This window comes from Paraburkholderia sp. BR10872, assembly GCF_040965835.1.
GTDB classification, from domain to species: Bacteria; Pseudomonadota; Gammaproteobacteria; order Burkholderiales; family Burkholderiaceae; genus Paraburkholderia; species Paraburkholderia nodosa_A.
In genome coordinates this window covers 1-55,224 of record NZ_JBFRCN010000042.1, presented here as the reverse complement: position 1 = coordinate 55,224, position 55,224 = coordinate 1, and the positions used below count along the sequence as shown (strand labels likewise).

General features: G+C 65.0%; 51 protein-coding genes, 2 rRNA genes and 1 pseudogene (1 of these 54 only partly in view). 28 read left to right on the top strand and 26 right to left on the bottom strand.

The genetic code is table 11. The features are described from left to right. Together AB4Y43_RS28035 and AB4Y43_RS28030 are read right to left on the bottom strand one after the other, a co-directional pair. On the bottom strand, nt 1-223 hold the beginning of the coding sequence (locus AB4Y43_RS28035) for a carboxymuconolactone decarboxylase family protein (protein WP_069265790.1). The gene continues 254 nt to the left of window position 1, outside the view; 223 of the gene's 477 nt are visible here — the first part of the coding sequence; its start codon is at nt 221-223; its stop codon lies beyond the left edge, outside the window. Between the two features lie 141 nt (nt 224-364). After that, entirely contained in the window at nt 365-1,135 is a 771-nt protein-coding gene (locus AB4Y43_RS28030; RefSeq protein WP_368729274.1) for an alpha/beta fold hydrolase, read from the bottom strand. A 173-nt stretch (nt 1,136-1,308) separates the two neighbouring features. Between AB4Y43_RS28030 and AB4Y43_RS28025 the strand changes: the two genes are divergently transcribed. Beyond that, nucleotides 1,309-1,929, top strand: a complete 621-nt coding sequence (locus tag AB4Y43_RS28025; protein WP_368729273.1) for a TetR/AcrR family transcriptional regulator — start codon at nt 1,309-1,311, stop codon at nt 1,927-1,929. Here AB4Y43_RS28025 and AB4Y43_RS28020 read toward each other — a convergent pair. Next, nucleotides 1,914-2,690 (bottom strand): SDR family NAD(P)-dependent oxidoreductase, encoded by a 777-nt coding sequence (locus tag AB4Y43_RS28020; protein WP_069265787.1) that lies wholly within the window; start codon nt 2,688-2,690, stop codon nt 1,914-1,916. The genes AB4Y43_RS28025 and AB4Y43_RS28020 overlap by 16 nt on opposite strands. Before the next feature lie 189 nt (nt 2,691-2,879). Here AB4Y43_RS28020 and AB4Y43_RS28015 point away from each other — a divergent pair, with 189 nt between their 5' ends. Further along, on the top strand, nt 2,880-3,779 hold the full coding sequence (locus AB4Y43_RS28015; RefSeq protein WP_069265786.1) for a LysR family transcriptional regulator: 900 nt from the start codon (nt 2,880-2,882) through the stop codon (nt 3,777-3,779). A gap of 124 nt (nt 3,780-3,903) precedes the next feature. Here AB4Y43_RS28015 and AB4Y43_RS28010 read toward each other — a convergent pair. Further along, nucleotides 3,904-3,990: pseudogene (locus AB4Y43_RS28010) on the bottom strand (LysE family translocator); the annotation flags it as partial. 64 nt (nt 3,991-4,054) lie between these two features. Further along, nucleotides 4,055-4,456, bottom strand: a complete 402-nt coding sequence (locus AB4Y43_RS28005; RefSeq protein ID WP_342949066.1) for a hypothetical protein — start codon at nt 4,454-4,456, stop codon at nt 4,055-4,057. 108 nt (nt 4,457-4,564) lie between these two features. Here AB4Y43_RS28005 and AB4Y43_RS28000 point away from each other — a divergent pair, with 108 nt between their 5' ends. Further along, nucleotides 4,565-5,533: a LysR family transcriptional regulator gene (locus AB4Y43_RS28000; RefSeq protein WP_368729272.1), complete on the top strand. Its 969-nt coding sequence runs from the start codon at nt 4,565-4,567 to the stop codon at nt 5,531-5,533. Nucleotides 5,534-5,682: 149 nt separating this feature from the next. Beyond that, nucleotides 5,683-6,702, top strand: coding sequence for an alcohol dehydrogenase (locus AB4Y43_RS27995; RefSeq protein WP_069265783.1), 1,020 nt, complete (start codon nt 5,683-5,685; stop codon nt 6,700-6,702). A 64-nt stretch (nt 6,703-6,766) separates the two neighbouring features. On the opposite strand, the gene AB4Y43_RS27990 is transcribed toward AB4Y43_RS27995, so the two are convergent. Next, a complete protein-coding gene (locus AB4Y43_RS27990; RefSeq protein WP_342949068.1) occupies nt 6,767-8,533 on the bottom strand; it encodes a sulfate permease in 1,767 nt (588 codons plus the stop codon). 411 nt (nt 8,534-8,944) lie between these two features. Here AB4Y43_RS27990 and AB4Y43_RS27985 point away from each other — a divergent pair, with 411 nt between their 5' ends. Together AB4Y43_RS27985 and AB4Y43_RS27980 are read left to right on the top strand one after the other, a co-directional pair. Beyond that, nucleotides 8,945-9,529, top strand: a complete 585-nt coding sequence (locus tag AB4Y43_RS27985) for an ANTAR domain-containing response regulator (protein ID WP_069265976.1) — start codon at nt 8,945-8,947, stop codon at nt 9,527-9,529. Nucleotides 9,530-9,548: 19 nt separating this feature from the next. Continuing rightward, a complete protein-coding gene (locus AB4Y43_RS27980) occupies nt 9,549-10,670 on the top strand; it encodes a CmpA/NrtA family ABC transporter substrate-binding protein (RefSeq protein WP_368729271.1) in 1,122 nt (373 codons plus the stop codon). Between the two features lie 24 nt (nt 10,671-10,694). Here the strand turns inward: AB4Y43_RS27980 and AB4Y43_RS27975 are convergent, their stop codons facing one another. The 5 genes from AB4Y43_RS27975 to AB4Y43_RS27955 form a co-directional block, all read right to left on the bottom strand. Next, nucleotides 10,695-10,988 (bottom strand): antibiotic biosynthesis monooxygenase, encoded by a 294-nt coding sequence (locus AB4Y43_RS27975; RefSeq protein ID WP_028202455.1) that lies wholly within the window; start codon nt 10,986-10,988, stop codon nt 10,695-10,697. A gap of 60 nt (nt 10,989-11,048) precedes the next feature. Then, the gene (locus tag AB4Y43_RS27970; protein ID WP_368729270.1) at nt 11,049-12,158 is read right to left on the bottom strand and encodes an NAD(P)/FAD-dependent oxidoreductase; all 1,110 of its coding nucleotides are present in this window, start codon (nt 12,156-12,158) and stop codon (nt 11,049-11,051) included. A gap of 160 nt (nt 12,159-12,318) precedes the next feature. Continuing rightward, complete coding sequence (locus tag AB4Y43_RS27965) at nt 12,319-13,374, bottom strand: porin (protein ID WP_342949106.1); 1,056 nt, start codon at nt 13,372-13,374, stop codon at nt 12,319-12,321. 253 nt (nt 13,375-13,627) lie between these two features. Further along, nucleotides 13,628-13,987 carry a protocatechuate 3,4-dioxygenase gene (locus tag AB4Y43_RS27960; RefSeq protein WP_324157852.1) on the bottom strand — a complete coding sequence of 120 codons (360 nt, stop codon included), beginning with the start codon at nt 13,985-13,987 and terminating at the stop codon, nt 13,628-13,630. After that, entirely contained in the window at nt 13,984-14,829 is an 846-nt protein-coding gene (locus AB4Y43_RS27955) for a gallate dioxygenase (protein WP_069265777.1), read from the bottom strand. Before AB4Y43_RS27955 ends, AB4Y43_RS27960 begins: the two co-directional genes overlap by 4 nt. A 373-nt stretch (nt 14,830-15,202) precedes the next feature. On the opposite strand from AB4Y43_RS27955, the gene AB4Y43_RS27950 reads away from it, so the two are divergent. Together AB4Y43_RS27950 and AB4Y43_RS27945 are read left to right on the top strand one after the other, a co-directional pair. Then, a complete protein-coding gene (locus AB4Y43_RS27950) occupies nt 15,203-15,946 on the top strand; it encodes a GntR family transcriptional regulator (protein WP_069265776.1) in 744 nt (247 codons plus the stop codon). A 40-nt stretch (nt 15,947-15,986) separates the two neighbouring features. Next, a complete protein-coding gene (locus AB4Y43_RS27945; protein WP_069265775.1) occupies nt 15,987-17,246 on the top strand; it encodes a LysR family transcriptional regulator in 1,260 nt (419 codons plus the stop codon). A 68-nt stretch (nt 17,247-17,314) separates the two neighbouring features. Here AB4Y43_RS27945 and AB4Y43_RS27940 read toward each other — a convergent pair whose 3' ends face one another. After that, nucleotides 17,315-18,199: a GNAT family N-acetyltransferase gene (locus AB4Y43_RS27940; RefSeq protein WP_368729269.1), complete on the bottom strand. Its 885-nt coding sequence runs from the start codon at nt 18,197-18,199 to the stop codon at nt 17,315-17,317. Between the two features lie 293 nt (nt 18,200-18,492). On the opposite strand from AB4Y43_RS27940, the gene AB4Y43_RS27935 reads away from it, so the two are divergent. Beyond that, nucleotides 18,493-18,828 carry a hypothetical protein gene (locus AB4Y43_RS27935; protein WP_342949076.1) on the top strand — a complete coding sequence of 112 codons (336 nt, stop codon included), beginning with the start codon at nt 18,493-18,495 and terminating at the stop codon, nt 18,826-18,828. Nucleotides 18,829-18,927: 99 nt separating this feature from the next. On the opposite strand, the gene AB4Y43_RS27930 is transcribed toward AB4Y43_RS27935, so the two are convergent. Together AB4Y43_RS27930 and AB4Y43_RS27925 are read right to left on the bottom strand one after the other, a co-directional pair. Then, nucleotides 18,928-19,068 carry an NAD(P)-binding domain-containing protein gene (locus AB4Y43_RS27930; protein WP_368729268.1) on the bottom strand — a complete coding sequence of 47 codons (141 nt, stop codon included), beginning with the start codon at nt 19,066-19,068 and terminating at the stop codon, nt 18,928-18,930. Between the two features lie 64 nt (nt 19,069-19,132). Beyond that, entirely contained in the window at nt 19,133-19,873 is a 741-nt protein-coding gene (locus tag AB4Y43_RS27925) for an SDR family NAD(P)-dependent oxidoreductase (RefSeq protein ID WP_069265773.1), read from the bottom strand. Between the two features lie 121 nt (nt 19,874-19,994). On the opposite strand from AB4Y43_RS27925, the gene AB4Y43_RS27920 reads away from it, so the two are divergent. Continuing rightward, nucleotides 19,995-20,885, top strand: coding sequence for a LysR family transcriptional regulator (locus tag AB4Y43_RS27920; RefSeq protein WP_069265772.1), 891 nt, complete (start codon nt 19,995-19,997; stop codon nt 20,883-20,885). A 27-nt stretch (nt 20,886-20,912) separates the two neighbouring features. Here AB4Y43_RS27920 and AB4Y43_RS27915 read toward each other — a convergent pair whose 3' ends face one another. Then, on the bottom strand, nt 20,913-21,803 hold the full coding sequence (locus AB4Y43_RS27915) for a LysR substrate-binding domain-containing protein (RefSeq protein WP_368729267.1): 891 nt from the start codon (nt 21,801-21,803) through the stop codon (nt 20,913-20,915). 101 nt (nt 21,804-21,904) lie between these two features. On the opposite strand from AB4Y43_RS27915, the gene AB4Y43_RS27910 reads away from it, so the two are divergent. Then, nucleotides 21,905-22,495, top strand: coding sequence for a LysE family translocator (locus AB4Y43_RS27910; RefSeq protein WP_069265770.1), 591 nt, complete (start codon nt 21,905-21,907; stop codon nt 22,493-22,495). Nucleotides 22,496-22,497: 2 nt separating this feature from the next. Beyond that, on the top strand, nt 22,498-22,890 hold the full coding sequence (locus tag AB4Y43_RS27905) for a cupin domain-containing protein (protein ID WP_069265769.1): 393 nt from the start codon (nt 22,498-22,500) through the stop codon (nt 22,888-22,890). Between the two features lie 34 nt (nt 22,891-22,924). On the opposite strand, the gene AB4Y43_RS27900 is transcribed toward AB4Y43_RS27905, so the two are convergent. After that, nucleotides 22,925-24,013 (bottom strand): NADH:flavin oxidoreductase/NADH oxidase, encoded by a 1,089-nt coding sequence (locus AB4Y43_RS27900; RefSeq protein WP_141710732.1) that lies wholly within the window; start codon nt 24,011-24,013, stop codon nt 22,925-22,927. Between the two features lie 236 nt (nt 24,014-24,249). Here AB4Y43_RS27900 and AB4Y43_RS27895 point away from each other — a divergent pair, with 236 nt between their 5' ends. Then, nucleotides 24,250-24,672, top strand: coding sequence for a hypothetical protein (locus AB4Y43_RS27895; protein ID WP_368729266.1), 423 nt, complete (start codon nt 24,250-24,252; stop codon nt 24,670-24,672). A 210-nt stretch (nt 24,673-24,882) separates the two neighbouring features. Continuing rightward, the gene (locus AB4Y43_RS27890; protein WP_368683376.1) at nt 24,883-26,010 is read left to right on the top strand and encodes an aminotransferase class V-fold PLP-dependent enzyme; all 1,128 of its coding nucleotides are present in this window, start codon (nt 24,883-24,885) and stop codon (nt 26,008-26,010) included. Nucleotides 26,011-26,102: 92 nt separating this feature from the next. Here AB4Y43_RS27890 and AB4Y43_RS27885 read toward each other — a convergent pair whose 3' ends face one another. Both AB4Y43_RS27885 and AB4Y43_RS27880 read right to left on the bottom strand, forming a co-directional pair. Then, entirely contained in the window at nt 26,103-26,798 is a 696-nt protein-coding gene (locus AB4Y43_RS27885) for a 4-carboxy-4-hydroxy-2-oxoadipate aldolase/oxaloacetate decarboxylase (protein ID WP_069265766.1), read from the bottom strand. Then, nucleotides 26,795-27,526, bottom strand: coding sequence for a PIG-L deacetylase family protein (locus AB4Y43_RS27880; RefSeq protein ID WP_342949082.1), 732 nt, complete (start codon nt 27,524-27,526; stop codon nt 26,795-26,797). The genes AB4Y43_RS27885 and AB4Y43_RS27880 overlap by 4 nt, the downstream gene beginning before the upstream one ends. A gap of 509 nt (nt 27,527-28,035) precedes the next feature. On the opposite strand from AB4Y43_RS27880, the gene AB4Y43_RS27875 reads away from it, so the two are divergent. Beyond that, on the top strand, nt 28,036-30,267 hold the full coding sequence (locus AB4Y43_RS27875; protein ID WP_368729265.1) for a TonB-dependent receptor: 2,232 nt from the start codon (nt 28,036-28,038) through the stop codon (nt 30,265-30,267). 101 nt (nt 30,268-30,368) lie between these two features. On the opposite strand, the gene AB4Y43_RS27870 is transcribed toward AB4Y43_RS27875, so the two are convergent. Continuing rightward, the gene (locus AB4Y43_RS27870) at nt 30,369-31,037 is read right to left on the bottom strand and encodes an O-methyltransferase (RefSeq protein ID WP_368729264.1); all 669 of its coding nucleotides are present in this window, start codon (nt 31,035-31,037) and stop codon (nt 30,369-30,371) included. 469 nt (nt 31,038-31,506) lie between these two features. On the opposite strand from AB4Y43_RS27870, the gene bcsB reads away from it, so the two are divergent. The 9 genes from bcsB to bcsR all read left to right on the top strand — a co-directional run bounded on the left by bcsB (nt 31,507) and on the right by bcsR (nt 46,780). After that, the gene (bcsB, locus tag AB4Y43_RS27865; protein ID WP_368729263.1) at nt 31,507-33,924 is read left to right on the top strand and encodes a cellulose biosynthesis cyclic di-GMP-binding regulatory protein BcsB; all 2,418 of its coding nucleotides are present in this window, start codon (nt 31,507-31,509) and stop codon (nt 33,922-33,924) included. A 122-nt stretch (nt 33,925-34,046) separates the two neighbouring features. Beyond that, nucleotides 34,047-35,264, top strand: a complete 1,218-nt coding sequence (gene bcsZ / locus AB4Y43_RS27860; RefSeq protein ID WP_368729288.1) for a cellulose synthase complex periplasmic endoglucanase BcsZ — start codon at nt 34,047-34,049, stop codon at nt 35,262-35,264. A gap of 101 nt (nt 35,265-35,365) precedes the next feature. Next, nucleotides 35,366-39,385: a cellulose synthase subunit BcsC-related outer membrane protein gene (locus AB4Y43_RS27855; RefSeq protein ID WP_368729262.1), complete on the top strand. Its 4,020-nt coding sequence runs from the start codon at nt 35,366-35,368 to the stop codon at nt 39,383-39,385. Between the two features lie 72 nt (nt 39,386-39,457). Further along, nucleotides 39,458-41,311: a cellulose biosynthesis protein BcsE gene (gene bcsE / locus AB4Y43_RS27850; protein WP_368729261.1), complete on the top strand. Its 1,854-nt coding sequence runs from the start codon at nt 39,458-39,460 to the stop codon at nt 41,309-41,311. A 9-nt stretch (nt 41,312-41,320) separates the two neighbouring features. Further along, nucleotides 41,321-41,524 carry a hypothetical protein gene (locus AB4Y43_RS27845; protein ID WP_368729260.1) on the top strand — a complete coding sequence of 68 codons (204 nt, stop codon included), beginning with the start codon at nt 41,321-41,323 and terminating at the stop codon, nt 41,522-41,524. Beyond that, nucleotides 41,521-42,354, top strand: a complete 834-nt coding sequence (bcsQ, locus tag AB4Y43_RS27840) for a cellulose biosynthesis protein BcsQ (RefSeq protein WP_069265760.1) — start codon at nt 41,521-41,523, stop codon at nt 42,352-42,354. The genes AB4Y43_RS27845 and bcsQ overlap by 4 nt, the downstream gene beginning before the upstream one ends. Continuing rightward, entirely contained in the window at nt 42,351-44,945 is a 2,595-nt protein-coding gene (gene bcsA, locus AB4Y43_RS27835) for a UDP-forming cellulose synthase catalytic subunit (RefSeq protein WP_368661948.1), read from the top strand. Before bcsQ ends, bcsA begins: the two co-directional genes overlap by 4 nt. A gap of 39 nt (nt 44,946-44,984) precedes the next feature. After that, complete coding sequence (gene bcsG / locus AB4Y43_RS27830; protein ID WP_069265758.1) at nt 44,985-46,571, top strand: cellulose biosynthesis protein BcsG; 1,587 nt, start codon at nt 44,985-44,987, stop codon at nt 46,569-46,571. Further along, the gene (bcsR, locus tag AB4Y43_RS27825) at nt 46,571-46,780 is read left to right on the top strand and encodes a BcsR/BcsP family cellulose biosynthesis protein (RefSeq protein ID WP_342949092.1); all 210 of its coding nucleotides are present in this window, start codon (nt 46,571-46,573) and stop codon (nt 46,778-46,780) included. The genes bcsG and bcsR overlap by 1 nt, the downstream gene beginning before the upstream one ends. A gap of 210 nt (nt 46,781-46,990) precedes the next feature. Here bcsR and AB4Y43_RS27820 read toward each other — a convergent pair whose 3' ends face one another. Together AB4Y43_RS27820 and AB4Y43_RS27815 are read right to left on the bottom strand one after the other, a co-directional pair. Further along, nucleotides 46,991-47,239: a hypothetical protein gene (locus AB4Y43_RS27820; RefSeq protein ID WP_069265757.1), complete on the bottom strand. Its 249-nt coding sequence runs from the start codon at nt 47,237-47,239 to the stop codon at nt 46,991-46,993. Then, the gene (locus AB4Y43_RS27815; protein ID WP_368729259.1) at nt 47,187-48,083 is read right to left on the bottom strand and encodes a hypothetical protein; all 897 of its coding nucleotides are present in this window, start codon (nt 48,081-48,083) and stop codon (nt 47,187-47,189) included. Before AB4Y43_RS27815 ends, AB4Y43_RS27820 begins: the two co-directional genes overlap by 53 nt. A 79-nt stretch (nt 48,084-48,162) precedes the next feature. Between AB4Y43_RS27815 and AB4Y43_RS27810 the strand changes: the two genes are divergently transcribed. The 4 genes from AB4Y43_RS27810 (at nt 48,163) to rpoD (ending at nt 52,337) form a co-directional block, all read left to right on the top strand. Further along, nucleotides 48,163-48,504, top strand: a complete 342-nt coding sequence (locus AB4Y43_RS27810; protein WP_069265969.1) for a helix-turn-helix transcriptional regulator — start codon at nt 48,163-48,165, stop codon at nt 48,502-48,504. 259 nt (nt 48,505-48,763) lie between these two features. Continuing rightward, the gene (locus tag AB4Y43_RS27805; RefSeq protein WP_342949094.1) at nt 48,764-49,201 is read left to right on the top strand and encodes a GFA family protein; all 438 of its coding nucleotides are present in this window, start codon (nt 48,764-48,766) and stop codon (nt 49,199-49,201) included. Nucleotides 49,202-49,350: 149 nt separating this feature from the next. Continuing rightward, entirely contained in the window at nt 49,351-49,941 is a 591-nt protein-coding gene (locus AB4Y43_RS27800) for a class I SAM-dependent methyltransferase (RefSeq protein WP_368729258.1), read from the top strand. Between the two features lie 413 nt (nt 49,942-50,354). Continuing rightward, nucleotides 50,355-52,337, top strand: a complete 1,983-nt coding sequence (gene rpoD / locus AB4Y43_RS27795; protein WP_069265967.1) for an RNA polymerase sigma factor RpoD — start codon at nt 50,355-50,357, stop codon at nt 52,335-52,337. Nucleotides 52,338-52,432: 95 nt separating this feature from the next. Here rpoD and AB4Y43_RS27790 read toward each other — a convergent pair whose 3' ends face one another. The 5 genes from AB4Y43_RS27790 to AB4Y43_RS27770 all read right to left on the bottom strand — a co-directional run. Then, nucleotides 52,433-53,098 carry a DUF799 domain-containing protein gene (locus tag AB4Y43_RS27790; RefSeq protein WP_069265754.1) on the bottom strand — a complete coding sequence of 222 codons (666 nt, stop codon included), beginning with the start codon at nt 53,096-53,098 and terminating at the stop codon, nt 52,433-52,435. A gap of 14 nt (nt 53,099-53,112) precedes the next feature. Continuing rightward, on the bottom strand, nt 53,113-53,478 hold the full coding sequence (locus AB4Y43_RS27785; RefSeq protein WP_069265753.1) for a DUF4810 domain-containing protein: 366 nt from the start codon (nt 53,476-53,478) through the stop codon (nt 53,113-53,115). 58 nt (nt 53,479-53,536) lie between these two features. Beyond that, entirely contained in the window at nt 53,537-54,214 is a 678-nt protein-coding gene (locus AB4Y43_RS27780; protein WP_368729257.1) for a CsgG/HfaB family protein, read from the bottom strand. Between the two features lie 524 nt (nt 54,215-54,738). Continuing rightward, nucleotides 54,739-54,852 (bottom strand): 5S ribosomal RNA (rrf, locus tag AB4Y43_RS27775). 195 nt (nt 54,853-55,047) lie between these two features. Further along, a 23S ribosomal RNA gene (locus tag AB4Y43_RS27770) occupies nt 55,048-55,224 on the bottom strand; the annotation flags it as partial.

Below are 55,224 nucleotides of genomic sequence, written 5' to 3'. Positions count from 1 at the left end.
TCCACGCGGAAAGCAGGTAGAGACGCTGTTCGGTCTCGCCTTCCTCGCGTGCGTGGGCGGTATGCATGTTAAGACAATTCGCGCAGCCGTTGATTTGCGACGCGCGCACCTCCACCAGCGCAATGAGGCTCGGCTCGAGGCTCCCGGACACGGCGAGCGAAGTGCCCATCCAGGACTTCATCAGGGTCGGGGCGGCGGCGAACAGGTCGAGCTTGGCAGTCATGTTGCATCTCCTTTCGGTTGGGTTGCCATGACATGACGAGACAGCCTGGGCCGCGTGTGACATTGGGGCGAAAAAAGTTCGTTAGCGACAATTGCGCCGCCTCGGCCGGTATCACGGCCGGAGGCGGCTCGTCACGGCGCATCACTCTTTGGCCGACTGCGCGGCGGCTTGCTCGATGACCTTCGCCACTTCCGCCGGATGCGACATGTAGACCACGTGGCTCGAATTGATCTCGACCGTCTTGCTGCCGGCGCGCTGGGTCATGAAGCGTTCCAGATCGGGATTGATCGCGCGGTCCGCCGTCGCCACGATGGCCCAGCTCGGTTTCGTTCGCCAGGCGGCGTGCGCGATCGGAACGCCGAATGACTGCGCGGCGGGCGTGACCTGCGAGATGGCCATGAAGCGGGCCTCGGCGGCGGGCAGGTCGGCGGCGAAATCCTCGTGGAAATTCGCCGGGTCGATATACAGGTGGCCGTCGGCGGTGGCCTTGATCGCCTGGGTGGCCGGCGGCGTCTTCTTCGTCAGTTCGAGCGGCGATTCTCCCGTATCGGGCTGGAACGCGGCCACATAGACGAGACCCGCGACCTTGTCGTCATTCCCCGCCTCGGTCACGACCGCGCCGCCGTAGCTGTGGCCGACGAGGATGCTCGGGCCGTCCTGGGCGTCGATCACGCGGGTCGTCGCCTTCACGTCGTCGTCGAAGGACGTTTCCGGCTCCTGCACGACGGACACCTTATAGCCGTCGCGCGTGAGGATCTTCGACACGGCCTGCCAGCCCGAACCGTCGGCGAAGTAGCCGTGCACGAGCACGATGTTCTTGACCGGTGCGGCCGTGGCGGCCTGCGAGCCGAGCGCGGCGGCGCAAAGGGCAACGGCGGCGGCGATGCGGGTGACGTATGAGGAAATCTTCATTTTCATGCTCCAGGTGATTTTGAGGGCTCGACAGGGCGTCGCCTGTTCGATGCAGCCATCCTACTAGTAGGATGGCTGAGGAGCAAGAAAAATTTTGCAGGGGCTTGGGGGTGGCAATGGGCTCCCGCTCCGCGTAAGCTGTCGGTAATTCAACCGACTAGATGGTAGGCAAAATGACAGTAAACGGCGAACTGACGGCCGACAGGATCATCGCGGCGGGACGGCAGCTCATCATGCGGCGCGGCTACAACGGCTTCAGCTATGCCGACATCGCGGATGCGATCGACATTCGCAAGGCCAGCATTCACCACCATTTCCCCGCCAAGACCGATCTCGTGGTGGCGGTGCTGGACGCGTGGCAGGAAGCGCTCGACGCCGATGTGGCGGCGCTGGAGGCGAGCGGCGCGGACGCCATCGCACAGTTGCGCGCCTACATCGGCCATTGGGAGCGCTGCATTGCCGACGACACGGCTCCGTTCTGTGTCGCGGGCATGCTGGGCGCCGAACTGCCTTCGCTGCCCGAAGAAGTGGCTCAAGGGGTGAAGACGTTCTTCGATCGCCTGACGGCGTGGCTCGAGCGGGTGCTCGAAGCCGGCGTGAAGGGCGATCTCCTCAAACTGGATTCGTCGGTTCACGCCGAAGCGGCCACGCTCGTCTCGCTGGTCTACGGCGCCATGCTCGCTGCGCGGGCGTATGCGAACGTCGAGCTGTTCAAGCAGGTGACCGAGGATGCGGTCGAAAGACTGGTCAAGCCTCGCAAACGCACCCGCTCCACCGGTCAGGCGACCGAGTAGCCGCCGTCGGCCACCAGCGCGTGGCCTGAAACGTAGCTCGAGTCGTCGGAGGCGAGGAACGCCACGATCGTCGCCATCTCCTGCGCGGTGCCCCAGCGGCCAGCGGGCGTGCCGGCGGCGAACTGCTGCTGCACTTCGGCCGATGGCCAGATGCCGCGATGATGGAACGGCGTCTCGATCAACCCCGGGCACAGTGCGTTTACGCGTATGCCTTGGCGGAACCATTCGATCGACGCCGATTTGGTCATGCCGACTACCGCGTGCTTGCTCGCGATATACACCGACGCGTTCGCGAAACCGATCAGGCCGCCCATCGAGGCGTTGTTGATGATGCTGCCCGCGCCTTGCTCGAGCATGACCTGCGCTTCGTATTTCATCGCGTTCAGCACGCCGCGCACGTTCAGGTCGAAGACCATGTCGAATCTTTCGGAATCCTGTTCGATGAGCGGCGCGAATACGCCCTCGGTTCCCGCATTGTTGAAGGCGATGTCAAGGCGCCCGTAGGTCTGCACCGTGTAATCGACGAGACGCTCGATGTCGACCTCTTTCGAAACGTCCGCCACGAAGGTCGACGCTTCGCCACCCTCGCCCGAAATCTGCTGCACGAGCTGGTCGAGTTCGTCCTTGCGGCGGGCCGCCACGACGACCTTTGCGCCGCGGCGGGCGAGTTCGACGGCCGAAGCGCGGCCGATACCGGAGCTTGCGCCGGTCACGAGTGCAATCTTGCCTTCGAGCTGCCGTTGTGTGCTGATCGTGTTCATGATGTCGTCCTTGGTTCCAGTGGATATTGCGCAGGGTCTGGCGCGCTTGTCACGGCTACATTGCCTCACGCCTGGAACGAAGTATGGATACCCAGCCCTCGAAGGTGAATGGAATAATCGCGCTTTCACAATTCCTGATTTGGGAATTTTCAACGACAATGACTCGTCCTTCTCAGCGCAGGAACAATCATGCTCAATCGCCTTGATCTCCTGAGGATCTTCCTGGCCGCCTCGTCGTGTACGAGCTTTCGCGAAGCCGCCGCGCGACTCGGCGTTTCGCCGCAAGTGGTCACGCGCGCGGTGCGTGAGCTGGAGGAGCAACTGAGGGAAACCCTGTTCCATCGCAATACGCGACGCGTGCAGATCACGACCTTCGGCCAGTCGTTCGTCGCACGCGCGCAGGCCGCGCTAGCAGGCGTCGACGGTCTGTTCGGCCAGGCAAGCATGAGCGACGACGCAATGGGCGTTGTGCGCATTACTGCGCCGTCAGCCTTGGGCCGCTACTACGTACAGCCGATTTTGATGGAATTGATGGCCCGCCATTCCGGTCTGATTGCCGATCTCAGACTCTCGGATGCCCCCTCGGCCGTCGTGGACGAGCAGATCGACCTGGGCGTGCGTGTGGGCGCAATTGGCGACAACCGGTTTGTCGCGCGCGCTATCGGTCCACTACCGGTGTGGACTGTCGCGTCGCCTGCATTGATCGCGCGGTTGGGAGAACCGAAGAACTTGAAGGACCTCGAAGCACTGCCTGTGACGTGCCTGATCGATCCCGCAAGCGGTCGTCCGTGGCCATGGATGTTCCGCGGCGAACGCCACTTCCAGCCGGCTGCACCTGCATTCGTAACCAACGATACTTCCGTGGAGGTCGAAGCAGCTTGCGCTGGAATTGGCTTCAGCCAATGCACCGAATATCTGATTCGACCTTACATTCAGCGAGGTCAACTCGTCCGGCTTCTACCTCGCCTCGATCCCGATCCCTGGAAGCTATACGTCTACCGTCCCCAACGCGGCCCGGTGTCGAGGCGAGTCCGTGTCGTATTCGACGAACTGGTTGCCAGACTTCCCCTCGCAACGTTGCGTGAGTAGCTGGCGCGCCCCGAAGAGCGAACGTCAGTTCAACGCGAAGTCTGAAACCGGGCTAGATACGCGTCGCCAGGAGTTTGATCCCGGCGATCCCGAATACGACAGCGCTGCGACCGTCGCCCAAAGCGTTGCTCGGCCCGGCACTCGCGGTGCCGACGAAATACGCTGTGTAGGCAAGCAGCAGGTTGGTCGAGAAGAAGGCGTTTCCAGTCATGATTGAAAGGGGTTTCAAAACGTTGACATGCGATGCAAGCATGCTCCGGACGCTCCAGTGCCTGCTACTGGGGGGCAGGCGAATTCAAAAGCTTGCTCAACGGCTTCAGCGGGCCTATTGGGAAGAGCGAGAACGTCATCAAATGCGCTTTCCCCAAGGGCAGTGCCTCGAGCATTTCATGCGCTTGGTCGACGTCCGTTACGTTCAGGATGAATGCCACCCCGGCCCGGTCTTGCAGTGAATACCACTGATCAATCTTGCCCTCGAGGTAAAGCTGCGCCGTCTCGCGCACTTCGGTCGGAAGCGTGTGTTGGACAAGTTGCATGTCCGTTCCCGGCGGAAAAGTGCCGATCGCCAGAATCTTCGTGGTTGGCGTGGCAGGCATAGGCATGGTTTGCGACATGGAAACTCCAGCAGAAGCGACCAGCACAGAGGCGATGGTCGAATTAAGAAGAAGGCGTTTCATTCAGCGTCCAGTGACTGTGGTGCGAGCCGCTGATGCTCCGGACCAATGGCTGGTGCCAAGGTATCATCGCTATTCGCACGCGGCTATCCATCACATTGTTGACGGGCCATGAAGCAGAACTTCACAGTCAGGCAGGGCGCGCTGGACGGCGTGGAAGTGTTCCTGAGCGTTGCCCGGCATCGCAGTTTTCGCAAGGCGGCCGCGGAGCTCGGTGTGACGCCCTCGGCTATCAGCCAGACAGTACGTGTACTCGAAGCGCGCATTGGCGCAGCGCTCTTCATCCGCAACTCGCGCAGTGTCGGCTTGACCGAAGCCGGCGAACAGTTTTTCGCGCGCGCCAAGCCCGCCTTCGAGGAGCTGGTCGCCGCCAGTGAGGTGGCGCGTGGACTCGGCCAGCGACCGGCGGGATTGCTGCGCCTCTCGGCGCCGCGCGCGGTGATCCCCACTCTGCTTGAGCTGGTCACGTCGTTCTGCAAGGCTTATCCCGAGGTCGAGGTGGAGCTTGCTGCGAGCAAGGAGGTGACCGACCTTGCTGCCGAAGGCTTCGACGCCGCTGTCCGGCAGGGGCATCTCGTTGCTCCCGATATGGTCGCGGTGCCGATGACGCCGCCGTTCCGTCTCATCGTCGTCGGCAGCCCGGCCTACTTCGCCGGGTCAGGCCCGCCCGCTCACCCGAACGACCTGCGCCAGCATGCCTGCTTGCGATGGCGGTGGTCCAACGGCGCGCTCGCCCTATGGTCCTTCAACGACGAAGACGAGCCGATCGAGATCGCCGTATCCGGCCCCCTCATCGCCAGTGACTTTCCCACCGTGCTGGGCGCTGCGTTAGAAGGACTGGGCCTCGCCCAGGTACCCGAGCCGCTGGCCGCTGCCGGGTTGAGATCGGGTGAACTGATCGAGGTGCTGGCGGCCTACGCGCCGATGAGGCCGGGGGTGTTTCTCTGCTATCCGGACCGCCGTCAGGTCATGCCGAAACTGCGCGCGTTCATCGACCATATGAAGAGCCGCACGGCGGGCGATGGAAAAGTCCGCGTAAAAGCTGATGCAAAACGCGCAGGGTCGCGAATAGAAAGCTGATGCCGCAAAGCATTCACAAACGCCGAACGCTAACAAACATCCCCTGCGCCGCGCAGCGCGAAGCGCTCGCACCATCGTCCTACAATGTCGCATAGCCATACGTCGCCACGACATCACCGGCGCAAACCTCTCTTTCCCAGGAGCAGACGATGCCAAAGATGCACGTAGTGCAGGTAGCAAAACCCGGCGCCCCTCTCGAACTGGTCGAGCGCGATATTCCCGAGCCGCCCGAGGGACACGTCCTCGTCAAGGTGCAGGCCTGCGGGATCTGCCATAGCGATTCCCTCACGAAGGAAGGCCAGTGGCCCGGCCTGCAGTTTCCTCGCGTGCCCGGCCACGAGATCGCAGGCGTGATCGAAAAGCTTGGCCCACGCGTCGACGAATGGAAGGTTGGGCAGCGCATCGGCGTGGGCTGGCACGGCGGACACTGCGGCCATTGCGAACACTGCCGTCACGGCGACTTCGTGCTATGCAAGAACGGGCAGATTCCCGGCATCAGCTACGACGGCGGCTATGCCGACTACATGGTGGCGCCGCAGGAAGCGCTCGCACGCATGCCCGACGACCTCTCCGACGTCGACGCCGCGCCGCTCCTGTGCGCGGGCATCACCACCTTCAACGCGCTGCGCAACAGCGGCGCACGCGCGGGCGATGTCGTGGCGATTCTCGGCATAGGCGGTCTCGGCCATCTCGGCGTGCAGTACGCCCGCAAAATGGGCTTCGTCACCGTCGCCATCGCGCGCGGCCAGGACAAGGCGCCGCTCGCGAAACAGCTCGGCGCGCATCACTACATCGACAGTTCCTCGCAGGACGTCGCGCAAGCCTTGCTCGCGCTGGGCGGCGCGCGCGTGATCCTCGCCACGGCCACGAGCGGCAAAGCCATGAGCGCTGCGCTGGGCGGGCTCGGCCTGAACGGCAAGCTGATCATGATCGGCGTATCGGAGGAGCCCGTGGAAGTGCCGATCACGCAGTTCATCATGGGCCGCCACTCAGTGCAGGGCTGGCCCTCGGGCACCGCCGCCGATTCTCAGGATACCCTGGCATTCAGCGCGCTCTCGGGGGTGAAGCCGATGATCGAAGAATATCCGCTGTCGCGCGCGGCAGAAGCGTATGAACGGATGATGAGCGGCAAGGCGCGCTTTCGCGTGGTGCTCAAGCCCGGCGCCTGACGCGCATCGAGGCGAAGTGCGGTGCGATGCGGCGCTGGGAGGCTGGCACCGCATCGGCTTTTCACTACCGTCCCGTTTGCGGCCCGGCCTCGTCCTTCGCGAGGCCGGTCTCGTCGACATAGCGATCGACAGCACTGCTCACGGTCGGATCGAAGCGCTCCGGACCGATGTCTTCGAGCAAATCGAAGCGCTTGAGCTTGTCGCGCACCGGGTCCTTCATCTCAGCGAAATGCAGCGCGATGCCGCGCTCGCGCAACGTATGAGTCAGTTCGCGCAGCATGTCGGCGGACGTGACGTCCACACTCGTCACGGGCTCCGCCGCCACCACGACCCGGCGCACCGGCGTGGGCGACGCTTCCACCGCCTCCATCAGGCGCTGCTGAAATAATTCGGCGTTCGCGAAAAACAGCGGCGCGTCCCAGCGAAACAGCACGAGTCCCGGCGTGCGCACCGCTTCGGGATAGCGCTCGATGTCGTGATAGCCGCGCAAGCCCTCCACACGGCCGAGCACTGCGAAATGGGGCCGCCAGCCGTCCCAGAGGAATTCGATCACGGCGATCAGGACGGCAAGTCCAATGCCGGGAATCGCCCCGAAAACCGCGACTGCCACGAAGCAACCGATCGACAGCCAGAACTCCCACTGCTGAATCCGGTAGATGCGTTTGAGATCCGCGATTTCGAACAGGCCGAGCGCGGCGGCAATCACCACGGCGGCGAGCGCGCTATTGGGCAAATAGCGCAACAGATTGGGCGCGACCATGAGCAGCGCCGCCACGGCGAGCGCGCCGACTACGCCGGTTAGCTGCGTGCGGGCGCCGGCGGCTTCGGCAACCGGCGTGCGCGAGGCGCTGCTGCTGATCGGAAAGCCCTGGAACAAGCCGGCCGCGAAGTTCGCCACGCCGAGGCCCACCATCTCCTGGTTCGGGTCGACGCGCGCATGAAAGCGCGCTGCATAGGTGCGCGAGAGCACGCTCGTATCGGCGAAAGCGATCAACGCGACGGCCGCGCCGCCCAGCACGATCTTGACCAGGTCCGCGTTGGCGACCCATGGCAGCGAGAGTCCAGGCAAACCCTGGGGAATCGTGCCCAGCACTTTCACGCCCACGGTGTCGAGATGAAAGAGACTGACCGAGAGCGTGGCCACGATCACGGCAATCAGGATGCCGGGTACTTTATCGAAGCGCTTGAGCGCGAGGATCAGCACGAGGCTTCCCGCACCCACGGCGAAGCTGTACCAGTTCGCCTCGCCGCGCGCGACGCCCTGGGCGAGGCTGAGCAGGTCTCTCATCGGCCCCTGCTCGTCGATGGAGATGGCGAAGAGCTTCGGCAACTGGCTAATGAGCACGGCGAGCGCAATGCCGTTCATGTAGCCATATCGAATGGGCTTGGACAGCAGCTCCGTGATGAAGCCGAGGCGCAACAGCCCCATGACCACGCAGACGAGCCCGGAAACGATCGCCATCATGCTCGCCACGCCGATGGCGCGTGCGGGGTCGCCGCCCGCTACCTGCACCACCACGGCGAGTATCGGCGCGGCAAGCGCGGAGTCGGGGCCGAGCACGAGAATGCGGCTGGGCCCGAAAATGGCGTAGGCCAGCAGCGGAATGATCGTGGCATAGAGACCGTATACACCCGGCACACCGGACGCCGCCGCGTAGGCGATGCCGACCGGCACGAGCATGGTGGTCAGCACGAGTCCCGCAGCGAGATCGTTGAGCAACCAGGCGCGTTGATAAGTCCTGAACAACGTGACGCCGGGCAGCCAGCGCAACCAGGGCTGGCTTGCGCTGGCACTGGCGGGCTGTGCGTTGGGGGAAGCAGGTCTTTCCATTTCCATTGGCCGGTTAATTGTCGTGAGAATGCTGGCGCTGGGAATCGTGGAGCCGACGGCGTGCGCTAAAAAGAATAGGTGAAATATGCGTGTCACAAAAGACGCCGCGGTCCGCTGTCTTGACGCCGGAGTCCTGAGCGCGGGCTCATGCTGCCCTCCGGCACTTTTTCGGGCATCGCCCGCGACCACTGCGCCAACCGGGTGCGCCGTATCGCCCATCGCACTGCTGCGGTGCACAACACATCTCGCGCCGAGTTTTTGCGAGGCGCACCCAAAACCCCAAGCGGCATGGCTTTGCGGCCAACGGACAAACTGGCACGCACTTTGCTGAACCCTCATGCGCGCCCAGCGATGGCGCGCAATGCACCGATTAACCGTCGAAGACGTCATGCCGACGACCACCGAATCCTCATGCTGCGCGTACTGCTCGTAACCGACACCGACAAGCCTATCGGCGACCTGCGCGACGCGCTCGCCAAGCTCGGCTACGACATGCTCGCCGAGCCCGCCACGCCGCAGGCGCTGCATCGCGTCGTCGAGCGCGAGCGGCCCGACGTCATCATCATCGACACCGAGTCGCCCTCGCGCGATACGCTCGAACAACTCGCGGTGATGAACGCCACCGCGCCGCGCCCGGTGCTGATGTTCAGCCACGATGCCAACCAGCAGCTGATCCGCTCGGCCGTGAATGCGGGTGTGACCGCCTATCTCGTGGAAGGGCTCGCGAGCGAGCGCCTTGCACCGATCCTCGAAGTCGCGCTCGCGCGCTTTGCACAGGAAGCGCAGTTGCGCGAGCGTCTCACGCAGGCCGAAAACGAACTGGCCGAGCGCAAGCTGATCGACCGCGCGAAGCGCATCCTGATGGAGCAACAGAAGCTGACCGAACCCGCGGCCTACGCGGCGCTGCGCAAACGCGCGATGAACGAGAGCGTGAAGCTCGCCGAAGTCGCCCGCCAGATCGTCGCGCTCGCGCAAGCGCAGGAACGACCCGATTGAGCAGGAACGAAGCTCGCCCATGAACGCCACCCCTACCCTCGCCGCGCCCGAGAAAACCCATCTGAAGATCGGCTTCGTGCCGCTCGCCGACGCCGCGCCGCTCGTCGCCGCGAAGCTGCTGGAGTTCGGCCACGCGCACGGCCTCACGCTCGAGCTCTCGCGCCAGCCCTCGTGGGCGGCGCTGCGCGACAAGCTGCTGTCCGGTGAGCTCGACGCCGCGCATTCGCTCTACGGCCTCGTGTATGGAGTGCAGCTAGGCCTGGGCGGCCCGCAGACCGACATGGCCGTGCTGATGGTGCTCAACCGCAACGGCCAGGCCATTACGCTCTCGAACCGTCTCTCAGATGCGCTCGCCGAACACGGCTCGCTGCCGCGCGCGCTCGCCACGCTCGCGCGCAAGCCCGTGTTCGCGCAGACCTTCCCCACCGGCACGCACGCGATGTGGCTGTACTACTGGCTCGCTTCGCAAGGCGTGCATCCGCTGATCGACATCGAGAGCGTGGTGATACCGCCGCCGCAGATGGTGGCCGCGCTCGCTGAAGATCGCCTCGACGGCCTGTGCGTGGGCGAGCCGTGGCCAGGGCTCGCGCAGCAGCGCGGCGTAGGACGCACGATCATCGCGAGCGGGGCGATCTGGCCGGATCATCCCGAGAAGGTGCTCGCCTGCCGGCGCGATTTCGTGGTGCGCCATCCGAACACGGCGCGCGCGCTCGTACAGACGATGCTCGAAGCGTGCCGCTGGCTGGACGGCGAAGGCAATCGACGCGAGATTGCGCAATGGCTTGCGCGCCCGGAGATGCTCGGTGTGGAAGCCGGGCTGATCGCGGCACGGCTCGAAACGGACACGACATCACGCGCGCCGGGCATGAAGTTCTTCGAGGAAGGCCGCGTGAACTATCCGCACGAATCCGAAGGCGTATGGTTTCTGACGCAGTTCGAACGATGGGGCATGCTCGCGCGCCGAAGCGACTATCGCGAGATCGCGCGCGGCTTGAACCATACCGCGCTGTACGGGCAAGCGGCGGCGGCGATGGGAATCGCGCGGCCGGCCGGGGCGGCCACCGCGCCGTTCGTCGATGGACGCGTTTGGGACGGGGAGGACGCGGTGGGGTATGTGGAGGGATTCGGTATCAAGGCGTAAGCGCGGCTGGCCGCGCCCAGCCGCTTACTTCACGACGACCTGCGTGTGCCCCACGACAGGCGGCTTCTCGAAGTACGGGCCGACGAGCCGGCGCCATTCCTGAAAGTCATCGGACTCGCGAAAGTGCACCATGTGATCTTCGACGGTATCCCACTGCACGACGAGCACATACTGGTTCGGCTCTTCCACGCCGCGCTGCAATTCCACGCTGCGGCAGCCGCGTGCGCGATGAAAGAGCGGCAGCGCCTGCGCCACGTTTGCCTCGAATTCGGCGTTCTTGCCTGCGCTCACCGTGATATGCGCCATCTCGTAGACCATCCTGTTCTCCTTGTGATTCGCGTTGATTCGCGTTGATTCGCGTTTGATCCGCCACTGCAGTCAGTGTGTTTTCAGGCGTTCGATGACTTCGTCCGCAATCGCGAGCGAAGCCGTCAGCCCAGGCGACTCGATGCCGTAGAGGTTCACGAGCCCGCTCACGCCGTGCTCGCGCGCGTCCTGGATCACGAAGTCGCCGCCATGCTTGCCCTCGGCCAGCTTCGGGCGAATGCCAGCATAACCCGGTTGCAGCGCGTCGTCAGGCAGCGCGGGCCAGTAAGTGCGAATCGCCTCGTAGAATTTCGCCGCGCGGCCTGGGTCCACGGTGTAGTCGATCGTGTCGATCCATTCCACGTCCGGACCGAAGCGCGCCTGGCCGCCCAGGTCGATCGTCAGATGCACGCCCAGGCCCCCTTCCTCCGGCACCGGATAGATGAGCCGCGAAAACGGCGCCGCGCCCGCCAGCGAGTAGTAATTGCCCTTCGCGTAGCGCCCCGGCGGAATCGATTGCGCCGGCACGCCTTCGATGCATGCCGCGATCTGCTGCGCGTAGAGGCCCGCACTGTTCACCACGCGCGTGGCGAGCAATTCCATCGGCTCGTCGCCGCCTACCTTGAGGAGCGTCGGCTGGCCCGGCCGCACGAGGCCCCCCGTGACCGGCGAGCAAAACGCGAGCATGCCACCCGCCGCTTCAAAGTCGCCCTGTAGCGCGAGCATCAAACCGTGGCTGTCGACAATGCCCGTGGAGGGCGATTCGAGCGCCGCCACGCACTCGAGCGCGGGTTCCCGTGCGCGCGCCTCGCCACGGTCGAGCCAGCGCAGGTCGTCCACGCCATTGGCGGCGGCCGCCGCGCGAATCGCGCGCAGCGCGTCGAGCTGCCCTTTGTGCGTCGCGACGATGAACTTGCCGCAACGGCTGAACTCCACGCCCTTCTCCTCGCAATACGCGTAAAGCTTGTGCTTGCCTTGCACGCACAGCCGCGCCTTGAGTGAGCCTTGCGGGTAGTAAATGCCCGCGTGTATCACTTCGCTGTTGCGCGAGCTGGTGCCCGTGCCGATGGCGTTTTCCGCCTCGACGAGGACGGTTTCCCAGCCCTGCTGCGCGCACGCGCGCGCAACCGCGAGACCGACCACGCCCGCGCCGATCACGACGCAATCCACCGTATCCGTCATGAAACTTCCTTTCTCGTCACGCGAGTGCTGTTGCGACTGGCGTTATTTTGCCCAATTCGCGAGCCTTTCGTGAAAGGATGCGCACCATGAAAAAAAGCCGCCCGATCAGCCGATCGGGCGGCGTCAAACAACCGCCGGAGATGATGAAGCTAGCGGTGCATCAGAAGTGCGTATGCAGGCCCACGCGCGCAACCGCCTGGCTCTGACCGCTCGAAGCGCCGTCCGAGGAGTTCATGCCGTTGATCTGCGCGAGACCGCCCGAGCTGGCGCGCTGGTACACGCCCAGCACGTACACGCTGGTGCGCTTGGAAAGCGCGTAATCGACGATCGCCGCAACCTGGTGCGCGTGATTGTTGTCGACCACGTCGTTGCCCTTCATGTACATGTACGACGCGCCGGCGCTGAGTGCAGGCGTGAAGTTGTAGTGCGCGCCCACCGAGCCCTGATACACCGAGCCGCCGTTGGCCGAGTTGTGCACGGTGGTGAAGAGCGCGTTCGTGATCCAGCCGCCGAAACGGTAGTGCGCGCCGATACCCCAGTTGCGCACGCTCACGTCGCCTTCGCCCGTCACGACGGTCTTGAGGTTCGTATAGGCCGCGTTCACGCCGAAATCATGTGCCGAGTAGTTCAGCGCGAAGCTCGTGCCATTGGCCGTGCCGATCGAACCGGCCACGCCGCCGAAGCTGTACATCGCGCCCGCGCTGAAGCCGCCGAACGTCGGCGACAGATACTTCACCGAGTTGTTGACGGTTTCGCCAGCCATGCGGTCCCAGTCGAACGAACCAGTCGGGTTGTTCGGCAGCGCGAGCTTCTGGAACGGACCTGCGCGGAAATCGTAGAAGTGGCCCGAGAGCTCCGCCGGATCGTTGCCCGCGAAATACAGCGAGTCCGTCATGAAGTCGTACTGGTTGCCGAGCGTGAGCTTGCCCAGCTTGTCGTTGCTCAGACCCAGAATCGACGTACGGCTGAAAAGACTCTTGTTCGGCATGAACGCGCCGTTGTCCACCTGGAACTGGTTGACGAGCTGGAAGAAGGCCTTCGTGCCGCCGCCCAGGTCTTCCGTGCCGGTCATGCCCCACAGGTTCGGGCCGTTCACGCCGTCGTCCATCTTGACGTTGTGCTTGCCGCCCTGGTTGCTCACGTAGGTAATGCCCGTGTCCATCATGCCGTAGAGCGTCACGCTGCTCTGCGCGAACGCCGGTGCAGCACACGCCATCACACCGATGGCCCCCGTAATCGCCCATGCAATCTTTTTGTACTGCTTATGATCCTGCATTCTCCAGGTCTCCTGTTTTGAACAAACCTGTTTATTCGAGCATCGAAGGGTAGCGCTCTCGCCGCCCCGAGATCCGGCGAGCCGCAAGCGAGCGCGCGGCATGTGGGGCCACGCGGGTCAAACGCGTTCGAGTGGGCAAAATGCCCGCCCGAGCGCAAAAGTCAATCAGGAAATCAAACGGTCGGGCAAACGCTCAGACTGCGTCGGGCACCTTGCGCGTCTTCAGGAACGCTTCGAGGGTTTCGCCGCGCATACTGGCGTACATGCCGAGATTCGTGATCTTCACCACGCGCGCGAACTTCTCGAGCACGAAGAAGCACACGCCGTATTGAATGAGGCCGAGCCAGTCCGTCGCGTCGACGAGCGCGCGCTCCTCGCTGGTGAGCGCGGCGGCGTCGTAGGCGGCCGTGCGGTCGCGCAGCCACAGATCGCGCGCTTGCGGCAGACGCATTTCCCAGAAGAAGCGATTCAGGCGCATGGCCTTCATGCTCTGGCGAATGTCGAAGGGGTAGGTGCCCGTCAGTTCCTCGATGCCAACCAGTTGCGGATTCATTGCTGGCCCTCCTCTTCGTACACCGTGACCGCCATCGCCGTGCTGGTCGCGAGATAGTAGTTGCGATGGACTTCGCGGATCTTGCCGCCCAGCGCCCCGCGCATGGCGAGCCACATGATCGTCTCCACGCTTTCGGCGCCGCCAAGGCGCACATAGTCCACATGCTTCATGCGGGCGAGGCGCTCCGGATCGTTCACGATCAGGTCGAGGAACTCCATGTCCCATTCGGTGTTGTTGTAACCGCTGCGCTCGCCGTGCACCTGATGCGAAAGGCCGCCCGTGCCGACCACCACCACGTCGAGATCCTGCTCGAACGATTCGATCGCGCGGCGCAGCGCCTGGCCGATCCGGTAGCAGCGGTTCGCCGTGGGCAGCGGATACTGGAGCACATTCACCTGGATCGGCACCAGCGCCGCGGGCCAGCCGCCTTCGTGCGGCAGCATGAGCGAAAGCGGCGAGTTGCAGCCGTGGTCGAGCGGCTTGTCCTGGAAGATCGTGAGATCGAACTCGTCGTTGACGAGCTGCTCGGCAATATGGATCGCGAGATCGGGGTGGCCCGCGATGTCCGGCAGCGCGCGCTTGCCCGCGCCTTCGTCGGCGAACTCGTGCGTGGCGGAAACGCCCAGTGCGAAGGTGGGATAGCAGTCGAAGAAGAAGCTGTTGGCGTGGTCGTTGTAGAACATCACGAGCGCGTCCGGCTTGCGCTCGGCGAGCCACTTCGCCACCGGTTCGTACCCCTGGAAGAGCGGCGCCCACGCGGGTTCGTTCTGCTTGCCCTTGTCGTACGCCATGCCGATTGTCGGCACGTGCGATGTGCCGATGCCGCCCACTATTCTTGCCATGATCTTGCCCTCTGCTGCTGTTCATGCGGCGCACTCGCGCCGCGCTGGACCCGATGCGTCGGCAGACGCCTTCGATCCATCACTTGGGATACGAAATTACAAAAACGCCGCCCAGACCGTAAGCAAGGGTTAACCACGATTTTTTCCCTTTCCCTCATGAATTCAAGGCTTGTGCGCGCTTGCGCACATTCGGCCGATCGCGCAAACCCGCGCGCCGCAACGGTTTTTGGTATCCTGAAACCCTGTTGCGGGAAGTGCGGCCGATCCGCCCCGGCAACCTCCTCATAAACGAAACAGATATCAAAAGAACGAACTCGCAAGGGCCGCGCGCGCCATACGCCGCGCGCCTCGCCCGCTGCGATTCACGCATGACATGAACGGGACGACCCAGCAAACCATCGTGCAGGCGCTGCGCACGCGCATCCTCTCCGGCGAACTCGAGCCCGGCGAGCGGCTCGTCGAGGCGCAACTCGCCGAGCGCCTCGGCATTTCGCGCACGCCGCTGCGCTATGCGCTGAGTGTGCTCGCCACCGAAGGCCTCGTCGAGCGCTCGGGCGCGCGCGGCTACACCGTGCGGCGCTTTTCGGTGACCGACGTGCTCAACGCCATCGACGTGCGCGGCGTGCTCGAAGGGCTCGCCGCGCGCACGGTCGCCGAGCGCGGCGTGGACCAGGCGCTCGCGCGCGCACTCGAAGACTGTCTGCGCGAAGGCGACGCGATTTTCGCGGCCGGCGTGCTCGACAGCGAAGCGGAAACGCGCTACGCCGCGATGAACGGCCGCTTCCACGCACTGATTGTGGAAGCGGCGCACAATCTTGCGGTGAGTGCCGCGCTCGGGCTCAACGACAAGATTCCATTCGTCTCGCCGGGCACGGTGGTGTTCGACAAGGCCGCGCAGCAGCGTCAGTTCATGATGCTCTCGTATGCGCACCGCCAGCATCACGCCATTGTCGGCGCGCTCGTCAACGGCGAAGGCGCACGCGTCGAGGCGCTGATGAAAGAGCACACGCATATTTCGAAGGAGAGCCTCAATCTTTCGGTCGACCGGCTGCATCTGAGCGCGGTCGACGATGGCGCCGCCGCCGCAGTTGCCATGGTTGCCACGGTCGCCGCATGAGACACGGCGCGTATCCCACCCAAAACGACATAATCGAGCCGTGAGCCAGCCCGAACTCCTGAACCTCGCGCATCTGCGCGCTTTTCGCCTCGTTGCCGACACGGGCAGCGCCACGCGCGCCGCTTCGGCCTTGTATCGCGCGCAATCGGCCGTCACGCGCTCGGTGCAGGAACTGGAGACGGCGCTGGGCGCGCCGCTCTTCGAGCGCAAACCGTCGGGCATGCTGCCCACGGCCGTGGGCCGCGTGGTGCTCGAGCGCTGCGCGCGAATTTTTGGCGAACTGGAAGAACTCGCGCAGTGGTGCGCCGCGCGCCAGGCGCGCCGGCGCGCGTTGAGCGAAGGCACGCTTCCCGCGTATCTGCTCAACACCCGGCGGCTGCAGCTATTCGTCGCTCTCGCGCGGCACCGCCATATGCCGAGCACGGCCAATGCATTCGGCATCAGCCAGCCCGCCGTGAGCAGCGCCATGCGCGTGCTCGAAAGCGGCTCGGGTGTCACGCTCTTCCATCGCGGACCGCGCGGCGTGCTGCTCACGGCCGAGGGCGAGACCTTCCTGCTGCACGTGCGGCGCGCGCTCAACGAACTGCGTCACGTACCCGACGATATTGCGGCGCTGCACGGCAATATCCAGGGCGCGGTGACCGTGGGCGCGCTGCCATTGGGCCGCACGCTGATCCTGCCGGCCGCCATCGCGCGCCTTTCCGCGCAGCATCCGGGCGTGCGCGTCGTGACCGACGAAAGCGCGTATGAACTGCTCGTGGCGGGCCTGCGCGCGGGCGACGTGGACTTCGTGCTCGGCGCGCTGCGCGAAAACGATGCGGCAAGCGGCCTCGGCAACGAACGATTGATGTCGGAAGACATGGTCGTGCTCGCGCGGCGCGATCATCCATTCGCGAAAAAGCATAGCCTCACGCTCAACGATCTGCGTGATGCTCAATGGATACTTTCACGCACGCATTCGCCTTCGCGCGGGCTGCTCGAAGCGCAGTTCCGCCGCGTGAAGCTCAAGCCGCCCCTGCCCACCGTCGAAACCGCCGATCTCGCCGTGATTCGCGGGTTGCTGCTTGGCACGGACATGATCACGGCGCTCTCGGCGCAGCAGTTGCACTACGAAATCGAATCGGGCCAGTTGGTGATTCTCGACGTGCCGCTGCAGCACACACGCCGCGATATCGGGCTGACACTGCGCGCGCAGGGCTCGCCCTCGCCTGCGGCACGCGCGCTGATCGACGCGATCCGGCTCGCGGTGATGGAGGTTGCGCCCGCAACGCGTGTGGTGGAGGGGCGGCGCGCGGGGTGAATCCGCAAGCCCCATGAGACGATCGTCAGCGAGAATCGAAAGTCCGTAGTGCAAAGCGTTGCGCTCGTTCAGTCCAGGCGCTTTTCGAACCAGTGATGGGCATACGGTTCGGCGTTGAATGCATCGACTTCGACGAATCCAGATTGCCTGTATAGCGATATCGCCTCACACAGCGTTCGATTCGTCTCCAGACGAATAACGCGCGCCTTGGCCTGGCGGGCACGTTTCTCCGCCTCGACGATCAAGCGGCGGCCGACGCCCATACCGCGTGCGCAAGGACTCACCCACATTCTCTTGAGTTCGGCCGGGGACTTCTTGTGGAATTTCAGCGCGACACAGCCGATCGGGTCGCCGTGGAGTCTCGCGACGATTAGCGCGCCTGCGGGCGCCGTCAGTTCGACAGCATCTGCCGACAGGCTCAGGGACGGGTCGAATCCGGCTTCAAAACGCTGGTCGAGTTCGCTGAAGTACTGTTCAAAGCACCACCGCGCGTCACTGCTATCCGGGTCCTCGAGCGCAAAATGCACGAGCGATGCCTGCAGCAAACGTTCGACCTCGAACATGGCTTCGACCAGTCGCTGACGCTGTTTCTCTCCGAGAGGTTCGAGCACGCGTAACGCGACCGCGTCGGAGAGCCGTTCGAGTTCAGCCCTTTCGACGAGACCCGCCTCAGTCAGGCAAGCCCGGCGAACCCGGCGGTCTTTCGAATCGGTGAGGACAACGACCAGTTTTTGCCGCTCGAGCGACGCCAGCGTACGGCTGACATAACCCGAATCAAGACTCAGCCGCGCGCGCAGCGTACGGATATCCGCCCCTTCGACACCGATCTCCCATAGCAGGCGCGATTCACCCATCGGGCGGCCTCGTCCGAGGAAATGATCGTCGATAGCGCCGATGCTTTCCGCGACGATGCGGTTAAACCGACGAATCTGAGGAATCGAGGACGCGCTCATATCTCTGACTCTAGTCAGAGATATCGAATCCGTCAACCGCGCATGCATTGCCCCGCTCGTCGAGTCAAACAAATGCGATGCCAGGGTTAACCTCGATAAATATATGCATAACGCACGCCGTAATAGTGGAGATGAGAACGCTAACGTTTGCGCAGAGACTACGAGCAGGCAGGAACCAAGAACCCACTAACCGGAGTCATTGCGCCCGCATCGCGCTCGCAGCCTTCGTCACCGCCCTCGCGGGATGCGGAAATGCCGTTTCGGATTCGGACATCCAGTTCGTCACGGCCGCCATGCCGGCGCAATTCGAGGCGTTCCGCATGTACGGCGCGGTCCCCTTTCGCGACGGCTCACCCGGTTTGTCTGCTCATGCGCCGGCCAGGCTCCAGCAGGGCTGCGAGGCGGTCGTTCGTTCGGCGAAGGGCAGCTTTCGCGAGTCGGTGGTCCTCGACAGCGAATCGGCCGAGTACTTCGAACTCGATGTCTCGCGTACGCCCGACGGATGGACTGTGACAACCGACAGCCTTGCCGCACCGAGCGGCAACTCCGTGGGACTTCGCACCCAGTTCACGAACTGCCTGACCGCAATCAAGGACAAGCTTCGGGCACAGCCGGAGCGGGTACAGTGAGCCATGCTCCCGCATGGCGAACGGGCAGCGTCCGTCCACAAGCAACGCCATGCCCGTTATGAAAGCGCTCTCGCGGCAAGCGAGTTAGCGCGCGGCCGGTCAATCCAGCGACGGCCCAATCTGCGCTGCGAGCGAATCGACCGGGCGTCTGCCTGCCATGGCTACCTCGAGGCCCTGATCGGCAAATGCCTGCGCGATGGCCGTGCCGATCTTGCCGAGCCCGATGATTGCATAGCTCATTGCACCCTCCATTCGTATTCCTGAATAACAGAAAATCACTTTGGCCGATTGTGTGCATCGGTTGTCAGACCTGGCCGATGCCGCCGTCATTCATCAGATCCGCGCCCGTCATATACGAACTCTGTTCGGAGGCGAGAAAGAGTGCCGCGCTGGCCATCTCCTCGGCGCGGGCGAGTCGACCGAGCGGGACCATGCTTTTGTACATGCTCACCAGATCCTCGCGCGTCGCCGACTGGGCGTCGAGTATCGGCGTGTCGGTGACGCCAGGACTGAGCATGTTGACGCGAATGCCGCGATCCTTGAATTCGGCGGCCCAGGTGCGCGCATAGGAACGCAACGCGGCCTTGGTCGCCGCGTAGGCCGTGTGCCCGGGAATGCCCATGACGTGCATGGCCGAAGAAACCAGGATGATCGATCCGCCCCCTGTCATCATCGGCAGCAGCTTCTGCACCAGAAAGACGGGGCCGCGCGCCATGAGGTTGAATGCCTTGTCGAAATGCTCCGGGGTGATGGTGTCGATCGAAGCCTGCTCGGTAAAGCCCGCGTTCGACACGATGATGTCCACGACACCCTTTTCTTCCCTGACCGCCGCGGCGACGCGGTCGAGGTCATCGAGGTTCGCGGCGTCGGCCTGGATCGCAGTCACGTTGCGTCCGATCAGTTTGGCAGCCTCTTCGAGCGGACCTTGCCTACGGCCAAAGATAAAGACGTGCGCGCCTTCGGCGACGAACCGCTGGGCAATCGCCAAGCCGATACCTGTCGTTGCGCCGCTAATGACGGCGACCTTGCCTGTGAGAGTCGACATTGAAATTCCTGCTTGTTGGTGAACGGAATCGACATCGTAATTGCCGCCCCAACGAATGATAATCAGCGGAGTTATCATGAGATCTATTCTTCGAGGGAATGGGTCTCACGAGAGACATGCAATGGATCGATTTCACGAATTGAACGCCTTCATCGCCGTTGTCGAAGCGGGCGGCTTTTCCGCAGCGGCGCGTAGAACCGGCGATTCACAGTCCGCCATCAGCAAGGCGATCGGTGCGCTGGAAAAACGCCTCGGCGTGCAGCTATTGAACCGCAGCACACGCAGCGTGACTCTCACTGATCAAGGGCAGAAATACTACGAGCGCACCAAGCCGTTGCTCGACGAAATCGAGGTAGCCGACAACGAACTGAGCAGCAGCACGCTCGATGTCTCGGGCCTGGCCCGCATCGCCGCCGCCTCGACGTTCGGCCGCCTGCACGTTCTCCCGCTCATTCCCGAACTGCTGTCGCGCCATCCTGGTCTTCGGGTCGATCTCGTGTTGTCGGATTTCGTTCGCGATATGGTGGAGGATCGAATCGATCTCGCGATTCGCGTGGGTACCATCAACGATCCAGATTCGGTCGTGCGGAAAATCGCGAGCACCCCGCTGGTCTGCGTGGGATCGCGCCGCTATTTCGAGCAGCACGGCATACCGAAGGATCCTGCGGAACTCGCGAGGCACAATTGCCTCGTCTATGGCGGTCTGATGGAATCGGCGAACTGGCCGTTTCATGGGCCGCAAGGGCGCTTCAACGTGCCGGTCCAAGGCAACCTGTCGTCCAATAGCGTCGAGACGATACGATCGGCCGTGCTCGCGGGTGTGGGAATCGGCCTCTTCGCGAAGCTCTCGCTCTCCGCCGAACTCGAGCATCCCGACATCGTCACCGTGCTGGACGACTTCATTGGGGACGCCCGTGATGTCAGCATCGTCTGGCCGAGCCGTCGCTTCGTGCCTGCGCGCGTGCGCCGGATCACCGACTTTTTTGCGGATGCCCTACCGCAGCGCTTGTAGAAGCGCGACGGCCTCGAACGCAAGAGATCAGGCAACGCTCGCGAACTGCGGGCGTCGAGTGCCTGCGTCGTTCGACATCGATTCGCGCACGTGGCGCGCGAATTCCTGCGCCGCGGGCTGAACCGTCGCGGGCAATCGCAGGCAGATCGCGAACGGTGGCAGCGCGGGCAAGCCGGTTGCTTGAGGCGCGAGCGTCTCGAGGTCGGCCGGCACCGTGGAGGCGAGCCAGGTCGTGATCGCGAGGCCCGCACGCACCGTCGCAGCGGTCGCCTCGATGTTGCCGCTCTCGAATACCGTGCGCCACGCAATGCCCTCCTCCGCGAGCGCGCCGAGCACGACCGGCCGGAAGGCACATCGCTCGTCCACCATCGACAGCGGCAACGGCCGCTTCTGCCAGGCATCGCTGCCGCGCCCCTTGACCCACACCAACGGCTCGATGCGGACGACTTCGCCTTCGGCTTCGCTCTCGACATATTCGACCAGCGATATATCCACGCGGCCGCTATGCACCGCTTCGCTCAATTCCGGCGACGCCGCACACACGAGCGAAATCTCCACTTGCGGATGCGCATCGGCGAACGCCTTCATCGCCGGGGCGAGCGGTGTCACGAGATCGTATGGCACGCCCACGCGCAGGCTGCCGCGCAGTGATCCGCCCGTCATATCGGCCCAGATTTCGTCGTTCAACTGCAGCAGCTGGCGCGCCTTCACGAGAAATGACTCGCCATGGCGCGATAGCTCCAGCTTGCGCGTCTTGCGCACGAACAGCAGGCAATCCAGCACGTCTTCGAGACGCTTCACCTGCTGGCTCACGGCGCCTTGCGTCATATGCAGCAGATTCGCGGCGACCGTCATGCTGCCGCTGTCGGCGACGGCAACAAAGGTGCGGATCAGATCGAGGTCGAGGTTTCGGCTCATGGATGCATTATGCCGCGTAATGAATCGCATCAGGATTATTGCCTTTGATGATGCGTCGGCGATCCGTACAGTGCAAGTTTCATTCTTCCGGATCTGCACCGATGACCTCGATCCTGCCGCTTCTCCTGTTTGTCGTCATTGCGACCGTGACGCCCGGCGGCGCCACCACGCTCGCCACCGCTTCGGGTGCGCGCTTCGGTTTCGCGCGTTCGATTCCGCTGATGCTCGGCATCGCGATCGGCCTGGCTGTGCTCGCCGCCGTCGCCGGGCTCGGCCTGGGCGGTCTGCTGCTCGCGCTGCCGTCGCTGCAAACGGCGGTCAAGGCAGTCGGCTCCGCGTATCTGCTGTGGCTCGCGTGGCGCATCGCGCGCAGCGGGCCGCCGAACGCAGGTAACGGCCCCGCGCACCCCATCACGCTCGTCAACGGATTCCTGCTGCTATGGCTCAACCCGAAAAGCTGGGCGATGACGATCGGCGCCGCGGCGTCGTTCGCGCTGCTCGCAAGCAGTCCGAACCGACTCGCGCTGCTGCTCAGCGCTGCGTTCGGCGTGGCCGCATGCGTCTCGCTCGCGCTGTGGTGTGCGCTCGGCGTGCTGCTCGCCCGCCTCTTTCGCACGCCGCGCCATTGGCGCATCCTTAACCTTGCGATGGGCGTACTGCTCGCCGCATCCGTCATTCCAGCATGGAGATAACGATGTCTGGTCATCCGTTTGCCGAATCGTTCGACCTCGAAGCCGCATTCGCCGGCGTGTCCGATTACTGGTCGCCGAAAGTCGTCGCCCAGGTCAACGATCAGTACGTGAAGGTCGCCAAAGTGCGCGGGCAGCTCGTGTGGCACGACCACGAGCACGAGGACGAACTGTTCTTCGTCGTGCGCGGGCACCTGAAAATCGAGTATGAGGACGGGCGTGTCGTCGATCTGCCCGCGGGCTCGATGCACGTCGTGCCGCGCGGCACGCTGCACAATCCCGTCGCAGAGGACGAATGCTGGGTCGTGCTGATCGAGCCCGTGCAGACATTGCATACCGGGCGCGTGGAATCGCCGTTGACGAGGACGATCGACGAGCAGTTGGGCCAAGCGCGCTGAGGCGGCCTGGCCCGCGGACATCGACATCGCCGCTTCAAACAAACACCTTTTGCAGCCGACTGGGTTGAGCGCGAAGATACTGCTTCGGCGCCCTGACCTGGGCTCCGAAGTGAGCGGCAGCGTGCCATGGCCAGCGCGGGTCGAAAAGCACCGCTCGGGCCAGCGCGATCAGATCGGCGTCTCCCGTGCTGAGGATGGATTCGGCTTGTTCGAACTCGGTGATCATGCCGACGGCGATGACAGGGAGCGTCGTCGCCTGCTTCACGGCCCGTGCGAAGGGAACCTGATAGCCAGGCCCGACGGGAATTTGCGCGGCGGGGTTCGAGCCGCCACTCGAGACATTGATCGCAGCGCAGCCCCTGGCCTCCAGTGCGTGGACAAAAGCGATCGCGTCGTGCACGGACCACCCGCCGTCCATCCAGTCCGTCGCGGAGATCCGCATCGTCACGGGGCGATCGTGCGAAAACGCGTCTCGCACGGCTTCGAAGACCTCGAGTGGAAAGCGCATGCGGTTTTCCAGCGAGCCGCCGTACTCGTCGTCCCTGTGGTTCGAGAGCGGCGAAAGGAATTGATGGAGCAGATACCCGTGCCCACCGAGGATTTGAATGAAGTTCAGGTCGAGCCGTGAGGCGCGTTGCGCGGCGGCCGCGAAGGCATCGCGAATCGCGGCCAGTCCGCTGCGGTCCAGGGCAGTGGGTGGTGTCTCACCGGCCGCGAAAGCAACCGGGGATGGGCCGTAGGTGTTCCAGCCGTTTGCGCGACCATGAGGAATCTGTGCGCCGCCGTCCCATAACTTCTGCCGCGAGCCTTTTCGGCCGGCATGGTTGAGCTGGATCCCAATCGGCGTGTCGGACCAGCGCCGAACGCTCTGCAGCACGCGCGCCATGGCGAATTCGCTCTCGTCGGAATAGAGCCCTACGTCGCCGTAACTCGTGCGCCCCCCGGGGGTGACCGCCGTCCCCTCGATGGTGAGCGCCGCCGCACCGGAAAGCGCCAGTTGGCCGAGATGAATCAGGTGCCAATCGTTCATCAGCCCTTCTTCGGCCGAGTACTGGGCCATCGGGGCGATCACGATCCGGTTGGCGAGGTTCAGGTTGCCGATCTGTATCGGCGTGAACAGCATTGGATGGCTCGAACCGGTGCCAGTCGTGGCGCCGCTATTCGCGGCGACTTTGCCTGCGGGTGTGGACATGAAAATCTTCTGCCGGGTGATGAGTGACAGGTAGATCGTAGTGGCCACATGACGGAGCGATAATTCGCAGATTCTTCATAAGCCCGATTCCCGACGAGAATAGCCATGAGCGGCAGCATGCGGCCGCGTCAGAGCGGTTATGCTGTGCGTCAACGCAGGAGGCATGCATGGCAGAAACGTGGCAATTCCAGGTCCGCATCACCGTCGTGCCCGAGTCGGCCGATGCGCTGCGGGACAACCGCTCCTACGCGGGGCGCGACTTACTCGAAGCCGTCTTGCGCGATTACGACGCCTCCTTGAAGTGCCAGTTCGACGCATTCGCCGATTATGTCGAAGAGGCGGAACGCGCCGGGCGGGAACGTTATCCGCTATATCAATGGACGAAAGAGACGATCGCCAATCCAGCGAAAAAGGCGAAGTACCTGAAGTCGTTCGCGATATACGTTCGCGGTGAAGCGGTCTACGACAGGGAAAGCGCCGACGGGCTGTATGCTCGGCTCTCGGCCCTCGCTGACCAGCTGGGCATCGAAAGCGTGAACCGGCTCGACACGAACCCGGCCAACAATCCGCAGCCGCCCGCGCGCACGTGAGACAGACACCGGTTCTGCCGCATCGCACCATTGCCCCGGGCCACCAGGCGCTTTGTACTTGCGCCAGATAGCACAGAAAAATATGCCCCAGCCTGCAGACGGCATTCGTTAGAATCTATTTTCGTCGCGACAACAAACCCATCTGCATGGGTGCAGCAGCATCGAATCGCACATGCTGCTCACCTTGTTCATCCTTTATCGGAGGCGAGCGTGTCAGGTTTACTTCCCAATGTCGACCGCGAGGGACTCCTCGAATATTCAGTGGTTTACACCGACCGCTCGATCAATCACATGTCGCAGCTCTTTCAGGGCGTCATGCGGGATATCTCCAGCTCCCTGAAAAAAGTCTACAACGCGAAGTCGGTCGTGATCGTCCCAGGCAGCGGGACTTTCGGCATGGAAGCCGTTGCCCGGCAGTTCGCGACGAACAGGAAGTGCCTCGTCATTCGCAATGGCTGGTTCAGTTTCCGCTGGTCGCAGATTTTCGACATGGGCAGCATTCCCTCTGAATCGATCGTGTTGAAGGCGCGCCCGGTCGAACAGGGAAGGCAGGCCGCCTATGCGCCGCCCCCGGTCGAAGAAGTCGTCGCGGCGATCAAGGAGAACAAGCCCGATCTGGTCTTTGCGCCGCATGTCGAAACCGCATCGGGAATGATGCTGCCCGATGCGTATCTGCGCGCGGTGGCCGACGCCGTGCATGCCGTAGGCGGCATGTTCGCACTCGACTGCATCGCCTCCGGTACGGTCTGGGTCGACATGGAGAAAAGCGGCGTCGATATCCTGATCAGCGCACCGCAAAAGGGCTGGAGCGCGTCACCCTGTTGCGCGCTCGTCATGCTCGGCCCGCTCGCCCGCGAACGGATCGACGCAACGACCAGCACCAGCTTCGCCTGCGATCTTCGCAAGTGGCTGCAGATCATGGAAGCCTATGAGAGCGGCGGATTCGCTTACCACGCGACCATGCCCACGGACAGTCTCGCGACGCTGCGCGACGTGATCAAGGAAACCGAGGCATACGGCTTTGACAAGGTAATGGCGGAGCAGCTCGAACTCGGCAAGCGTATTCGCTCGCTGCTCGTGAGCAAGGGTTTCCGAAGCGTCGCGGCCGAAGGTTTCGAGGCACCGGGCGTCGTGGTCAGCTATTCGGACGACGACGGCATACGATCCGGCAAGAAGTTCGCCGATGCCGGCGTGCAGATCGCGGCTGGCGTTCCCCTCCAATGCGACGAGCCTGAAGACTTCAAGACCTTCCGTATCGGGTTATTCGGCCTCGAAAAACTGCATGACATCGAAGGCACGGTCGCGAGGTTCGCGAAGGCGTTGGACCGCATTCTTTAACCCGCTTCGTCAGGTCATCGCGAAGCGAAACGAGCGCCCTTGCGGCGCTCGTTGTCGTTTTGGCGCCTCGTGTGAAGTCAAACGCTGCGGACTCACGCGTCTGCCGGCGTGTCGACGTAGCGCAGACCCTTTTCGGCCAGGCGCTCGCGCATGCCGTAATAGTCGAGGCCGAGCGTGCCGCCCGCGAGCACCGCGCGCGTCTTTTCTTCCTTGGCGAGGCGCGCCTGGGTCGCTTCCACGACCTTCGCAACGGTGGCGAACGGCACCACGACCACGCCGTCGTCGTCGGCCACGATGACGTCGCCCGGGTGCACGATCTGCTGCGCGCACACCACCGGCACGTTCACCGAACCGAGCGTTTCCTTCACCGTGCCTTGCGCCGAAACGGCCTTCGACCACACCGGGAAGTCCATCGCCTTCAGTGCGCGCACGTCGCGGCAACCCGCGTCGATGATCAGGCCGCGCACGCCGCGCGCCGCGAGCGAGGTGGCGAGCAGCTCGCCGAAGTAGCCATCTTCGCAAGGCGAAGTGGGTGCAGCCACCACCACGTCGCCTTCGCGACACTGCTCCACGGCCACGTGCAGCATCCAGTTGTCCGAGGGCGGCATGAGCACGGTCACGGCCGAGCCCGCGATCGCGGCGCCCGAATAAATGGGCCGCAGATACGTGGCGAGCAGGCCGAGACGGCTTTGCGCCTCGTGCACGGTGGCCGTGCCGGCTTCCTTGAGGATTTCGATGTGACGCGCGTCGGCGCGCGGAATCTGGGTGACGACGACACCACGTTTCATGACAGATCTCCCACCACTGCGGGCGTCAGGCGCATATAGCCTTCCGCGTATTGAATGTCGCGCTTCGCCGTAATGCCGATGTTGCGCTTGGCCTGCACGCCGCGCTGTTGCGCGACACGCGTGTAGTACTCCCAAAGGTGTTCCTGGCCCGCCATGCATTCGATGGCGCGGCGTTTCACGTCCCACACTTCGGTGATGTCGAGGAAGGTGTTCGGAATCCACTCGCACTGCTCGGTCTGGTGCGGTTCGAATGCGTAGACCGGCGGCGCGCCGACGATCTTCTGCCCCGGATTGTGGCCTTCGGCCTGGGCGATGATGCGCGCTTCCTGCGCCACGTGCATCGCGAGCGGATGATCGAAGTTGTACGGGTCTTTCTGCGAATGGCTCAGCACGAACGCGGGCTGCACGTCGCGATAAACGTCGACGAGGCGCAGAAGCGCTTCATCGGAAACGCGCAGCGGGTAATCGCCCAGATCGAAGAACTCGCACTCCGCGCCCAGAATCTCGGCGGCGGCGAGCGCCTCCTCGCGGCGCGCGGCCTTCACTTTCTCGATGGTCATGTCGGGGCCCTTGCGCCAGAGCTTCGCAGACTCGCCGCGCTCGCCAAACGAGAGGCACACGACCTTCACGCGATAGCCGTTCTTCCTGTGCAGGGCAATCGCACCGCCCGCGCGCCATACGAAATCCGCGCTGTGTGCGCTCACCACGAGCATCGATTTTTCAGTCATTTCCGGTTCACCAGACGTCGAACATCACGAAGCCTCATTGTAGGTTTGAGCGCGCCGTGCGAACCAACGAAAGGACTGCCGAAAGGCATCGAATCTGCTTATCGGCGCCGCATGGAACGCGCCTCGAAAACGGGCCAGGCCGCGTCTTGCCCATGCGGCGTCAAGCGTCGCGCTGTGCATTGATTGAGCGCGCAACGACGCTGGACGACGCCGCGCGTTCGCGCGGCGCACGCAAACCTTGTGACCCCGAATTTCCCAAGCTTTCGTTGCGCCCACATCAAATGCCCGAGACTGAAATTGTTGCGTAAACGCCGAATACACCTACTCACAGCAATATTTAAATAACACGCATTCTCATTTGCAATACAACCGCATACTTTTCCGGGCCGCTCGTGGGGCCAGCTCCGCGAGCCCTGTCTGCCCGGCAAAGCATAACCATTCGCCCGGAGCCTGCGCACAGCGCCAAGGCATCACGAGGCGCCGGCGCTACCTTCGCTACGACCTTTTTTATGTCCGCATCCCGTCTGCACCCGCCTTTCAATTTGCCTTCGCATTTCCCCGCTTCCCGGGTTGCGATCCTCGCCGCCATCGCCGTCGCGTTCAGCCTGCCCGCCGCGGCGTTCGCGCAAACCGCCGACGCGCCCGCCGCAGCGAGCGGCGCCGCCGCAACCGGTAGCGCCAGCAACGCCACGCTGCCCACCGTGAAAGTGCAGGCGTCCCAAGAAACGCTGCCGGGCGACCTGCAGCCGACCTTTGGCGGCGGCCACGTGGCGCGCGGCGGCGATTTCGGCGTGCTCGGTTCGCAGAAGAACATCGACGTGCCGTTCAGCATGACGACGTACACCGCGAAGCTGATCGAGGACCAGCAGGCGCGCACCATTGCCGATGTGCTCTCGAACGATCCGGCCGTGCGCACCGCCTACGGTTACGGCAACTTCCAGGAGGTATACGTCATTCGCGGCTTCACGCTCGACAGCGACGATATCTCGCTCAACGGCCTGTACGGCATCACGCCGCGCCAGCTCGTCGAGACGGCTGCGCTCGAGCGCGTGGACATCTTCAAGGGTGCGAGCGCATTCCTGAACGGCGCGGCGCCCAACGGCACCTCGATCGGCGGCAGCGTGAACCTGCAACTGAAGCGCGCCGACGACAAGCCGCTCACGCGCGTGACGCTCGAAGGCAGCGCCTCGGGCGAGTTCGGTACGCATATCGACGTGGGGCGCCGCTTCGGCGACAACGACCAGTTCGGCATCCGCGTGAACCAGTACAACCGCGACGGCGAAACGAGCATCGACAGCGAAATGCGCCGCGCCAACCAGACGGCCGTGGCGCTCGACTGGCGCGGCGAGAAGCTGCGTCTCGAAGGCGACTTCATGTATCAGCGTCAGCACGTTTCGGACGGCCGCCCCGTCGTCTATGTGCTCGGCGACGAAATTCCGGGTGTGCCCTCGGCGACGCACAACTACGCGCAGACCTGGTCGTATAGCGACGCGGAAGACACCGTCGGCATCCTGCGAGCCGAATACGACTTCCTGCCCGGCTGGACCGCGTATGTGACGGGCGGCGTGCGCCACACGAACGAGCATGGCGAATACTTCTCGCCCTACTACACCGATCCCACGACCACGACCGGCTCGCGCCTGGGCGTCGTGCGCAAGGAAGGCGCAATCTCGGCGGAAACGGGCGTGCGCGGCCACTTCAACACCGGTCCGGTGAGCCACTTCGTAACCGCGGGCGCCTCGATCGTGCGCGTGGAAACGCAGTCGGGCTGGACGCTTTCCAATTCGTTCCCGACCAGCCTCTACAGCGGCGTGCAGGTGCCGTATCCGGCGACGGCCTATCAGGCCGGCATGGACGGCAACCCGCCGATCACGGCACTGAACCTGATGCGCAGCGTCTCGGCCTCGGACACGCTCGGCTTCTTCCACGACCGCGTGCTGTTTACGGTGGGCGTGCGTCACCAGGAGATCCTGTCGAACGGCTACTCGTCGTCGACGCTGCTGCAGACCTCGAACTACAACGACTCGATCACCACGCCGCTGTTCGGCCTCGTCGTCAAGCCGTGGGAGAACGTCTCGATCTACGCGAACCGCAGCGAGTCGCTTTCGGCGGGCGGCATTGCGCCTCAGGGCACGACGAACTACGGCGACCAGCTCGCGCCGGAGCGCACGAAGCAGTATGAAGTGGGCGCGAAGTACGACAACGGCAAGTACGGCGCGCAGCTCGCGCTGTTCCAGCTCGAAAAGCCGCAGACCTACACCAACAGCGCGGGCGCCTATGTGGCCAACGGCAACGAGCGCCATCGCGGCGTGGAAGCGTCGGTGTTCGGCGAGGTGTACAAGGGCGTGCGTCTGATCGCGGGCGCAACCTGGATCAACGCCGTGCAACTCGACACCGACGGGGGTTCGACCGACGGCAAGACCCCGGTAGGCGTGCCGAGCTTCCTGCTCAACCTGGGCGCCGAATACGACGTGCCCGGGGTGCAGGGCCTCACGCTTTCGGCACGCTGGACGCATACGGGTCCGCAGTATTTCGATGCGGCCAACACCATGTCGATCAAGGCGTGGGACACCGTGGACATCGGCGCGCGCTATGCGACGAACGTGTTCGGCCGTCCGACTACGTTCCGCGCCAATGTTTATAACCTCGCCAACAAGGCGTACTGGTCGTCGACCAACGGTGGCTATCTGACGATGGGCGCGCCGCGTACCGTGTTGTTCTCGATGACGACGGACTTCTGACCGGCGATCGTCAGCGCGTCGCTAGACGGACGAAGGGCCGGGCAGTTCATCTGCCAGGCCCTTTTTGCCTTTGGCGCATGTGTATGGGCGATCGACGTTTGCTACCCGCCCACCACCGTGATCGCAAACCCGTCCCAGCCTTTGCTGCCCACCGTCTGCACAGCCGTGGTCGCAAGCCGCCTGTCGTTTCCAAGCATGTCGAAGTAGCGACGCAAGCCGACCACATCGTCCTCGTGATGCGCGGGGTCGGCCACGCGCCCTTCGCGCACCACGTTATCGGCCACGATCACCGTACCCGGACGCGAAAGCTTCAGCACGCGTTCGAGGTAATTCGGGTTGTTGCTCTTGTCCGCGTCGATAAACACGAAGTCGAACGGCGGCACGCCTTGCGCGATGAGCGCATCGAGCGATTCGAGCGCGAGGCCCGTCATGACCGTCACCTTCGCATCGAGCCCCGCCCGCGCGATGTTGGCCCGCGCAACGGCCGCGTTTTCCGGGCTGAATTCGAGCGACACCATCGCGCCGTCATCGGGCAGCGCGCGAGCGAGCCAGATCGCGCTATAGCCGCCCAGCGTGCCGATTTCGAGGATGCGCCGCGCGCCCTGGATGCGCGCGAGCAGATGCAGAAACTTGCCCTGATTCGGTGCCACGTTGATCGCGCGAAGGCCCGCTTTGGCGCTTGCGGCGAGCGCGCCGTCGAGCGCATCATCGGGACCGATCAGCCGCTCGCAGAACCAGTCGTCCACTGCTTGCCACGTTTGCTCGTTCATTACCCTGCTCCGCTTCTGGATCTGAGCCGCCAAGATTACCTCACCGCTCGCGACACTGCACATGCGCGAGGTGGCTGCATGCCCCATCGATTCGACGTCCTTAGTAATTGAATGAACCGGAGGGCCGGCTTTTGGCGCACCATCTCCGGCGACCGCGTTGCGCGCTCGCAACGCCACCGCCTTTCGTTGCGCGCGCAGGAATTGTCAAGCGCGCCGACCCGCCAGCCCAATCCGTGCGCCCAACTGTCAAACCGGCCGTCAGGCCGCGCCAGCCCGTCATCTGCGCGCTTTACGCAACGGGCATAAACACGCGCATTCATAGGGCGCGATCCTTGGCTCTCCGCTAAACTCCACCACACATTGACGCCGTTTCGAGATAACGCTTGGCGGCACCACGCCGCCAATAACCATAGCCGCTGTCTTTGCAAGATAAAGACAGCCACTGCGAAGAAAACAAAGGGCTGTTGCGATGCGACTCTCCGTTCAAGTTGGGCTGGGCGCGCTCGTCGCCGGATTACTGCTGGGGGCGAGCCTTTTCGCGGTGGACAAATCGGCTGTCGCCGCTACGCAGACGACAAAGGCGGCCGCGGCGGGAGCAAGCGACGTTCCCGCCTCCGCTCCCGCCGCAGCGCCAGTTACGGCCTCCGCTGCGGCCGCTGCTTCCGCCCCTGTGACGGGGCCCGTTGTCATCCAGACGGCACCGGGCTCCGTCATTCCCGAGCCTGCCGCTTCGACGCCGCTCGGGCAGCCGCGCACGCGCACGTTCACGTTGCGCCAGATGGGTGCGTACGGGCCGATCCCGCTGCGCGGCCTCGATCCCACCGGCGGCATGAATGTAGACGTTCGCACCGACGAAGTCGTGACCAGCGCAAAGCTCAAGCTCGTCTACACCTACTCGCCCTCGCTGATCTTTTCGCTTTCGCATCTCAGGGTGTTTGTGAACGGTGAAGTCGTCGCGACGATTCCGCTCGTGAAGGAGACGGCCGGGCAGCTCGTGACGAGCGAGATCGATCTCGACCCGCGCCTTTTCACCGACTACAACCGCATCACCGTGCAGATGATCGCGCACTACACGCTCGATCATTGCGAGGATGCCTATCATTCGAGCCTCTGGGCCGACATCAGCCCCGACACGTCGCTCACGCTCAACACGGCGGGCATCGTGCTGCCCGACGACCTCGGGCTCTTGCCTGTACCGTTCTTCGACCGCCACGACAATCGCCTCGTGCGCGTGCCCTTCGTACTCGCCGCCAACGCGGGCGTGCCCGTGCTGCATGCGGCGGGCGTCGTCTCGTCGTGGCTTGGCGCGCTCGCGAGCTATCGCGGCTCGCGCTTTCCGGTCTCGCGCACCGTGCCGCCCGACGCCAACGCCATTGCGCTCGTGCTGCCGGGCCAGGTGCCCGAGGGGCTGAACCTGCCGGAAATCAAGGGCCCCACGGTCTCGGTCATGGCGAACCCAGCCGCCGATCCGCAGTCGGGCCGCAAGCTCCTCGTGCTCGCGGGCCGCACGCCCGAGGAACTGCTGAACGCCGCCTACGCGGTCGCGCTCGGGCAGGCCGGCATGGCCGGCAACAGCGTGATGGTGAAGTCGATCGATCTCGGCCCGGCGCGCAAGCCCTACGACGCGCCGAACTGGGTGCCCACCGACCGCCCCGTGCTGTTCCGCGAGCTGGTGACGGACCCGCAGCAGCTCCAGGTATCGGGCTACAACCCGCCCGCGATCCGCGTGAATCTGCGCGTGCCCGCCGACCTCTATGCGTGGGCGCGGGGCAACGTGCCGCTCGACATCCGCTATCGCTACACGGCGCCTTCCGCATGGAACGACTCGGTGCTCAACGTGAGCATCAACGATCAACTCGTGCGCTCGCAACGGCTGCGTCCCGTCACGCGCGCCTCCGACGAAGCGCGCATCAACGTGCCGCTGCTTTCGGGCTCGGACACCCGTTCATCAACGAATCTGGAAATCCCCGCGTTCCGCGTGGGCAGCGACAACCAGTTCCAGTTCCAGTTCCATATCGATTCGCAGAAGACGGGGCTGTGCACCTCGACTGCCAACGATGTTGCGCGCGCGGCCGTCGATCCCGACTCGGTCATCGACTTCAGCGGCTTCGCGCACTACACGTCGCTGCCCAACCTCGCCTACTTCGCGAACAGCGGCTATCCGTTCACGCGCATGGCCGACCTCTCCGACACGGCCTTCGTGATTCCGGACCAACCCGACACGAAGGATCAGGAAGCCGTGCTCACGCTGCTCGGCCACATGGGCCAGTGGACGGGCCTCCCCTCGCTGCGCCTGACGATCGTGCCCGCCAGCCAGGTGGACAGCGTGCGCGACAGCAACCTGCTCGTGATCGGTTCGGGCTCGGGCGCGCAACTGCTCGAAAAGTGGGGCAATGACCTGCCGCTTCTCATCGAGCGCGGCAAGACCGAGGTGACCACGCGCGACCAGCGCAGCGGCTGGCCCGGCTGGCTCGGCGGCACCGAGGACGAGGACCCGACGCCGTCGGGCCGCTCGATCGTTACGCTCGGCGGACCGATGGCGGCGCTGATCGCCTTCGAGTCGCCGCTGAAGTCAGGCAGGAGCGTGGTGGCGCTCGCCGCGACTTCGTCGGCGCAGTTCGGCGACGTGCTCGACGCGCTCCAGGACGGCGGCAAGATCTCGCAGATGCACGGCGATCTCACGCTCGTGCGCGAAGGCCAGGTGGAGGGCCTGCGCGTGGGCAACCGCTATTTTGTCGGCGATCTGCCGTGGTATGCGCGCGCCTGGGTGTTTATCTCGCGCTACCCGGCACTGATGGCGCTCGCGGGCATTCTGGCCGGTCTGATCGTTGCGCTCACCGTGTTCTGGGCGCTCGGCCGCATGGCCTCCCGCCGCTCCGGGACCTGACGATGCGTCCGGGTTTGGCTACGCTCGCGCCCGCTCTGGCGCCCCGGCTTGCGCCCCGGCTCATGCGCTGGCTCGCGGCGGGCGCGTTTGCCTGCGCACCGCTCGCAACATTGGCGCTGCTGATGCCGGCTGCGACAGCGCACGCGGCCGCGCCGGCCGCCGGCGCCAGCGGCAGCGCGGCAAAATCCGCCAGCCCCGCGGCCTGCGCCTGGCCCGCGTGGAACGCGTTTCGCAGCACGCTGCTGAGCGCCGATGGCCGCGTGATCGACGCGAGCACGCCGCGCCAGGTGACCGTTTCCGAAGGACAGTCCTACGCGCTCTTTTTTGCGCTGGTCGCGAACGACCGCGCGAGCTTCGACAAAGTCCTTACGTGGACCGAAAACAATCTTGCGCAGGGCGACCTCGCCACGCATCTGCCGGCATGGATCTGGGGACGGCGCGACATCGGCGAGGACGGCAAGCCGGTTGCGGCGTCGGCAGCGTCTGGCACTTCAGGCGCCGCGCATGCCGGCGAGCCGCAGTGGGGCGTGATCGACAGCAACCCCGCCAGCGACGCCGACCTCTGGATCGCTTACACGCTGCTCGAAGCCGGACGCCTCTGGAACGAGCGCCGCTACACCGCGCTCGGCACGGTGATGGCCCGCAACATCGTGCGCGAGGAAACCGCCGTGCTGCCGGGTCTCGGCCGCACAGTGCTGCCGGGACCCGTGGGCTTTACGATCGGCAAGGACGGCTGGCGCCTGAACCCGAGTTACGTGCCGCTCCAGGTCATGCGGCGTTTCATGCTCGCGCTGCCGGAGGCGGGCGAATGGAAGGCGCTGCTCGCCTCGTCGGCGAGACTCGTCAACGAGACCGCGCCCAAGGGCTACTCGCCCGACTGGGTCGAATATCACGCGAAAGGCGGCTTCGCCCCCGACGCGCAAACGCACGCCGAAAGCGCGTACAACGCTATCCGCGTGTATCTGTGGGCCGGCATGCTCGCGGGCGACGACCCTCTGCGCGCCAGCACGCTCGCCACCTTCAGGCCGCTCGCGGATTTCGTCGGCGCGCATGGTTTTCCGCCGGAGCGCGTCGACACGACCACGGGCACAGCGGGGCCCAACGAGGGCAACGGCGGCTTTTCCGCCGCGGTCGCGCCGTATCTGGCGGCACTCGGCCGCAGCGATCTCGCGAACGCCCAGGTCGAGCGCAGCCGCACGCTCGCGCAAAAGTCGCCGCCTGGCTACTACAGCAGCGTGCTGATGTTGTTCGGGCTCGGCTACCTCGACGGGCTCTACCATTTCGACGCGCAAGGTCGCGTTGCCCCAGCATGGACGAGCGCATGCCCCACGCCGCGCTGAACGCTCTCGTGTCTGCCCGCCGCGCAGCCCATTTGCGCAGTGCGCGCCGTGAGGCGCGGTGCGCGGCTGCGCACGCCTTGCGAGGCGAAGCGATTTCACGCATGCCGCAACGCTTGTTGCCGAACATCGCACCGCGCCTCGTACCTAAACTCGTACCAAAACGCGTACCAGGATTCGCACCCAGACTCGCGCCGATCGTCGCGCTGCTCTTCGCGGCCTCGCCGTATCTGGCATCCGCGCAGGCGGGTCCGCAGCCGGCGGCCAACGCCGCCACGCCCTCCGCCCAGGCCGCGCAGCTGCTCTCGGCCGCACGCATGTGGGAAGGCAAGAATCGTCCGGATATCGCACGCGGGCTCGTGCAAAAAGCGCTGCTGTTCGACCCGCAGCAACCCGAGGCGCTCGCGTTGCTCGGCGAAATCGAGCTGCGCTCGAACCGCCCGGCCGAAGCCGCGAAAATCCTCGCGCAGCTCAAGAAGATCGCGCCCAATGCGAACGCAACGAAAGAACTCGACGACGCCTACCGCGTCGCCACGAGCGGCAAGATGGAGATGGCCCAGATCCGCCTGCTCTCGGCCGCCGGCAAGAGCGAGGAAGCCTCGGCGCGCCTGCTCAAGCTCTTTCCGAACGGCGCGCCCGCAGGCGATCTCGCGGGCGACTACTACCGCATCCTGGCCGGCACGACCGCGGGCCGCGCGCAGGCGATCAGCGAATTGCGCACGCGCGTGAAGCAGAATCCGAACGATCCCCGCCTCGCGCTGATCCTTGGCGACCTGCTCACCGACCGCGCCGACACGCGCATGGAAGGCCTCAACCTCATCTATCACGTGTACCAGCGCCAGGACAGCAACCGCGCGTTCGCGCTCGAACTGTGGCGGCGCGCGCTCGCGAGCGCGGGGCACGACGATCCCGCCTATTACGTGTGGTATCTGCGCTATCTGCAGGAAGTACCCGACGACTCCGACGCGAAGCAGACCGTCGCCGATCTCGGCAAGAAGCTCGGCGCGAAGGGCCAGGCGCAGGCGCAAGCCCTGGCGCAGAACCCATCGGCCGTCATTAGCGCGCCGCCGGCCACGGCCGCAGGCAACGCGCGAGCGTCAACCCAGGCGCGTGCACGGCCCCCCGGCCCCGGCGCCGCCGATCGTGCGCGCGGTCTGGCGCAACTCGATCGCGGCGATCTCAAGGATGCCGAAACCTCGCTGCAAAGCGCGCAGCGCGCGAACCCCAACGACGGCGAAACCATCGGCGCGCTCGGTCTCGTGCGGCTGCGCGAAGGCCGCCACGACGAAGCGCGCGAGCTGTTCGCGCGCGCCCTCAAGCTCGACCCGGACAACGCCGGCAAGTGGCGCAGCCTCGAAAAGACGGCCACCATCTGGGGCACCATTGCGAAGGCGCGCGAAGCCAATTCGCAGGGCAAGCCCGAAGAAGCCGAAACGCTCGCGCGCGAGGCGCTCAAGCTCGATCCGGGCAACACGACTGCCAGCGATATCCTCGGCAACGCGCTCATCGCGCAGAAGAAGTGGCCCGAAGCCGAAGCCGTGCTGCGACCGCTCGTGAACGCGCCGAAGCCCGACATGGACGCGCTGCGCGGCCTCGTGACCGTACTGCGCGAAACGGGCCGCGAAAGCGAGATCGAGCCGCTCATCGCCGCCACGACGCCGCGCGTGAGCGGTTCGAGCGCGGAGCAAAAGCAGCTGCACGCCGAACTGCTCTCGATCCAGGCGGACCAGCTGCTCGCGGACAACCGCAAGAGTCCGGCCATCGCGAAACTCGAAGAAGCCGTGCGCCTCACGCCCGACGACGCATGGACGCGTTTCAGGCTCGCGCGCCAGTACCGTGATCTGGGTCTGCCCGCACTAGGCCGCCAGGTCATGGAAGACGGCCTCAAGGTCTCGCAGGCGCCCGACATGCGCTACGCCACGGCGCTCTATCTGAATTCCGTGGACGACGTCGAAGCGGCCGCCGCGCAACTCGACGCGGTGCCCGAAGCACAGCGCAGCGAAGGCATGCGCGAGCTAATGGGCAATCTCGCCGCGCAGAAGAAGATCGCGCAGGCCCGCCAGCTCATCGCTCAGGGCAAGGAAGACGAGGCGCGCGCGCTGCTCGATTCCGCCGCCGCCAACGCGAACGCGGCCAACGACCCGCAGATGCTCGCCACGGTCGGGCGCGAGTGGATCGCGATCGGCGAGCCGGACCGGGGCCTGAAGCTCGTTCAGGACTGGCTCGCGGCGCACCCCGACGACCAGGCGGCGAACGGCGCGCGCGTGCGCTACGGCGAGCTGCTGGCGGCGGCCAACCGCGACGACGCGTGGGCGAACTGGATCGACGCGACGCGCGATCAGCCCGGCATCACCGACGAACAGAAGGCCAGTCTCGACGACCAGGAGCTGCGCCTCGTCGCGCGCGAAACCGGCCGTCAGATCGAGGCGGGCGACCTGACGGGCGCCCGCCATACGCTCGACGCCGTGCCGGACCGCCTCAAGACGACCAAGCGCTGGCTGCTCGAAGACGTCGATCTGCGCGAGGCGAAGGGCGACTACAAGGGCGCAATGGCCTCCGCGCAGAAGGTGCTCGTGACGCAACCCGACGACGCCGATGCACGCCTCGCCGTTGCGCGTATGCTGGAGCGCATGGGCCGAGACCGGGAGGCCGCCGACATGGTGCGCGCAGTGCTGGCCGACACCGCGGAGAACGACATCGACACGCGCCTTGCCGTGGCGCGGCGCTTCACCGCGCTCGGGCTGAACGACGAGGCTTCCGCCGTGGTCGATCCGTTGCGCGAGCAGTATCCGGACAACCCGGACATTACGATCCAGGCGGGGCGCGTTGCGCAGGCGCGCGGCAACTACAACGAAGCCGCAAGCCTCTATCGCACCTCGCGCACGCAGGAAGTGGCCGAAGGCACGCGGCCCGACGCCGACGGCACGACGTCGGCAGGCCGCGCGCTGCAGGGCCTGGAAGACCGCAAGCAGGGGCAGGTCGCGACCGGCTGGTATCAGTCGAACCTCTCGGGCGACCCCGGCATTTCCGAGCTGCACGCCACCGAAGTCCCGCTATACGTTCGCATTCCTGATGGCTATACGGGGCACTATTTCTTCCACGCCGATACGGTCTATCTGAATGCGGGCACGCTGCCCGGCAACGACCTCGACATCGCGTACAAGTACGGCAAGATCGCCGCGCTCGGCAACGCCGGGCTCGGTTCTGTCAACGAGACCGCGACGGGTGTCGCGCTCGCGGCGGGCTACGAGTTCAGCGGTGCGAACAATAGCTGGCGCGCCGACATCGGCAGCACGCCGGTGGGCTTCCCGATCACGAGCGTGCTGGGCGGCATTCAATATCGCCACGACTTCCCGAGCGGTTCGTCGCTCTCACTCGACGTCTCGCGCCGCCCTGTGACCGCGAGCCTGGTTTCCTATGCGGGCGGCATCGATCCGGTCACGGGCGAGAAGTGGGGCGGTGTCGTGCGCAACGGCTTCACCGTGCGCGGCGCGCAGGACTTCGGGCCGGGCACGATCTTCACGAGCATCGGCTTCGGCCTGCTGACCGGCACCAATGTGGAGACGAACCAGGAGTTCAAGGTTCGCAGCGGCTACGACTGGTCGGTGTTCAAGCGGCCCGACCAGATCGTGTCGAGCGGCCTCACGCTCAATTACTGGAAGTACTCGAAGAACGAACACAACTACACGTTCGGTAACGGCGGCTACTATAGTCCGCAGAGCTATTTTTCGGTCAGCATTCCGCTCGACTGGACCGGACGCTACAAGAAGCTTTCCTGGGAGATCGACGGATCGGTGGGCATGTCGTTCACGAACGAGAACGAGTCGCCGTTCTACCCGACGCGCCCAGGCCTGCAGGCCCAGGCGCTCGCGTTCATGAGCGCCAACGACCTCGGTTCGCCGTTCTTTGGCGGCGGCTCGGGCGGCGGCTTCAGCTATGCGGTCGAAGCGGCGGCCGAATATCGCGTGACGGAGCACTTCGTGGTGGGCGGCCGCTTCCGGCTCGACCGCTCGCGCGACTATGCGCCGAACGTAGGCGTGCTTTACCTGCGCTACTTCTTCTCCCCGCAAAAGGGTCCGGTGCCGTTCCCGCCGCGGCCGGTCGTCCCTTATTCGGCCTACTGACATGGCCACGGAGCGAGCGCGCATGACGACGATGAAAACCGCGACGATGAAATCCGCGAGACGAGCAATACGATGAACGATCCCGCCACCCTTTCCGCTGCGCCCGCCGGCGCCGGCCGCGATACGCGCCGCTCGCTGTTCTCGCGGCTCGCGCGCCGCGAGCCGCTAGCGATCGACGGCCTGCCGGCCTCGCTCGCTTCGCTCGGCGCGGGCCAGGTGCACGTGGTCTACGCGAGCGCCTCGCCCGCGCGCGACGCGCTGTTCTGGCAAACCGCCGCCGCCGCGCTCACAGGTCCCGCCACCGTCCTTTCCACGCGCGACGGCGCGAGCCTCACGGCGGCGCTGCGCGATCAAGGCGTCGATCTCGACAAGAGCGGTTCGACGCATGCTTGGGCAAACGTCTGCGCGCTACGCACACTGCCGGAGCGCGACGGCGCGCAGGTGCTGATCGAAGCGCTCAACGCGCTCGCCGGGCAGTGCGCCGCGCCCGAAAGCCAGTTCTTCATCGAAGGCGCGGAGGCGTTCTTCAACTGGCAGGACCCCGCCGCGCTCGCAGCTCAGGGCGCGCAGCTCGCGGGCTGGTGCGCGCAGCATCGTTACGGCGTGCTGATGGTGGCAGCGCCGCCCGGCCTCGGCGACGATCAGGAGCATCCCGAACTCGCCGCCTTCCAGGCGCGCTTCGCGGGCGCCGCACAATTGCACCAGGTGCAGGGGCAGTATCACTGGGAAGTCGCGTTCTGGCGCGCGGGCGATGCCGTGCACGGCAGCCGGAGCGTGCCGCTGCGCTTTTCCGCCGCCGATCACCGGCTCACGGTTTCCGGCGGCACCTTCGAAACCGAAATCGGCGAGGCGGGCCTGCTCGCACCCGACGAAGGCCGCGTGATCGTTTCGCGCGACGCGATGTTGCACGAGCGCGTACTGCCGCCGGCCTGGCAGATCGTCGATAACAACGAGGCCGCCGTGGCCGCCGCGCGCACTTCGGTCGCGGCCACGGTGATTCTCGAATTCAGCGTGAACCGCGACCTCGAAATGCTCGCGGAGCAGGTGCACACGCTACGCCTGCAGTGCGGCGAAGCGCTCAAGATCATCGTGCGCGAGGACGCAGTGGCCATGCGCTACGAGTCGCTCATGCTCAACCTGGGCGCGAACCGCGTGATCGCGCGGCAGACGCCGCTCGCGCAGGTCGAGGCCATCGTCGACAGTCTGCAGGGCCAGGTGTATTCGCGGCCCATGCCCGCCGACTATCGTGCGGCGCTCGCCGCCGTGGTGCATGGCGAAGAGAGCGGCTACGTGGGCGCGGCACACTTCGTCGAGCTCGTGCGCGCGGCGGTGGAGCGCAGCCGCGTGATCCAGCTGCCGAGCGTGCTGATTCGCCTCGCGCTGATGCCGGAAGTCGCGCACGTGGATGCGCTCAAGGCGTGCCATCTGCGCCGCGCGGGCGACATCGTGACGGCGAGCGGCGACAGCCTTTACGTGTTCTTCTTCGCCTGCCGTATGAGCGACGCCGACGCCGTGTGCCGGCGCGTGTTCCAGCGTTCGCTCGCGGAGCTGTTCCAGGGCGAGGAGCGCTACGGCGACGGCCGCGCGATCGCCCAGGCGCTGGACACGCTCGGCGAGGAAATCGACACCACGCCGCCGCCCGACTATTCGGGCTGGCTCGCGATCAATGAGGGGCAGCCCGCCGCGCCCGCGGCGGTCTCGGTGCAGGCCAACGGCCAGACCGTGCCGCCCGCGGCGGCTTCCGCGATCGCACCGGGCTCAGCGACGGCAGCCACGACAGAAACCGCAGTGCCGGAACCCGCAGTGCCCGTCAACATCGCTCCCATAAACGGCGACCTGTTGCCCGCGCTCGACGCCGCCGCGCGCACCGACAACGCGAAACCGCGAGCCGCGCCGCAGCGCGCGCCGCTGCCGCTCAAAGCATAGGAGAGCGACATGAACATCTTCCTCGGTTACTTCGTCTGGGGCTTGATACTGGCCGTGCCGCTCTACTGGATCGGCTGGCGCCTGCGGCTCGCGCGCTTCCTGCCCATGTGGCTGCGCCCCGCGCGCTCGCGCCCGCTCCAGCTCCCGCCGCAGGTCGACGCCCTGCTGATTCGCGGCCAGCGCCGTTTCAGCCAGACGGGGCCGCGCCGATGAAGACCATCGCCATCGTCTCCAGCGTGGGCGGTGCGGGCCGCACCACCCTCACCGCCGCGCTCGCCGGTCTGCTGGCGGCGCGCGAACATGTTGCGCTCGCCGCGGAATGCGACCCGCGCAACGTGCTGGCGCTCCATTTCGGGCTGCGCGAGAGCGCGCGCGAAGGCCTCGTCACGCATCTGGCGGGCGGCCCCGGCGCCGACGACGCCTGGTCGCGCGCCGCGCTGCAAAGCGACGACGGCGTGCTCGTGCTGCCGTGGGGCAGCCTCGCTGACGGCCATGCATCCGATGACCCGCACGACGACGACGCCTGCGCCCTGCTCGACGCGCGCCCCGGCTGGCTGCGCGAACTGCTTGCCCGCGTGGACCTGCCGGCGCAGACGATCGCGCTCGTCGATGCGGGCACGTGGCCCTCGGCGCACGCGCGTCAGGCGATCGATGCCGCCGACCTCGTGCTCGGCGTCCTCACACCCTGCGCCGCCGCCTGCGCGACGCTGCCGCGCCTGATCGCCGCGCTCGTGCGCGCACAGAAGCGCAGCGTGTTCGTCGCCAATGCGGTCGTGCCCGCGCGCCAGTTGCACATGGACGTCGTTTCACTGCTGCGCGCGCGCCTGGGCGCCGCCATGCTCCCGTATCTCGTGCATGCGGACACCGGTGTGCCCGCCGCACTCGCCGCGGGAGAAAACTTCTGCCTGAGCGCGCCCAGCTCGCAGGCCGCGCACGACCTTCACGGCATCGCCTCGTGGCTCTCGCACTGGAGCACGGGCGCGAGCCTCGATGCGCCCGACGAACTGCTCGCGCAACATGTCGCGCACGGGAGCACGTCATGATCCGCGAGCGCATCGCTGCCCTGTGGACGGCGTTCTGGTTGTCGCTGCGCCGCGTGAGCGCGCCCGAGTTCAATCTCGCGCCCGACGCGCCGGGTGGCCAGTGGCTGCTGCGCGCCTTCTTCCGGCCGCCGCGCCCTGGCCAGCGCGACGTGCCCGCGCTCGCCTTCGCGCGGCTCGGCAAGGACATCCGCCAGCGCCTGAACATCGGCCGCGATCGCACCGCTGGAGCGTGGCTCCTGCGCATCTTCCTGCGCCCGCGGCGCCCGCGTCAGCGTCTCGCCGCCGATCTGCGCAAGCTTCACAAGGCGCCGCAAGGACACCATCGCTTCGCACTGCGCGCGTGGCTCGACAGGCGCCTCGAACCCGTCTATCGCCGCGCCTCGCGCGCGAGCGCGGCAGTCGGCGCGCGGCTGCCCGACGTGCCGTGGGAAGGCATCGAGCAGCACCTCGAAAAGCTTTCGGCGGCGCTCGACAGCGTGCCCTACCTGCGCCAGGGCCTCCTGTGGCTCGCGTTCGTCGCGGCTGTCGCCGTGTGCACGACGCCGCTGCCGTTCGCCGGCCAGGTGCTGCTGTTCCTGCTCGTGTATGTCGTGGTGATGATCGCGCGCCGCCTGCCGGGGCGCCTCGCCACCATGCTCATGGTGATGCTGTCGATCCTCATGACGGGCCGCTACGTCTGGTGGCGCAGCACGCAAACGCTGCATCTTTCGAGCCCTGCCGAGGCCATCGTCGGCTACATCCTCTACGCGGCCGAGCTTTACACGTGGATCGTGCTGATCTTCGGCTACGTGCAAACCGCGTGGCCGCTGCGCCGCAAGCCGCAGCCGCTGCCCGACGATCCGGCCGACTGGCCGACCGTCGACCTCTACATTCCGACCTACAACGAGCCGCTTTCGGTGGTGCGGCCAACCGTGTTCGCGGCAAGCTCGATCGACTGGCCGCGCGACAAGCTGCGCGTCTACATCCTCGACGACGGCGACCGCGACGAATTCCGCGACTTCGCGCGCGAGGCGGGCGTGGGCTACCTGCGCCGCGACGAACACACGCATGCGAAGGCCGGCAACATCAATCACGCGATGCCGCTCACGCAGGGCGAGTACATCGCGATTTTCGATTGCGACCACATCCCCACGCGCTCCTTCCTGCAAACGACCATAGGCGTCTTTCTCGCCGATAAGAAATGCGCGATGGTGCAGACGCCGCACCACTTCTTCTCGCCCGATCCGTTCGAGCGCAACTTCGACACGTTCCACCGCGTGCCGAACGAAGGCAGCCTCTTTTACGGGCTGATCCAGGACGGCAACGACTTCTGGGACGCCACGTTCTTCTGCGGCTCGTGCGCGGTCATCAAGCGCTCGGCGCTCGAGCACATTGGCGGCATCGCGACCGAGACCGTGACCGAGGACGCCCACACCTCGCTGCGGCTGCATCGCCACGGCTATACGTCGGCCTATCTGCGCACCGTGCAGGCGGCGGGCCTCGCCACCGACAGCCTCGCCGATCACATCGGCCAGCGCATCCGCTGGGCCCGCGGCATGACGCAGATCTTCCGCGTCGACAATCCGTGGATCGGCAAGGGACTCTCGTTCTTCCAGCGCATGTGCTACAGCAACGCCATGCTGCACTTCTTCTACGGCTTCCCGCGGCTCATCTTCCTCGTGATGCCCGGCGCGTACCTGTATTTCGGACTGCACGTGATCAACACGCCTGCGCCCGTGATCCTCGCCTACGTGGTGCCGTATCTGGTGATTGCCGCGATTGCCAACTCGCGCATCCAGGGACGCTACCGGCACTCGTTCTGGGCCGAAGCCTACGAGTCCGTGCTCGCGTGGTACATCGTGCTGCCCACCACCATGGCGCTCATCAATCCGAAGCTCGGCAAGTTCAACGTGACCTCGAAGGGCGGCCATATCGAGCACGAGTATCTCGACTGGACGATTTCGAAGCCCTACCTCGTGCTACTCGCGATCAACGTGTGCTCTGTCCTCGCCGGTATCGGCCGCCTCACGATCTGGCGGTCAGACGAGCCCGCCACCGTGTTCATGAACCTCTTCTGGGCCGGCGTGAATCTCACCATTCTCGGGCTCGCGCTCGGCGTGGCCAAAGAGGCGAAGCAGGTGCGCGTGGCGCACCGCATTCCGCTGCGCGTGCCCGCCATGCTCACGCTGCCCGACGGCCGCACGCTCGCGTGCAAGACCGAGAACTATTCGATGGGCGGCCTCGGTCTCATGCTGCCCGCCGACGCCGTAGCGAAGCTCGAACCCGGCGAGCGCATCAACGTGACGCTCGCGCGCGGCGTGCTGGAGCACGACTTCCCCGCCGTGGTCGCGCGTCTGGCCGACCGGCGCCTCGGCGTGCGCTTCGTCGGCATGACGATGGAGATGGAGCGCAAGCTCGTGGAATGCACGTTCGGCCGCGCCGATGCCTGGCTCGAATGGGAGGACGTGCCGCCCTCCGACGCGCCGCTGCACGGCCTCATTCAGCTGATCGAGCTGAGCTGGCAAGGCTACATGCGCCTCATCGACGCGTTCTTCGACGCGCTGGAAAACTTCTTCACGCGACGCCGGGCCGGCCAGGTCCGCCAGCCCTGATAACCGGAACCACCGCTACACCCTGGAACGCGAAACACTATGGGTCTCTGGAATCTCTACTTCCTCGCCAAGCTGTACCTCTACTCGATCGGCACGCTCAAGCCCGAGTGGTGGATGAACTTCGCCTTCGTCATCCTGCTGCTCGTGCCGCTGCACAGGCGGTGGCTGCGTATTGCGCGCGATGTGATCGCCGTGATCGTGGGTATCGCCATTGCGTACCACGAGTCGAGCATGCCCGACATCGGCCGGGCGATCTCGCAGATCCCCGTGCTCCTCACCTTCACGCCCTCGTACATGTTCGAGCTCACTCGGCGCGTGATATCGCTGTCGATGGCCGTGTCGGCGGTGATCGCCGTGCTGCTCTACTTCCTCATCAACCGCTGGGTACGCGTGACGACGCTCGTGTTGATCGCGCTCGTCGTCATGCCGGTCTGGCAGGGCGTGGGCTCGTTCGTGGCGAATGCGACCGCCAACGCTTCACTCGCCAGCAACGGCGACGAGGACGGCGGCACCGGCAAGAAGCGCGACGAGCAGTCGGGCAGCTACGACCAGCAGCTCGCGGCGTTCCGCGCCAACGAGGAAGGCCGGCACGTGAGTTTCACGCCGCTCACCACCGACGCGAACGCGCAGTTCGACATCATCATGGTGCACATCTGCTCGCTCTCGTGGAACGACATGGATGTCGTGAAGATGCGCAACAACCCGCTCTTCTCGCGCTTCGACTATATCTTTCAGAACTTCAGCTCGGGTGCCAGCTATAGCGGGCCCGCCGCGATCCGCGTGCTGCGCGCCACCTGCGGGCAAGAGCCGCACAAGGCGCTCTACGACCCCGCGCCTGCCGAGTGCCACCTGTTCGCGCAGCTCGCGCAGGCCGGCTACACGCCGAACGCGCTGCTCAACCACAACGGCCGTTTCGACAATTTCCGCAGCACGGTGATCAGTGAAATCGGCGTGCCGGGCGTGACGATCCCCGCGAACGAAGGCTTCCCGGAGTTCATGAAGGAGTTCGACGGTTCCGCGCTGGCCGACGACTACGACGCGCTTTCGCGCTGGTACAAGCAGCGCATTGCCGCTGGCGGCGGGCCAGTCGCGCTCTACTACAACACGGTCTCGATGCACGACGGCAACCGGCTGCCCGCGCCGAACGACAAGCTCACGAGCCTGCAGTCCTACCCGATTCGCCTGCAGCGGCTGCTCGGAGACGTCGACAAGCTGATCGACCTCGTCGCGCAGTCGGGCCGCAAGGCGGTGATCGTCTTCGTACCCGAACACGGCGCGGCGCTGCAGGGCGAAGAGAACCAGATTGCCGGCATGCGCGAGATCCCCACGCCGAACATCGTCCACGTGCCGGTGGGCGTGAAGGTGGTGGGGCTGCCGGCCGGCAGCGAGCACACCGGCGGCGTGACGACGATCGACACGCCCACGAGCTATCTCGCGCTCGCGCAGCTGCTTTCGAATCTCGTGGCGCACAGCCCGTTCGCCACCGGCGCGCCGCCGCTCGCGCAGTATGCGAACAACCTGCCGCAGACACGCATGGTCGGCGAAAACGAAGGCACGGTGACGATGACGACGCCAACCGGCTATGTGATCCATACGCCGGACGGCGTGTGGGTGGAGGGCAAGTGATGGCGATGCGCTTGTGGGGGTCCGGCCGGCGTTCGCGCAGTGGTCCCGCGTTGCCGAGCGATATCGACGCGCTCGCGCGTCTCGTCGAGGGCGTGGACCGCGACCGCTATCTCGACGTTCAAGCCGAGGACGCCTGGCAGGCGGCCGCGAAGCGCTGGCCGCTGGTGGCGGCCGTGCTGCAGTTGCCGGTGGAGGCGGAAAAGGGCTGAGCTCGCGCGCGAACTCGCCTCTGCGGCGCGCTCAGAAAGCGCTGCGCTCCACGCGTTGCGCGAGGACGCAGCGCTCCAGCGGCATGCAGGTCAGCGGACGGCCCATGGGCGCGAAGTCGCGCCGCGCGAATGCCGCGGGCTCGGGATGGTCGCCAGCGTAGCGGGACCCGTACCGGTGAGTGCCGCTTCGCGGGTCATTGCGCCAGTTCCTCAGTGATCCTGATGATCCCTCATCTGACGCGTTTGTACGTCAGTCACCGAATCGAACAACGCCTCGGCACGCGCCAGTTCGTCCAGCGCGTGATCGAGCCGTGATTGCGCGGCGCCATAGGCGAGCGGCGCGGCCACGTGGTCGTGGGCCTCGGCACGCAGGGCGCGAAATGCCCGGTCGACGTTGCGGCTCGCCTCAAAAAAGCGTTGCGCGGCCTCGGCCTCTTGTGAACGGATGTGAATCGCCATGGAAGAGTTCCATTGTGAGCTGGGTCCAGTCTCCCGCCCGGGAGACATGGCGCGTTCTTGCTCCGCCAAGCCGTGAAGACGCCGTGTGATCGGCAGGCGGCACGTCGAAGAGATCGCGCGTGACGCCGCGCGCCTGCTGCGCGCAGGCTTCGCTGCGCACGCGTTTGGTGAGATCTGTGTAGGTGTCGAAGTCGCCCATGCGCGATGCCTCGTGAATGGCCGCGAGGTCGCGCGCCTTGACGAGCGTGGGCTGTGTGAGTCGCACGAAGTATGGCGCCTCCAGCTCCGCCGTGAACACGAGAGGATGGCTCTTGCCGCCCGTCTGGGCGGCGCGCTCGACGCAATCCACCACCACCGTGCCCTGCGAGCGGCATGGCGCCTTCGCCGTGCTCACGCTGCGCAGCCGCTCCGGAACCACCCGCAGTGAGCTGCCGACGCTCAGTTCGGTTGGCGAGACGCACACGAGCGCGTAGTGATGCTCGCGTGCGGCGCCCGAGGGCAGCGTGGCGCTGCTCGTAACGAACACATGCTGCGGAAGCTGGCGCACCTGACCGCACGCGTCGACCCACGCATTCCAGACGACCACGCCGGCACGCTTGCCGCGCTTGTCTTGCATGGCGCGCGGGCGGCTTGCCGCCGGCGAAAACAGCGCGAGAAGCGAGCCGGTGCGCAGCGCGGCGATTTGAGCGCTGTTGCCAAGCGACTGGCCGATGCCCCACAGGAAGCGCCCTCCGCCCTGCCGACGCTCCCACTCCTTGCGCAGGATCAGCGTGGGGAGATCCATGCCGGCCTCTGGCCCGATACGGGACCAGCAAAACGTGGGCGGTAGGTGTTTTAGTGCCATCGACTTCCTCGGAATGCAGCCGCCCGCCGATTTCGGCGAGCAATTCAATAACCGTTACTGTATAGGTATAATGCATGACATGGAAGCCCCAGATACTCATTTTCCGGTGCAGGAACTGCTGCGGCGGTTATCGGACGATTCACGCTCTGCCAGCGAAATTGCGCGGCTTTCCGGGGTCAGCCAGCCTACTGTCTCGCGTCTTCGCACGTCGAACGGGCGGCGGGTACGCCGGAGCGCATCATTCAATAAGCTATGCAGTTTCTATGGTGTGAAGGCGCTGCCGTCCAGCCGGCACGCGGCTGCCTACAACGAGTTGCTGCGCAATGCGATCGTCGAGGCGTGGGACGGTTCGGAAGAGCACGGCCGCGCGCTGCTTGTCGTCATCAAGGGATTGAAGGACTTGAGGGAACGGGGCGCGTAGATTCGCCTGGATGGGTTGGGGCGGTGCGTTTTGCGCGGGGGTGCCAAAGGTAACCATCCATGGGAAATTCGGCGTGCATTTCGGGGCTACAGGGGCGCCACGAACCGTGCGGAGGCCATGACTGGCCGGCCAATCCCCATATGTGGTGACCTTTGCGTTATCCTGCGCCGCGGGCAACTCAAACGTATGATGTGAGTGCGCACACCGCAGCCGCCCGATCGCAATGTTCGACACTTGCCACCAGAGCACCGCGCCCATCATGTCCGCCGACACTGCCCCCACCCACACGAATGCTCCCGCCACGCTGCGCGGCCAGTGCCTTTGCGGCGCCGTGCGCTATGCGGTAGCCAATGCGTTCCGCTACGCATTCAATTGCCACTGCTCGCAGTGCCGCCGCGCCACGGGTTCCGCGTTCAAGCCGTTTGCGGGCATCGAAAGCGAGGCACTGCGACTCACCGAGGGCGCAGGGCAGACGCTGGTCTACGGCGATCCGCAGGCCGCCCACGACATCCATTGCGGCCGCTGCGGCTCGCTGCTCTATTCAGTCGTGCGCGAAGGAGCGTATGTGCACGTGACGCTCGGCACGCTGACCGATCCGCCGGCCATTCGCCCCGCCGGCCATATCTTCGTGCGCTCGAAAGCGCCGTGGTTCGAGATCGCCGACTCGCTGCCCCAATACGACGAATTCCCGCCCTGACGACGCTGCGTGCAGCGTGGCCGTCGCGCGGCGCCAGCGGCGAGCGTGGCAGCGGCCATACCGGTATCGCCGCGCGACTGCCTCTCGTTGCGTCGATCGGCTAGTCTCGAAGCGTCCCTTCCTCTTGTCACAGGAACCGCGAGCCCCATATGGACTCCATGACGATCGAGACGTACACGAGTGGCGCCGCAAACTACGCAGCCGAATGGGCGAACCAGTCTGCGCCCGACGACCTCTATGCGCGTCTCATGCGGTATTTCCGGCCCCACGGAAGGACCGTGGATATCGGCTGCGGGTCGGGCCGCGACGTGGCATGGCTGAACGCCCATGGTTACCCCGCGACGGGCTACGACGCGTCGGAGGGTCTGATCGCCCGGGCCACCGCTGACCACCCGCAGTGCGCTTTCGGTCTGGCCACGTTGCCCGAGCTAGAGGGCGTGCCCGCCGCGAGCTTTGACAACGTCCTGTGCGAGACCGTGATCATGCATTTGCCCGTCGCGCAGATCGGCCCGGCCTGCCGCCGCCTCGTCGAACTGCTCGAGCCGGGCGGCGTGCTCTATCTGAGCTGGCGCGTCACCGACGGCGACAGCGCGCGCGACCCAGCGGGGCGTCTATATAGTGCGTTCGATCCGGCGCTCGTCACCAGGCAGCTCGAGGGCACGACCATCGCGCTCGACGAGGAGGCGGTCAACCGGTCCTCCGGCAAACGCGTTCAACGCATTGTCGCGATTCGCGCGTGAGCGCTGCCACGCATGGCGACCGGACAACGGGGAATCAGCGGGGAATAACAGCGTGCCATAGGCCAGGCGAGTGACAAAAACGTGAACTTCTCACTTGAAAAATGGTCTAAGGGACTCATGTAGGAAATATGTAAGGTGGAGCGCTACCCAAACGATACGACCCTGAAGGCGGTCAATGTGCCGCAAACACGACGATTCAGGTTGCCTCGCATGCCGTAACGCACTACCATACGCGGTCTTTCTGCATTGCACGAAAATCCAGGCTGCCACGTCGTCAGACGTTTGGCGCTCGCTTGGCGGGACCGGCATGCGCCCCCGCCCACTCCCCTGCAATTTCGTCATCGCCAGGACGCCACGCCGCTGGCGCGTGACCCTTTTTGCCCTTGTCGGGCTATCCCTTCGAGGAGAATGTATTGACAAGCCATGACCGGGACGACGCGCTGACCTCGTCTGCCCGCCCCGCACGCCGCTCGTCCAAAGACAAGACCGGCGATACGACGCCCATGGACGCAGGCTCGCAACTCGAAAAACGCCAGCATCAAATGCGGGCGCTCATCAAGCTCGGCCGCGAACGCGGTTATCTGACCCACGCGGACATCAACGACCATCTGCCCGACAACTTCGCGCAGACGGCCGCGCTGGAAACGATCGTCGCCACGTTCAACGACATGGGCGTGCAGGTGTACGAGCAGGCGCCCGACGCCGACACGCTGCTCCTGAACGAAGATTCCCGCGCCGACCAGCAGGCCGACGACGAAGCCGACGAAGAAGTCGAAGTCGCGCTCTCGACCGTCGACTCCGAATTCGGCCGCACGACCGACCCCGTGCGCATGTACATGCGCGAAATGGGCTCGAGCGAGCTGCTCACGCGCGCCGGCGAAATCGAAGTGGCGAAGCGCATCGAAGACGGCCTCCAGGAAATGATCCAGGCGATCGCGGCATGCCCGTCGATCGTCGCGACCATCCTCGCCGACGCCGACCGCGTCGCGGCTGAAGAGATGCGCATCGATGAACTCGTCGACGGCATCGGCAGCGACGAAGCGGCGCAGGAACCGGCCACGGCGGCCGACGCAGACGCGAGCGAAGAAGTCGAAGCCCAGGCATCGGAAGAAGAAGAGTCGGACGACTCGAGCGACGACGAAGACAGCGACGCCGACAACAGCAAGGCGAACGAAGCCCTGCTCGCGCAACTGAAGGCAGACAGCCTCGCGATCTTCGCGCGCGTTCGCGCGCTGTTCGAACAGATGGCCTGTACGACGGACGCCAATGCGCGCGCCACGGCCCTGGAAATGAAGATCTGCGCCGACATCCAGACGGAACTCGCGCCGATCCGCTTCACGGCCCGCACGATCGACCGCCTGTGCTCGCTGCTGCACGAGCAGGTCGCGCAGATTCGCGCGATCGAGCGCAACGTGCTCTCCATCGTCGTCGATCGCTGCGGCATGCCGCGCGAAGCCTTCGTCGAGCAGTTCCCGGGCCACGAAACCGATCTGGACTGGGGCGTGCGCGCCGCAGCCGCGTCGAGCAAGTACGGTCCCTCGATCGAGCGCAGCCTGCCGGCTATCCAGGCGGAGCAGCGCAAGCTCGCCGAGATCGAAGCGGCCGCATCGCTGTCGCTGCAGCAGATCAAGGCGATCAATCGCCGCATGACCGTCGCCGAATCGAAGATGCGTCAGGCGAAGGGCGAGATGGTCAAGGCCAATCTGCGTCTCGTGATCTCGATTGCGAAGAAGTACGTGAACCGCGGCATGCAGTTCCTCGACCTGATCCAGGAAGGCAACATCGGCTTGATGAAGGCGGTGGACAAGTTCGAATATCGCCGCGGCTGGAAGTTCTCGACGTACGCGACGTGGTGGGTGCGTCAGGCCGTGACGCGCGCGCTCGCCGACCAGGCGCGCACGATCCGCGTGCCGGTGCACATGATCGAAACGATCAACAAGCTCAACCGCATTTCGCGCGAGATCCTGCAGCAAACGGGCATGGAAGCGCATCCGGCGGACCTCGCCGCGCGCATGGGCATGACCGAAGAGAAGGTGCGCGGCATCCTCAAGATCGCCAAGCAACCGGTCTCGCTCGAAAGCCCGGTAGGCGACGACGGCGACGCGACGCTCGGCGACATGATCGAGGACGCAGGTTCGGCCTCGCCGGCTGATGCTGCGATTCACGCGAACATGCGCGCTGCCATCGACGAGGCGCTCAAGGCGCTCTCGCCGCGCGAAGCGAAGGTGCTGCGCATGCGCTACGGCATCGACACGACGTCGGACCACACGCTCGAAGAAGTGGGCAAGCAGTTCGACGTGACGCGCGAGCGTATCCGCCAGATCGAAAGCAAGGCGATGCGCAAGCTGATGCACCCGAGCCGCGCGGACAAGCTGCGTCCGTTCCTGGAGCGCTAAGCGGTTTTACTGCTGCGCTCCCTTGAGCTGGATTGAAAAAAGCCCGTCACCTTCCGGTGACGGGCTTTTTCTTTATGCGGCGCGAGCGCCGCCGGTCAGTCCGTGCCGTATTTCGGCGAGTGCGGACCGTAGAGCAGGCCCGTCGGCGGCCCCGCGTGCAACAGACGATAGCTCGTGACACCTGCGATATCGTGGCTCTTGTCGGTCAGCGAATTCGCGACCTGCTTGATTGCCGCCACCACCAGCATGCCAATCAGGCCGCCGCCACCGCTGTTGTTCCCTTCGTTGCTGCTGGCGCTGGCCGCGCCTTGCCACAGCACCTTGCCGGTTGTCAGATCGACGAGTTTCGCGGTCGCCGTCACCACCGTCGCGCTGTCGATCACACGATATTGCGTCCCGAATTGCGTGATCTTCGAATACACCACCGCATCGGCGCCGAAGATCTCGCGCAGCTTCTCCGGCGGGGTCTGCTGGATGTCGCCTGCCGTCGTCAGTCCGTTCTGCTTGAACGTCTCCTCCATGACCGCGACCGGAATCACGTAGTAGCCCGCCTCGGCGAGCGGCATCGTCATCTGGGAGAGCATGCTGTTCGACGCATTCACATCCGTCGTCGCGTTGTCGGGCGGCAGCACGAGGATCGAGCGCGGGCGCGCATTCTTGAACGCCGTGTAATCCGCGTGCTTGACCGGCTGTGCACAAGCGGCCAGCAATGCGAGCGCGGACAGAGCCAGCCAGAGCTTGAGAGTGGAAAATCTGGACATATCGGTACGCTCGCTTATTGTTGTTTCGGTTTCTTCATGAGGAAGTCCATATAGGTCGACGACTCCGGGAAGAGGTGCTTCTCGGCGTCGAATTCCTGCATGGCTTGCGTGTCGTTGCCGACGTTCGCGTAGAGCATGCCCAGTTGCGCGTGGAAGCCTGGCGGCGGCGTGTTGCCCTTCGCGCGGATCTCCTGCAGCGACTTCTCGAGCGCATCGATTTGTTGCTGCGGTGCCTTCTCGCCCTTCAGGTAGTCGTAGACCCCGGGCTGATAGCCGCTCCACTGGTAGAGCGGCGGCGTTGTGTTCGCGCAGCCTGCGAGCAGCAGCGTTGCCGCCGTGATGGGCAGGCAGAGCCCCCGAAGCGTGCCGATGTATTTCATGAAAACCCCGTATGAGTAGTTGTTCTGATTCAGCGCGAAGCGCGGCCGACGTAGGCGGTCAGTGTGCGGAGCGCAGCGCGCCCGCGTCGACCTGGTCGGCCAGATGGTTGACTGCTTCCTGGATCGCGAGCTCGAGCACCTTGCCATTGAGCGTCGAGTCGTAGCTCGCGGTGCCGCCAAAGCCAATGATCTCGCGGTTCGAGAGGCTGTACTCGCCCGCACCCTGCGCCGACGCGACGACTTCCGAAGTCGTGGTATCGACAACGTTGATGCTCACCTTCGCGTAGGCGATCTGGTTCTTCCCGCTGCCGAGAATGCCGAACAGCTGGTGATCGCCGACTTCCTTGCGACCGAACTCGGTGACGTCGCCGGTAATGACGTAGTTGGCGCCCTTGATCGCCTGGGTCTTCCTGGTGAAGCCCGCTTCCTGGCGGATCTCGTCAAGGTTGTCGCGATCGAGCACGCTGAAGCGGCCGCTTTGCTGCATCGACGTGATCAGGATGGTCTTGGCCTGCCCGCCGAGCCGGTCGATGCCGTCGGAGAAGATGCCGCGCATGTAGCTCGAGCGATTATCGAACTTGCCGACTGCGATCTGCACCGGCTTACCGACGGGCGGGCGCTGCGCGCTGGTGACAGGCGGCACGGGCAGCGAACGCGACGATTCGGTCGCGCAACCGCCAAGGGCTGCGATGGTGGCGGCGGCGAGAAGCGCACCCCACGTCTTGGACGACTTCATGAATTCTCCTTGTTGTCAGGGCAAAAGAGGCTGGACAAGGGAGATCGGCGAGATGCGGAGCCAGACGGCAGCGGCGTGCACGCGGAGCACGCAGGGCGTCCTCGCAAGCGTCGCTGCGGCGGAGATAGAGGGCGCAGTGCGTCGCTGCGCGCGCAAGTCATTCCATCGGTCGTGCATGTTTCTCGCTTCCCCGCACGCGAGCGCATGCGCAGAAGCTCCCCGGTTTTTATTGGTGTAGCGTGTGATCTTTAGTTTGTAGTTAATGACTACACACGCGTCTATCGGCCGGATTAGAGAAAAACTTTAGGAAAGCTGCGATTTAATGCGAATTAGATTTTTATGTGCGCGATTTCTGAGGCGTATTGACGCACGCATGAAATGCTATTTAATACGATTTGGAGATTTTCGCTATCGACTGCGAATAAGTCAGGTCGCAGAAAATGATCGTTCTTTCTGGTGCCCAAACGCCAGAACCCCGGCTCTCTTTCGGAGACACCGGGGTTCTGGACGTTACAGCATAAGGAGCCTGACGATTACCTACTTTCACACGGGCAATCCGCACTATCATCGGCGTGGAGCTGTTTCACGGTCCTGTTCGGGATGGGAAGGGGTGGGACCAGCTCGCTATGGTCATCAGGCTTGACGGGTTGCTGCGTCGCGCTTTGTGTTCGCGCCACAGCCAATCGGGAAGAAGCGTAAAGAGGGTGATGCTGAATTGGGGTTGTGTTGTTTCAGGCACAACACACATAGTGTGGGTTCTACGTAGATGCTGAAGCATTAACGTAGACCGACACGTGATCTCAACCGTGCGTCTTTAAAAACACACCTGTTATAGGATCAAGCCTTACGGGCAATTAGTATCAGTTAGCTTAACGCATTACTGCGCTTCCACACCTGACCTATCAACGTCCTGGTCTCGAACGACCCTTCAAGGGGATCAAGTCCCCGGGGAAGTCTCATCTTGAGGCGAGTTTCCCGCTTAGATGCTTTCAGCGGTTATCTCTTCCGAA

Excerpts from the sequence above, each read along its gene's own strand:
- AB4Y43_RS27885 (WP_069265766.1), bottom strand. The coding sequence starts at position 26,798 with ATGAAACGTGGTGTCGTCGTCACCCAGATTCCGCGCGCCGACGCGCGT.
- AB4Y43_RS27995 (WP_069265783.1), top strand. The coding sequence starts at position 5,683 with ATGCCAAAGATGCACGTAGTGCAGGTAGCAAAACCCGGCGCCCCTCTC.
- AB4Y43_RS27895 (WP_368729266.1), top strand. The coding sequence starts at position 24,250 with ATGGCAGAAACGTGGCAATTCCAGGTCCGCATCACCGTCGTGCCCGAG.
- AB4Y43_RS27955 (WP_069265777.1), bottom strand. The coding sequence starts at position 14,829 with ATGGCAAGAATAGTGGGCGGCATCGGCACATCGCACGTGCCGACAATC.
- bcsZ (WP_368729288.1), top strand. The coding sequence starts at position 34,047 with ATGCCGGCTGCGACAGCGCACGCGGCCGCGCCGGCCGCCGGCGCCAGC.
- AB4Y43_RS27935 (WP_342949076.1), top strand. The coding sequence starts at position 18,493 with ATGCCGGCGCAATTCGAGGCGTTCCGCATGTACGGCGCGGTCCCCTTT.
- AB4Y43_RS27800 (WP_368729258.1), top strand. The coding sequence starts at position 49,351 with ATGGACTCCATGACGATCGAGACGTACACGAGTGGCGCCGCAAACTAC.
- AB4Y43_RS27940 (WP_368729269.1), bottom strand. The coding sequence starts at position 18,199 with ATGAGCGCGTCCTCGATTCCTCAGATTCGTCGGTTTAACCGCATCGTC.
- AB4Y43_RS27965 (WP_342949106.1), bottom strand. The coding sequence starts at position 13,374 with ATGGCGTGTGCTGCACCGGCGTTCGCGCAGAGCAGCGTGACGCTCTAC.
- AB4Y43_RS27915 (WP_368729267.1), bottom strand. The coding sequence starts at position 21,803 with ATGAGCCGAAACCTCGACCTCGATCTGATCCGCACCTTTGTTGCCGTC.
- AB4Y43_RS27870 (WP_368729264.1), bottom strand. The coding sequence starts at position 31,037 with ATGAACGAGCAAACGTGGCAAGCAGTGGACGACTGGTTCTGCGAGCGG.
- AB4Y43_RS28025 (WP_368729273.1), top strand. The coding sequence starts at position 1,309 with ATGACAGTAAACGGCGAACTGACGGCCGACAGGATCATCGCGGCGGGA.
- AB4Y43_RS27905 (WP_069265769.1), top strand. The coding sequence starts at position 22,498 with ATGTCTGGTCATCCGTTTGCCGAATCGTTCGACCTCGAAGCCGCATTC.
- AB4Y43_RS27975 (WP_028202455.1), bottom strand. The coding sequence starts at position 10,988 with ATGGTCTACGAGATGGCGCATATCACGGTGAGCGCAGGCAAGAACGCC.
- AB4Y43_RS27855 (WP_368729262.1), top strand. The coding sequence starts at position 35,366 with ATGCCGCAACGCTTGTTGCCGAACATCGCACCGCGCCTCGTACCTAAA.
- bcsA (WP_368661948.1), top strand. The coding sequence starts at position 42,351 with ATGATCCGCGAGCGCATCGCTGCCCTGTGGACGGCGTTCTGGTTGTCG.
- AB4Y43_RS28030 (WP_368729274.1), bottom strand. The coding sequence starts at position 1,135 with ATGAAGATTTCCTCATACGTCACCCGCATCGCCGCCGCCGTTGCCCTT.
- bcsG (WP_069265758.1), top strand. The coding sequence starts at position 44,985 with ATGGGTCTCTGGAATCTCTACTTCCTCGCCAAGCTGTACCTCTACTCG.
- AB4Y43_RS27980 (WP_368729271.1), top strand. The coding sequence starts at position 9,549 with ATGAACGCCACCCCTACCCTCGCCGCGCCCGAGAAAACCCATCTGAAG.
- AB4Y43_RS27900 (WP_141710732.1), bottom strand. The coding sequence starts at position 24,013 with ATGCTGTTCACGCCGATACAGATCGGCAACCTGAACCTCGCCAACCGG.
- AB4Y43_RS27950 (WP_069265776.1), top strand. The coding sequence starts at position 15,203 with ATGAACGGGACGACCCAGCAAACCATCGTGCAGGCGCTGCGCACGCGC.
- AB4Y43_RS27810 (WP_069265969.1), top strand. The coding sequence starts at position 48,163 with ATGGAAGCCCCAGATACTCATTTTCCGGTGCAGGAACTGCTGCGGCGG.
- AB4Y43_RS27820 (WP_069265757.1), bottom strand. The coding sequence starts at position 47,239 with ATGGCGATTCACATCCGTTCACAAGAGGCCGAGGCCGCGCAACGCTTT.
- AB4Y43_RS27930 (WP_368729268.1), bottom strand. The coding sequence starts at position 19,068 with ATGAGCTATGCAATCATCGGGCTCGGCAAGATCGGCACGGCCATCGCG.
- AB4Y43_RS27845 (WP_368729260.1), top strand. The coding sequence starts at position 41,321 with ATGAACATCTTCCTCGGTTACTTCGTCTGGGGCTTGATACTGGCCGTG.
- AB4Y43_RS27785 (WP_069265753.1), bottom strand. The coding sequence starts at position 53,478 with ATGAAATACATCGGCACGCTTCGGGGGCTCTGCCTGCCCATCACGGCG.
- bcsQ (WP_069265760.1), top strand. The coding sequence starts at position 41,521 with ATGAAGACCATCGCCATCGTCTCCAGCGTGGGCGGTGCGGGCCGCACC.
- AB4Y43_RS27960 (WP_324157852.1), bottom strand. The coding sequence starts at position 13,987 with ATGAATCCGCAACTGGTTGGCATCGAGGAACTGACGGGCACCTACCCC.
- AB4Y43_RS27815 (WP_368729259.1), bottom strand. The coding sequence starts at position 48,083 with ATGGCACTAAAACACCTACCGCCCACGTTTTGCTGGTCCCGTATCGGG.
- AB4Y43_RS27985 (WP_069265976.1), top strand. The coding sequence starts at position 8,945 with ATGCTGCGCGTACTGCTCGTAACCGACACCGACAAGCCTATCGGCGAC.
- AB4Y43_RS27780 (WP_368729257.1), bottom strand. The coding sequence starts at position 54,214 with ATGAAGTCGTCCAAGACGTGGGGTGCGCTTCTCGCCGCCGCCACCATC.
- AB4Y43_RS27790 (WP_069265754.1), bottom strand. The coding sequence starts at position 53,098 with ATGTCCAGATTTTCCACTCTCAAGCTCTGGCTGGCTCTGTCCGCGCTC.
- AB4Y43_RS28020 (WP_069265787.1), bottom strand. The coding sequence starts at position 2,690 with ATGAACACGATCAGCACACAACGGCAGCTCGAAGGCAAGATTGCACTC.
- AB4Y43_RS28005 (WP_342949066.1), bottom strand. The coding sequence starts at position 4,456 with ATGAAACGCCTTCTTCTTAATTCGACCATCGCCTCTGTGCTGGTCGCT.
- bcsB (WP_368729263.1), top strand. The coding sequence starts at position 31,507 with ATGCGACTCTCCGTTCAAGTTGGGCTGGGCGCGCTCGTCGCCGGATTA.
- AB4Y43_RS27990 (WP_342949068.1), bottom strand. The coding sequence starts at position 8,533 with ATGGAAAGACCTGCTTCCCCCAACGCACAGCCCGCCAGTGCCAGCGCA.
- bcsE (WP_368729261.1), top strand. The coding sequence starts at position 39,458 with ATGAACGATCCCGCCACCCTTTCCGCTGCGCCCGCCGGCGCCGGCCGC.
- AB4Y43_RS27910 (WP_069265770.1), top strand. The coding sequence starts at position 21,905 with ATGACCTCGATCCTGCCGCTTCTCCTGTTTGTCGTCATTGCGACCGTG.
- AB4Y43_RS27925 (WP_069265773.1), bottom strand. The coding sequence starts at position 19,873 with ATGTCGACTCTCACAGGCAAGGTCGCCGTCATTAGCGGCGCAACGACA.
- AB4Y43_RS27920 (WP_069265772.1), top strand. The coding sequence starts at position 19,995 with ATGGATCGATTTCACGAATTGAACGCCTTCATCGCCGTTGTCGAAGCG.
- AB4Y43_RS28000 (WP_368729272.1), top strand. The coding sequence starts at position 4,565 with ATGAAGCAGAACTTCACAGTCAGGCAGGGCGCGCTGGACGGCGTGGAA.
- AB4Y43_RS27805 (WP_342949094.1), top strand. The coding sequence starts at position 48,764 with ATGTCCGCCGACACTGCCCCCACCCACACGAATGCTCCCGCCACGCTG.
- AB4Y43_RS27970 (WP_368729270.1), bottom strand. The coding sequence starts at position 12,158 with ATGACGGATACGGTGGATTGCGTCGTGATCGGCGCGGGCGTGGTCGGT.
- AB4Y43_RS27875 (WP_368729265.1), top strand. The coding sequence starts at position 28,036 with ATGTCCGCATCCCGTCTGCACCCGCCTTTCAATTTGCCTTCGCATTTC.
- AB4Y43_RS28015 (WP_069265786.1), top strand. The coding sequence starts at position 2,880 with ATGCTCAATCGCCTTGATCTCCTGAGGATCTTCCTGGCCGCCTCGTCG.
- AB4Y43_RS27880 (WP_342949082.1), bottom strand. The coding sequence starts at position 27,526 with ATGACTGAAAAATCGATGCTCGTGGTGAGCGCACACAGCGCGGATTTC.
- bcsR (WP_342949092.1), top strand. The coding sequence starts at position 46,571 with ATGGCGATGCGCTTGTGGGGGTCCGGCCGGCGTTCGCGCAGTGGTCCC.